We start from the raw sequence: 57,671 nt of genomic DNA on the forward strand, positions 1-57,671 counted from the left end.
CTTTACCAAGCCCAGAGCAGTCTGGTCACCAGCGAATCCCAGCTTGCCAGCAACCTGATTGCGCTATACAAGTCGCTGGGCGGCGGCTGGCAAACCGAGGCTACTTTAGGTGATGTTAAAAAACAGCCTAACGATCACGCTCCCTCATTATTCATCCATTAAGTTCCTCAATGAGTTTGCTGCGTAGCGGTGATCTTGCCCCGGTCTAGCGGACACTCGGCTAAGAGAGTAATCTCTAAAACCGAGGTAAATAATGAAATCCCAAAAAGAATCAACTACCACAGCTGTTCGCAACAAATATACATCACAGTTCAAAGAGCAGGCATTGGAACGCGCTGACAAGGACGGTGTCCCCAAGGTGGCCCAAGATTTAGGACTTGCCGAATCACTGGTGTATTCATGGCGAGCAAAGCGTCGTCAAACTGGCCAGCCCTTCGAAGATCAAAAACTTCAGCAGGCAGAAATGGCTCGCCTGAAGCGAGAAAATGCCCGCCTGGAAAAGGCTGGTTGTATTTGGCGGTTGTGCTTGAGCTTTATTCGCGCCGAGTGATGGGTTGGGCAATCGCCGAACGGATGACGGCATCGTTGGTTTGTGATGCCCTGGTAATGGCGTTATAGCGTCAGCGCATGCCGAAAGGCATGATTGTTCATTCTGATCGAGGCAGCCAGTATTGCTCAGCCGCCTACCAAAGGCTTTTCGACAAGCATCAATTGATCTGTAGTATGAGCAAGAAAGGTGATTGTTATGATAACGCGGCCATGGAAAGCTGGAACCATAGTTTTAAAGTTGAAGCTGTTCATGGCGAGCGGTTTTTAACTCGATCCGATGCAAAGTATCAAGTGTTTGAATAGTTTGAGGTGTATTACAATCGCAAAAGGCTTCACTCCAAATTGGGCTATCTCAGCCCAGAAGCGTTTGAGGCCAAAATAGTCTCTTTGCAAAGTGTCCAGAAAATCGGGGCAAGATCACTGCGCTTTTCTGTCGTGTGCGTGCCTAACATCAGTTAATTAAATTGATGATGCATCTTTAGAGTACATCGTTTCGGTCACGTCTTTACCTATTCCACGGTAGCCGGTAAAACGGCCGGAAGAATCGAACATTGGTTCCCCGCTTACCATTAAATATTGTTTGGAACCGTCGGGATTGGTCCTGCTGTAGACAAAGTCAAGGAAGGGGCGCCTGGCAGACAGATTCGCTTCAAGTATCTTGCGCTCGGTTACATTCCATCTCGCGCCCTGGTCATCCCGAGTATTGTCCAGCGCATCATCAACCTGGATTCCGAGCATTTCAAGCACCGGACCGAAAATCTTGGTGAAATGCCCGTCCTCATCCTGCTCCCAATACCAATCCGACGACAGCTCAGTCAGTCGGCGAAAACGTGCTTCGCTTTCGCGTAGTTCGGCGGTCCGTTCGAGCACCGTTTGTTCCAGTACCTTGCTGTAGTTCTCAAGTTTTCTATATAGCAGCCGCACTTCCAGCAGGTTATGGATACGCGTCCGTACTTCAACCAGATCGAACGGTTTGCTGACAAAATCTTTCGCGCCGACAGCTAGCGCTCGCAGCTTGTGGCTCGGCTGGGCGGTAATCACCAGGACCGGAAGATAGCCTTCGGTTTCGATGTCCTTAAGACCTTCCATCACTTGGAAACCATCCATATCGGGCATCTGCAGATCGAGCAGGATCAGGTCGTAGCGATTTTTGCGATGCAGCTCGCAAACCGCATAAGGATCTATTGTCGAGGTAACGCGGAGATAACCGATATCCCGCAACATTACTTCAAGCAATTGAACATTGGATTGCTGATCGTCAACGATCAGAATGCCGGCGTTAAGAATATCTTGTTCGCTAATCATTGTAGGGGACCGGTTTCATTGGCATGGGGCAATTTCGTTTCAGAAAATTCCAGGGCATCGTCCAACGCGCTGATGAATTCATTGATTTTTATGGGTTTGGTGAGGTACCGGAAGAATCCTGCCGCCAGTCCCTTCTCAATATCGCGGAACATGGCGTTGGCACTGAGGGCTATGACCGGGATATGCGCAATTGCAGGGTCTTGGCGCAGAATTTTGAGTGCTTGGATACCGCTGATACCGGGCAGATTGATGTCCATCAGGATCACATCCGGGAGATGGGTACGGGCCATCGCAATACCGAGATAGCCATCGCGGGCACTGAGCATACGGATATGGGGGTGAGCCTCAATGATTTGCTCGACCAGCATCAGGTTGGCCGGATTGTCTTCGACATAGAGCAGCGTACGCACCGCCGGATTGCCCTGAGATTGCGGCGCCAGTTCCGCAGCCGGAGTGTGTCCTGCGGCCAGTTGCGGTGTGACGTCCTTGATTAGGTCAATCCAGAACTCGCTTCCGACATCGACCGTGCTTTTGACACCGATCGCGCCGCCCATCAGTTCGATTAGCTGCTTGGTGACCACCAGGCCGATGCCTGTACCTTCCTCGGCGCCTGTCTCTTGCCCGAGACGATTGAACGGCTGAAACAGCTGCAACAGCTTTTCCGGAGACAATCCGGCACCGCTGTCTTTGACGCTGATACGTAGACGCTCCGGATTGCTCTCGGTGCACTGCACCTCGACCGTTCCATGCTCGCGGTTGTATTTGATCGCATTAGTCAGCAAGTTGATCAGGACCTGTTTGACCCGGGTTCGATCAGCGTTGGCAAACCAGTGGTGGTCGAAGGGCAGAAAGCTCAGGGTGATGCCACGCTGTTGCGCCTGCGGCTCAACCATGGCTTGGCATTCTTGGATGACCTCGATCAGCGACACGGCTTCCCGCGATAGCGACAGCTTACCGGACTCGATCACCGCAAGATCGAGGATCTCGTTAATCAGGTCCAGCAGATACCAGCCGGCTTTGATAATCTGTTGTAACCTTAAAATCTGGGCGGCCGTTGGCGGCGGATTACCAACCTCCAGCAGTTGGGCGAAGCCGAGAATGGCATTGAGTGGGGTGCGCAACTCATGGCTCATACTGGAAAGAAAATCCGATTTGGCGAGATTGGCCTTCTCCGCCAAAGACTTTGCGCTCTCCAGTTCGGCGTTTTTTTCTTTCAGCACCTGATCCAGACGATTACGCTCGGTGATGTCGCGCGCAGAGGCAAATACGCCTTGCAAAGTTCTATCTCGGTCATAGAAGGTGGTCGCATTGTAGGAGACCACCGTTTCCTTACCGTCTCGGGCTCGCACGGTGAGCTCGTAGTTGGTGACCTTTTTTTCACTTAACACCAGCTTGATGCTCGCTTCGGCCCGTTCCGGATCGGTAAAATAATCCTTAAACGCTGCGCCAATTAATTCGTCACGCTGGCAACCGGTAAGCGTCATCATTTGCTTGTTGACATCCGTGATGATGCCGGACGGATCGGTAGTCATGATCGCGTCGATGTTGGACTCTATCAATGAACGCGTATAGAACTGCTGGTCCCGTAGACGCTGATCGAGCAACGTCTGCTCCGCTTCTATCTGCTTGCGTGTGGTGTTATCGGTGCCGATCAGCAGGTAGCCGATAATTGCTTTTTGAGCATCGCGCAGTGCAGTGACTGACACGACCGCCGGGAACCGACTGCCATCTTTACGGATATAGGTCAGTTCGTAGATGTCTTCGATGCCACGCGAGGCCTTAAACGCCAAGGCTTCGAAGCCCGGCGAAATCGACGTGGATAACTCATCGCTCAGCGCTTTGGCACGCGAAATTACTTCCTGCGGATCGGAAATATCGGCTGGCGTGATCTTGTTCAGCACATCGGCGGCTGCGTAGCCCAACATGCGTTCCGCGCCGACGTTGAAGATCTGGATGACGCCCTTTGCGTCGGTGGCGATGCTTGAGAAGTTGGCGCTGTTGAAAATGGCATTCTGCAAAGCGCCCGCCTTGAGTAGCGCCTCTTCCGCCAGTTTGCGCGCGGTGTTATCACGTAAAATACCGGTAAAGTAACGCTGCCCGCCCAGCCGCATCTCGCTTACCGCTATTTCCATAGGGAAAATGCTGCCGTCCTTGCGTTGGCCCACGACCTCGCGTCCAAGGCCGATGGCACGGGCCTCATCGCTTGCGCTGTAGTACTCAAGAGAACCATTGCGCTGATCCCTATCAAGCTCGGGTATCAGCAGGCTGAAATTTTGTCCGATAAGCTCTGCGGCGGTATAGCCAAACATTTGCTCAGCGGCTGGGTTAACAGTCTCGATAATACCGCCACGGGCATGCAGAGTGATAATGCCGTCCACCACGGTATTCAGAACTGTTTGGATCAACGCGGCGCTGTCGCTCAGGGCCTGCTGTACTGCATATTCTTTGGTGACATCGCGGAACACCAGCACCGCGCCGATCACCCGACCGTCGCGGTCGCGAATCGGTGCGCAACTATCGGCAATATCGCACTCGTTACCATCGCGTGCAATCAGTACGGTATGGTTGGCCAAGCCTTGTATTGTGCCATGCGCCAAGGTTTCCATTACCGGGATGGTGGCAGGTTGACGCGTTTCCTTGTTGATGATGTTAAAAATCTCGTCCACCGGACGACCGATAGCGTCAACCTGCGTCCAACCGGTAAGCTGTTCGGCAAGAGGATTCAAGAGTGTAACTCGCGCTTCGGCATCTGTGGCTATCACGGCATCACCGATGGAGTTTAGCGTAACGGCGAGCTTTTCCTCGCTGACCTGCAAGGTAACGTTGGCTTGTAGCAGTTGTTTATTCGTCTCCTCCTGAATATCAAGCAAATGCTGTGTTTCAAGATTAAATAAACGCTTGATCCGCTGTTGTGTTTCCAGATAAAAAACATAGGCGAACAAAAGTACAACCAGCAGCATAAACAAGCTGGAAGTAACAATAAGAGCAAATAAATGGCGCATGTTCGATTGGAACTCTACATCATGCTGCGCCAACGCAGCTTCTTGTATCTGGACGAAGTTACGCATCTCGCTACGCACTGAATCCATCAAATGCTTGCCCTGACCGCCACCTACCTCCGCCAGTGCGGCAGTCATATCATGATGGCGTCGCGACTCAATGACATGCGCCATTTGCGCCAGTTTGTCCGCCACCAAGGGAGCCAATGCGTCCAGATGTTTCCGGGCAGCACTGTCTAAAGTAAGTTCATGTAATGCTTCCAGATTGCCACTGATGCTATCGCGTACCGCCAAGTACGGTTCCAGAAATGCCTCGTCACCGGTCAGCGAATAGCCGCGCTGACCGGTCTCGGCATCTGTCAATTCAGACAGCAGAGCGTTCGCGCGAATAATTAAAGAGTAGGTATATTTCCGAGCTTCGCCGGCTTTTCCTATTTGGTTGAAGGCCCAGAACGATGCGGCCACCAGTGCAATCAGTAGCCCCGCGCCAACAAGTGAAGCAAAAACTCTATAAGTCGCTTTCAAGGAAGATTCACCAACGCCGTGCCGGCGTCGTAGTTGATATTAGTGGGGTCGAGATCGATTGTTCGAACATGGTTTACCTTTATGTAAATCGTATAATGATCTGGAGACGGATCGCGCCATGGTTGTCATATCGGTTTTTATCGTGCCACTCAACCTATATAACTTATACGCTAATCCTGACACAAACATACAGTTCATTAATTTTAGTGTCCGGGATCGACTCAGCTCTATGATTAATCGGAATGGCTGTTGACGGTTTTTGCGTCGCAAAGCAAGCGTTGGAACTCTTTCTTGACTACGTTGTAACACTCGCAAGAGCGGGACTCCAATCCCAACCGGTCAAGTACCGTGATGTGGCCACGGCGGTAACTGATCAAACCGGAGCGCTGCAAATTCCCGGCTGCTTCGGTGATGCCTTCCCTGCGCACGCCGAGCATGCAGGCAATCAATTCCTGCGTCATGGTCAATTCATGCGAGGGCAATCGATCGAGCGTTAACAATAGCCAGCGACACAACTGCTGCTCTACCGAATGATGTCGATTGCAGACCGCAGTTTGGGATATTTGTGTCATTAATGCCTGGGTGTAACGCAACATCAAACGCATCATCGGTCCAATGCGATTGAATTCTTCCATCATCAAATGTCCTTCCAGTCGGTAACCATAGCCTCCGGTCTGCACGGTGGCCAAGCTGGGAGTGGTATTGCCGCCCATGAACAGCGAAATCCCGAGTATACCCTCATTGCCTACGCCTGCGACTTCGGCCGATGCGCCATTCTCCATAACATAGTGCAGGGACACGATAGCGGTCGTCGGAAAATAAACGTAGAGCAATTGCTCGCCTGACTCATAAAGGACTTCACCGAGCGGCATCAAGGTCAGTTCCAGATGCGGGGAGAGTCGTTCGAATATTTCCGCAGACAAAGCGGCGAGTAGATGGTTTTGATGGGGGGTATGCTGAGCGGCGGTGAGTGCGACCATTTTTTTGTCTCTGGAGCAAATGAGCAATAGGGCGAAAATCAAAAAAACAGCGAATAAGGTAAGACTTTAAAAGCGTACATTGTCCAATTCCTTTATAACACAATAACCCAAGTAGAGTAGCTAAGGTTTAGGACCTTGAACTTGAATGACTTATAAAAGAAAGGTCAGTTTATTCATCCAGAATTTTAAAAGCCGATGCGCTTTTGGCGCAGTGCGGGTTTAGCTTCCCGGCTTTACTAAGAGTCTCACTATAGCCAGAAACTTCGGCTTTTAGATAATACTGACAGCTTTGTAGACTGCCAGCACTCACCGCAAAATCGGCTTATCGGACCAAGCTTGAAAAAATCAATAATGCATGTATCGGGAGTTCTCTGGCGATAGCCGATAAGCCGTATCTCTTAGTTTAGAAATGGTAATGCGCACCCAAGCCAATGTACTCCACTTTTTCTTTATAAAACTGCCCACTTGGAGAGTAGCCGTTATAATATTCCGCAAGAATCTGAAGTTTCCGTCCTAAGACCTGTAAATTTTCAAACTCGACGCCTGCTCTGGCCGATACATCGGTACTCCAATTATTTTCTTCGTAATTCTTGATGTCGGCTGCAACGATAGGACGCATTGATGCAAAATCTATGCGCCAAGGGCTTCGAAACTCAATACCGTATTGTGCCGACCATGTCTTAAGCTCCGAAGGTTCTTTATGGAACAGACCGCCTCCGCCGCCATATACACGCACGCCATAAGGAAGCTCATAAGAGAGTTTTAAATCCACGCCTTCGTAGCTGAGGTTCACACGCTCGAATTTGGTATTAACTTTGCGCAGCAGAAATTCATCACCAAGATGCGAGCTTTGATGATAAAGACGAGCAAATGCTGAAAACCGATCGGCCCGCATACTTGAATAGGCTGATACTATAAAGTCGGTGTTGAGAAGATCAGATGATGAGGCCCCCAGATTGAAGTCACTAAAAACGCCCGCTTGAAGTCCTGCCTCCCATTGCACAGCAGAATTTCCGAAGTTACTGCGATAAAACGGTATCGTTTCACCGAAGCTAACCGAGGCTATATCTCTTCCATCAAAATTTTTACTTTGGTAATTGCGGTAAGCGGCCGAAAAATGAGCCCAACGGGTATCTGCCAATAAGGGCTTGAATAGATGCCCCTTTGGCAGAAGTCCTGTTGATAATAAGGTTGATTCAGCTTCATCACCGGAAATTTGGGCAGCATTTGAAGTCGAGGCCGTGGGTTGTCCGCCTGTGGTTTCCGCTGTCTTCACCGTATTAACGCCAGGGATTTCCCATAATAACTGTACCGCTTTGGCGCGGTCGGCAGCTGTCAGATCGCCTACCGGTAAAGTAATTACGCCATCCCGTACTATTAATGGCGGCACATCAAGCTTTAGATCATGCTTTAATACGCCAGCGGCATAACCGGCGATATACGCGTCATCGGAATTAGCGGCAAGAGCAAAAGATGCAGGCATCAGCATAACGCCAAGAACAGCTATACATCGCAAATGAGCCATCATTTGCTGGGGCTTGCATTTACAACCAAATCAACTTCAACCGATTTCACATGTTTCTGGCTGTTGACTACTTCCATCGCCCTGCCGATGCTTGGCTCGGAATCAACCTTACCGCTCAACTTCACCACGCCTTTGGCTGTGGTCACGTCGATATGGGATGCGCTAAGCAAGGGTTCATTCAAAATTGCCGCCTTAACTGCTGTCGTAATCACTGAGTCATCAATGTATTCACCAGCTGTTTCAGCTTTATTGATTACCGATTTCTTTGCGCCTTCAAGTTCTTGTCCTGCTTTTTCAGTTGCCTGATCAATTTTTTTTCCAGCCTTCTCTAACGCGCCTTTAGAGGCGTCAGTCGATTCATTGATATATTCTCCAGCTTTGTCCGCTTTCTGATCCAATAATTCTTTTGCCTCTTTAATTTTTTGATCGGCCCTTGCCGTCGCTAGATCATACTTTTGCTCAGCATTTTCAGCCGCACTATCAATTTTTTTGCCTGCCTTTTCTGCCGCGCCATCTTGCTGGCAACCCGCCAATCCAAAAGTAGCTGATAAACAGATAACCACAAAAACTCTATCTGCTAAACTCTGTTGCCTATTTTCATTTGTTGTTTTCAAGGGATATTCCTTTGTGCTGTGTTTTTAAAATGCGTCAAGTGACATAGCTAGAGTGATAACCCGTTGAGAGGAAACGTCAGAGGGAAAAAACATCTTGATTTGAATCAGGCGCAGTGAGTGGAAAACTCAAGTCCATTTTAGCGACAAGTTCAGGCTCGGTCTGTACGTTACCCCACATAAGGTCTGTGAAGTTGACGGATATTTGAACCTACACTTTTGAGAGAAATAAATGGTCTGGCTTCAACATTAATAAGAGACTAGTTAACATAAAAAAACCCGCTTACAAGGCGGGTTTTTTATTTAAAGAATTAAGAAAATTCCGACCAATTTTTCAGTCTTAGAACATCATTAATCTTCGATCCAGATCAACTCAACACGGCGGTTTTCAGATTTGCCTTCTTCCGTGCTGTTAGCAGCAATAGGCTGGGTTTCGCCGAAGCCTTTTGCCATCATTTTATTGGTAACACCTTTCATTTTAAGATAATCGACAACCGATTGCGCACGTCGCTGCGACAATTTCATATTATAGTTATCGGAACCTTCGCTGCTGGTGTGGCCCTGAACTTCAATATCATTTTTCTGAGGATGAGAAACAAGACTTTGTGCAACATCATCAAGAATAGTCTGGGCATTCAACGTTAACTCCGCTGAATCATATTTAAAGTTTTGACCTTTAAGTACAAGCCTGACCGGGCATCCGCTATTGTTAATCTTGCTGCCTTTGATAGTTCCAGGGCAGCGATCCAGGCAGTCGTTAACGCCGTCGGAATCTTCATCAACGGCAGAACAATTAACAGGAGCAACCGCAGCAACTGCAATTGGCTCATGCGGCTTTTCCACGGGTTTCGGCTTGTCACCGAACGGAATGACAAAACCAACGTTAACCGTCATATCATGAAATTCGTCAGTACCGGGCTGTACCTGAGCATTGAGATTATTATTGTAGCGGTAGCGCACGTCACTGCGGAGTAAGAAGTTGTCGTGAAGCTCATAAGTAAAACCTGCACCGGCTTCGCCAATAAAGCCAGCCCCGCAATTTGCGGAAGCACAGCTGTTCATACCACCAGCCCCGATAACCGCATAAGGCGAGAATTTATCGCGAACAAAATAATACTGTAAATCAGCAGTGCCGCCGGCCAGACTCCAGGGACCGTTAGCGCCGCCGAATTCTTCATAAAACCCTTTCAACTCGACATTGAAATGTTTATCGAGCATCTTGCCGATGCCCATACCGCCACCCCAGCCGTCACTTGAATTCCGGTCGCCACCGGTTCTGACAAATGAACCGAAAGGTGCTATATACCAACGAGTATCCTGCACTTGACTGCTGTAACGATCATTCTCATGGGCTTGATCTGCGGCCTGCGCCAACGGCAGAAAACCTATGCTGGCCAATGAGGCAATGGCAAGTAAGCTGTTTTTCAGCGCACTAGCTTCCTTTCTATATTCATTTTTATTTTTCATGCGTATTATTCCTTAAGGGATTGGTCTAGCTATTTTGTTTCAATTTAGATTACCCTAAACAATGATAATACTAATGTCTTTTGTTAAGAAAGCACTTTAACTATAGACTATAATAACTGATGTTGCTTATAAAATATCATATGTAGTTCAACCGCAACATTTGCTGCTCTTCTTTAAGGTACCCCACATAGCAGTTAAACACCCTATAGCATCAGCCTCGCGATATGCATCCAGAAGCTACTGCCTTACTGAACCTTGAATACGCCGACTCTCCGCCCACTTACCTTCCTCGTCATATAAAACTATTCAGATTCGGGATGAAGCTCTATCAACATATTACATTTTCTTTGCGTGTCCTTGGTAACATCCTGAACATATTCCCGCAGTGCCCCTCGTTCTTTTCCACTCTTTCCAAAGTATTACAAACCATCAACCAACCCATATGGCCCGGCATCAGTACCAAAACAAAATTTTTCGAGCTAGAGTCATTCTCTAGAAGTCGTTAAGAAAGCTCTTGCAAGTCCATCCTTAATTTGTCGGAAACCACCAGCTGATCATGTGGCTTTTTGCTAATCGTCAGAATCAGTTGCTCAACACCATTTTTTACTGTGCATCCTAATGCGATAAGGCTCTGGATTAACCAGAGCTTTGTGAGCTATATCGTATGTTTTAATTGCATTCCGCAGCCGCTAACGCTTCCTGCTTGTAAAAAGCAAGAGTCCACCCCCAGCCAGTATCGTTCCCACACCGACCCAAACCGGGACATAAACCGTCTGTGTATCCTTAACCGAGAGTTCCAACGGGCCTAACTTGGCTTCCTGAGTTTCCCGTGTATACGTGAAACTACCATAAACCAGTCCCAAAATGCCCGCTATGATTAGCACGATTGCCATGATCTTGACTACATTCATCTTATCTTCCTATTTATGGGGACCTCTAAAAATTGCTTTTTTAAAATTCCCTCTCTTGTAAAAATCAATGACTTACATAGGGCAATATGTCGAATTTTTGAATTATTAGGGATTCCTAATAGTCGTCACACCTTACTTACAGTGCTGCCTAAACGCTACAGGACACGTCGGCCTTGAATGATACGTAACAGGATCACAATAATTGCAACAACTAAAAGAATGTGAATGAACCCACCCAATGTATACGAGGAAACCAATCCTCCTATCCAAAGAATAACTAAGACGATCGCTAAAGTTTCAAGCATTGGTGCTTCCTTGTAAGAGGTCATCAGTTGATGACAGTATATAAGCTACAGATAAATACGTGAGTACTCGAAGGTCAAAAGCGATAATTGCCCATTAACCGACGAGTTTCATGTTCATCTCTTGTGAAAACAATATTTGTGGATATCTCGCGTTACCGGAATGGAACTGACCAGCTTGTCTGAACCCGACTGCGCGACTCAGCACCGCCCGTTTCAGTTGTCGTCGTTAATAGCCTCTTTGAGATCACCTAAAACAGACTGGGCTTTACCTACGTTTTTTCTGATATTTCCTTCTATCTGCATACTTTTGTCATCCAGTATCACGCCGGCAGCTTCTTCGATTTTACCTTTAACTTCTTCGGCTTGACCTTTTATTTGATCTTTGTTCATGAGTGTTTCCTTATTGTTAATTTTATGATGACCCTTGCGCGGAAAAACATCATTTCCGAACAAAAATCATTATATGCCCAAGGCTGAACACAGTCGGTGCGGTAACGCACATATGAATATCGCAAAGCTAAGAAGCTGTTTGGAAATTCATTTTTCGCCCATAAGGTATCAATTTTGATCACGAAATGAATAGTATGAGCCCTTGCCGACAGAAGTGCTGCGCTGCCGACACAATGAGCAACCGGGCGGTGCAATGTTCAACGTTTAGGTTCTGTTGACATTTGTTAGTTCATCCCAACTTCTGTGAATTTTTGGTGGGAAGCATGCCAAATAGAGCAGAACTGAGCGATGAAGAATGGCAAACATTTTACAGTTTATTGTTAGTGAACCCCTACGTTCATACCGATTCGGAAGAAAACTGTAGACGTTTTCTCAACGCGGTTCTCTGGATATTACGTAGCGGTACACAGTGGCGGCTATTGCCCGCTTCACTGGGCAAATGGAACTCGGTGTTTAAACGCTTCTCCCGATGGTGCGAACAGGGTGTATGGCAAAGCCTGCACAAGGGGTGTAGCCAACATCCCGATTTGCAACAGGTGTTGATTGACAGCACCATTACTCGAGCCCATGCCTGTGCAGCAGGGGCTGCCGGAAGTAGGGCTGAAGCTGAAGCGTTGGGGCGGTCAAAAGGCGGTTTCACCACCAAGATCCACGCCATTACCTATGGTTTGGGCAATCCGTTGGATTTTATCTTGACTGGCGGACAGGCCAGTGATGTTGGACAGGCTGAGGCCTTGTTGCAGCTTACCCCAGCAGGAGCGGCCGCGCTACTGGGGGACAAGGGCTATGACAGTGATCCGTTTATCCAAGCCATCCAGGACAGGGAGATGCAAGCGGTTATTCCACCTCGAAACAACTGGCTTGCACCGCGTGACTGTGACTGGTTTGTCTATAAAGAACGTCACTTGATTGAGTGCTTCTTCGGTAAAATTAAACATTACCGGCGAGTCTTTTCGCGATTTGAAAAACGGGCCAGAAATTACATGGGATTTATCCGGTTCGTTTCAGCGCTCATTTGGTTGAGATGAAATGTCAACAGAACCTAGCAATCACATAATGAGGACAAGAAACATTTGGGAATTTTTTGCGGAACGTGCCAACAAAACATTCTCTGGAAAACTACAATTTTCCCTCTAAATCCTAACCCATACCTAACCAAAACAAAAATTAAAAACAAATGCATCACGTAAGCGCTTGATTTTATGGAGCCAATGACGGGAGTCGAACCCGTGACCTACTGATTACGAATCACATAATTAAATCATAACATATTGTTTTTGTTAACATATAATAGCAATATTTTGCGTGACTCTGCATCACAAATCATGACGAATCACAACCGGAACACGCAAAATTCACGCAAAAACACGCAGAGTATTGAGTCCGTTAAGGTGGAGTAAACAGCCCATCCTCCCGATCAAGCATCACCCGACCTACGGGTTATAAAAAACAAAGGTATTGTTCGGTATTGGTTCATTTCAGTGTCTGGCTGCAGTAAAACCGAAAAATGTCGCTTACGCCTGTTAATCAGCGTCCAAATTTTCCAGTATTAGCGTTGGTAATACCGACCATTAAATGAGTTATATTTAAATTAAGAACAATAAGATGCAAATTTCTACAGGTAAGTCTGGATACTGTTTTTTAAAACGAACTGGCAAAGTTTGGAAGCTGATTACCACTGTTAAACCTTTCTTATCGCCAACTGGCGATAAGACAAATCAGAAGCATGTATCTCCCCTATTTGGATAATTGCTGTAACGGATTCTAGCGATCAACAATTCTACGGTTAGTTCATTCATACGTGATGCAGTAAAGTTTAATAAAGAGTGCACACGTGTTGTCCTTAACGCATTTTTCTGTTCATCACTTGCATACACAACCACTCAGTAATTGATCGATTGACATGCGTGTTTTCGCGTGAATTTTACGCAAATTTGAAAACTGTAAATCCTGGGTCGCACTCATTATCCAGGGTTTACTACCTTGGGTTTGAGGGCGTTTTTTAAACACACCTTCTAAGGAAAATGTATGTCTAGAACCTATCAAACCCAGGTGATCAATCAGTTGGTCGTATTTTTTAAAGAGTACGAAACCATTCAGGGTCTCGGCTTGGTCAGTATGCCAACCGGCAGCGGCAAAACCTATACAGCCATGCTGGCCATAAGGCACTTCATCGAAGAGCATCCCGAAAACAAAGTGATATGGATTGCGCCCGAAAAAGAATTGCTGGCTCAAGCCCACAACACCTATAAAAAGGTATTCGGTAGCATAGATGGATTGAGATGGATCGGCGCAAAACACGCTAAGCTCAGGCATTTGAACTCCGACATGAATGGCCAGTTGTTCTTGGTGACCACGCAATCCTGGCATAATCCGCGTAATCGAGCCCCGATTGAGCAATACCGCAAGCGCATGCTGGTAGTTTGTGACGAGGCTCATTGGGGAGTAAACGCAAGGATGTTTGCGACAATAGCCCAGTTTTGCAGAGAAGGTACCGCCGGTGTTCCTATGGTCGGCTTAACGGCCACGCCACGAATTCCTCAGCAGATTCCACATACGCTGATCTCTAACATCTCGTTTGCGGCTTTGGTTCATACTGGCTACTTGGCACAGCCTTATATCCATAAGATACCGACGGGGGTGCAATGGAATCCGATTTTTGATTCGCGTAATCAGCTTTCTCAAGCAAGCTTGCGTGAGCTAAATACCGTAGCGCGGAACAAGATTATCGTAAAAACCGTACGTGCCGTATTGCGAGATCCAAAGCGGAAGGGGATTTTGTTCGCTATTGATGTCGCCCATGCTGAGCAGTTGTATAGCCGGCTCGCATCTCGGGTTTTGACCAGCGTGGTGCACGGCAAACGCAAGGACAATGATGCCATGATTGAGTGCTACCGAAATGGGCATACCCAGTTGTTGATCCTGGTAGACAAGCTCACCATGGGATTCGATGTGCCCGCCATCACCGATGTGTTCTTGGCTCGCCCATGCGATAGCGAAGTACGTATCGCCCAAATGGCGGGCCGAGGAGCACGCATCATACCCGGCAAGAAAGATCGCTTTCATGTATACGACTTCTTCGATGTCATTGATGCATCAAAGGCGCAGAAGATCTTCCATAGCTTGGATTACTTTGCTGATGCCGCAGTCATCCGACCGACTGCTCATCGATACCCCGAGCAGCCGAACTCGATCTTGTTGGATGAGCGCTTTAGTCATTTCGCCGGATTGTCCATCATTGAGAATATGACCTTTGGTGTAGAACTGGAGATTACAAGTCCGAATGAGGTACCCCTCTTCGGAACACAACAATGGAATAAGGGTGCAGAGCTGTTGATTCGAACCCTTAGCGTAGCGATTGGCCCAGAGCAAGTCTATCAAAAGGGGCTTAATTACCATCAAAGTGCCCGAGTCGGGGCAAACACGCTCTGGCGAGTTGAAAGCGACAGTTCGGCAGGCTGGGAAGTGATTTCTCCAATCCTGTGTGGCGTGGACGATGTGCTGCAATTGATTAAGGTTTGCGCTGCACTGGAAGCGTGCATCGACGATTACCATGACCTGTTTCATATCAACACTCGGTGCGGTTTCCACCTGACACTGGCGACAGACTTGAAGACTCGTGCCAAAAGGCAACGCATGATTGCTCGGTTGTCTCGGTTAGAACCCGGATTGTTTACCTTAGTTGCTCCGTCAAGATTACATCCCATCGACGAGACGACTAGCCAATATCAGCGGGGCCAGTATAACTGGTATTGCATGCCAATTTCAGTCAATCAGTCTGCGCTGCAAAGAATGGTGGACTTTTCTCTGGCCTTTGACGAAGAAGATGATGAGTTTTCGCGCTATCAGAGCTTCAACTTTACCCAGTTTGAGCATGGAGCGCATCTGATCGAAGTCCGCATGCATAACGGTACGGTCAATGAGAATAACATCATTCCTTGGATTTCATTATGGATGGCGATCACCACAAAATGCCAACGCTCGGGATCTATGGAGTTTAACCAAGCAGGTTTGTTCAAGCCAACAACCCCAGCCAGCTCAGAAGATATTCTGGCATTATTGGATAACGAAGGCATTCCTATTGAACCACGGTTACGTACGTTTCTGTTTAACCGAAGAAAGCAATTATCATGGCGCTGGCGTAGAGTATTGCCAAACAAGTGCGAACAGTGGGACGATGCGAGCTTTTATGAGGAGAGCCAATATAATGTGTAGGAGGAGCTAGGGTACTTTATTGTTAGTTCTTTAGAGCGTTAAGGGTTGAGCCAGTCGCTGACATGGAAAGCGGCATTGGTTCAATCCGGTATAAGTCGCTAAAACCTATGGTGATATATAACGCCAAAGCGTCTCGTCGCTAGCATAAGCAACAAAATGGCGATTGCGTCGGCAGACTTGGTGGATCGTGCCGATGCTAGTGGCTTTTGCTTTTAGCGAGCTCTATGTAGAGAGGAACGATTAACATCATGCAGGAACTGAGTGAACGTGAGCTGTTTGAAGCTCTCCATTACGCCAAAAGCATTGATCAAGAGACCGGCGCGAAGATCCTACAGCAATTCCAAATCGAACAAGCGGCCTTGGCGCAAACCCTGTTCTGTATCTTTCCCGCCTTTATCGCCGAACAACATCAGGACATGGCCCACCTGTTCATGGACCTGTGCTTTGATGCGCTCTGCGTCTTTCAGCACGCTTTCGGCCCTTTGCCTTCCCAAAGCGAGATGGATGTGTACTGGCTGGAAAAACAGTCCGTGCTGCTCGATGCCGAATTACAATCGTTGATTCAAGAGCGACCCATGGACGACAAGATTCGGTCAAAACTTCAAGACCGGTATGCGAGACGCTCCCAAGAAGAAACGGCTCAGAGAGGCCTCGTTAATTTTATGAAGGCCGCCATTGAGGATTTTGCCTCAGAAGATATCAACCGGGCTCCCGCCATCAAGATCACCCAAACGATGCTATTGATCGCAATCCGGCTGTTCAGTAACTTATACCGCCATGCAAACAGAGCCGCTTGAAATCGGCTTATTAAACAGGCTGATGAAGACTCTTTCTTTTAACATTTCATCATAGGAAAACTAAAACCATGCCGCCTGGTTTCTTCAATCACCTGTTACTGATCAGCCTGTTTGAGCTGAAAAGAGCCTTTGCAACCCGAAGAGGCCTACTGTCGCTGATCACGTTTGCAGTCGTTTGGTCTTTTATTCTGCTTTATCCGCTGAGATTTGCGGCTGAGTTGTTGGCGCAGGAAAAAAGTTTAAAGCAGGATTTCGGTTTTCTTGATTTCATCGGTTTGTGGTCCATACACAATTGGCCCATTCCCGAGTTCGGCGTATTCTGGCAGGTGGCCTTGATGATCTTCCCGATAGTGAGCATCACACTGGCAGCCGACCAGACCTGCTCCGATCGTGAGCGCGGCACCTTACGGTTTATTGTCCTGCGCAGCAGTCGCGACCGGGTATTCTTTGGCCGGTTTGCTGGCGTGATGCTCATTCAGGCATTGCTCATCACTGCGGCCGCCTTCAGTACCTTCGCTCTGGCTTTGTATCGGGATGCCACGCTGTTTTCTTCAGCCTGGCCGGATTTGCTCGCCCTCATCGTTAACTTGATTTTGGTCGTTCTCCCTTTTACCGCCTTGATGGCCACCTTATCGGCTCAGGTTAAATCCGCTCGGCAAGCCACTCTGTGGGCTATTCTGATCTGGACGTTTCTGGCCGGCCTTATCAATGGCTTTGCTTACTATCTGCCTGCGCTCGCTTTTCTTAAACTCTTAATCCCCGGTTATCAATTAACTGAGCTAACGCAGCTGTCAGGCTGGCAAACCCTGCAATTGGCTTATATTCCGCTTCTGCAAAGCTTTATCTTGTTAGCTTTCGGACGCTGGATCATGGCGAGGCAAGCGCTATGAAGTCCCCGATCATTCAATGCCAACAGCTTAGCCACGCCTATGTCGGCAAAGTCGCACTCAGCAATGTCACGTTTGAATTGGACGCGGGTGAACCTGTCGGTTTGGTGGGACCCAATGGCGCCGGTAAAACGACTTTGCTCAATATCCTGTCGGGTTTTTTGCGCCCCACTTCCGGTCAGGTCAGGTTGTTCGGCCACTCGCCGGGAGCCGTGCCACTCAACGGCAAAGTGTCGGCGCTACCCCAGGATGCCCGGCTAGACCCCAGCTTTACCGTGACAGAGCAGCTGGTCTTTTATGCACGTCTACAGGGCATGGCTCGTCAGCAGGCCATGCTGGAAGCCGGCAGAGTCTTAGACGCCTTCGCCCTAAAAGAGGTCGCCCATGAAAAACCGCCGGTACTCAGTCATGGCATGGCCAAACGGGTCGCGATTGCCCAAGCGCTGATCGGACTGCCGGCTCTGGTACTACTGGATGAACCCACCGCCGGGCTCGATCCTGTCAATGTCCGAACGGTCAGGGCCGTCATAGCCGAACTAACATCCACGACCACTTTTATCATCAGCTCCCATGATTTGGCTGAACTGGACCGGCTGTGCCAGCAAGTGTTACTGCTGGAAAACGGTCGGTTGCAGATAGAGACCATAAGAGAAGACGAGCAGCCAGCGGCTTCCCGGTTTATTACTCTACAAATGGAACCCTGTCCGGCGCTGGACCTGATGGCTAGCCTTAAAGCGTTAGACGGCGTCGTGCAGGTTACCAATCCGCAAAAAAATGAATTTATCGTGGAATATAACCCTGGCGTGCAGCTCAATATGGATCAGCTACTGATGCAGGTTATCCATTCCCATCACTGGCACTATCGGCAATTGAGTCACGGCAAGACCTTGGAAGAAAAGCTCTTTTTTAAAGGTTAACGGGATGAAGATCTGAAAAATTGGCGGCAGATCTACTCAGTTAGCCATTGAGTGCTATATTTGAAGTGCTACTGGTTCAGGCGCCAAAGTCTTGGTTGGCACGGCGACAATAGCCGGGCCAGTAGCATCTATCAAAGTCATAGCGCTCTATCAGGATGAGCTAAGCATCACCCAAGCACATCCTATAAATTAGACTATTCTAGCGTGTTCTTATCGGCCGGTTTTTGCCAGCCATAGCCGTCTCAGTTCGACCCTTTGCTGCCGACCACTCCGCATAGGGTAAACGACAGCAATTTAGGCTTAACCGGCGTCTACTTATCGACTCATTTTTACTGCAACGAAGCAATTTAGCAGTATTTTACTGAAAATCGTCAATTACTTATTACGCTCCTTGAAAAAACAGAAATAGCCCTCACAGTTAACCAGGCGTCAATGTCGACGCGTTTTCAAAAGGGAATAAAATGGCTAATCCACCAAAGAATTCCGCTTCTTTTCATGTTGTAAAAGATGGCCGCATGATTCACGGGAATGCAGCATTCCTTCACATCGCTAGTAAAGTCGGCGGCGTCGATGGATTTTTGATGCAATATGGGGAAGAAGTAATGCGTGGTGCTCTTAGTAAAGTCCTTACCGATGTTAGAGAAACAGATTCAAAGTCTAAACTGCGTCGAGTTAAGTAATCCAAGAGTTCAGCAGGGCTGGTTAGCGGTAGTGTAACCCGCCATTTTAACACCTAAATATGGCGTTGTACCGGACTCCGCTATGCTCCACCAGTGAGTTTTATCGTTTGCATAATAAGAGGGAATATTAATGAACAGCGTGGAAAGCACGTACTATTTGTCTGAGTTAGTAAAAAAATTAAGCCAAGATCGTAATGCAGGAAGTTACTCTGGTGAGTTTACTGTTTCTGCTGTGGCCAATGGAAAAGAAAAGATCTCGAGAGAGCCTATTGGGTGCCAATTAACAATTAACCACGATTCAGTTGATGTTAGTGTGTTTTGGGAGGATTATGGCTATAAGGGGTTTCGTGATATGGGCCTGTATGGCAGAACAAACTCAAAATTTTTTTCTGTTAATGAGTTGAGCAGTAACTCGTTTGAAATCATAAATAATAGTGACAAAAACAAGCTGGTTTTTGAGTGGTGATTCTGTACTAACAATGCGCTCGTGTGGGACGCATCGCCGCGATACGGCTAGTGCCCACACAGCTTGTCGTTGAACGACAGCTCTCTGTAATACAGCTGCCATTTGGCTGAAATTCTTGAATGTCTCTGATTGGCCGAACTGCAGCATTCGCGACAGGCAGAACTCGACCGGACTTTTTATCACTCTGCATAACTAATTACGGCAAAAATACGGCAAGAATATTACTCAGTCTCAACTTCTCCATAAATTAGGCTCATTCCTTCTAATTCTCCATGGTGAACCAAAGAGGATGTATCTGACACTGGATTGATATCATTTGGCTTTGATGATTTTTTGTTTAAATCATCTTTAATATTTTTTAATTCAGAAAAATATAACGCTGCATTGTTTCCTGAACTTTTTTCTGCTCCCTCAAGTGCCACACCAAGCAATTTTCCATAAGTATCGATAATCGGTCCACCACTATTGCCTTCTCTTATCGCCGCATCAATCTCAAATTTTCTAAACGTGTGACGAGTAAATATGGATGCAATTTTTGTATCAACTATATAGTGGCTTTGGCCGTCTTTGTATGCAGGGAACCCCAAAAGTCGCGCCTCCAATCCAGGTAAGATTTCCCTGTCAGAAAGTTGAATTACTGCATTTGGAATACTTTGATCAACTGCACTGGTTATACTGCATATTGCGATATCTCGATGAATATCAAGATGCTTTACCTTGACGTCGTATTCTTTGGCGAAATTAAAGCATTTAAATGCTTTAATATTTTCAAACGCCTCGCCATCCTCCGAAACAACGTGAGCACAGGTGACCAGTTCAAAATCTTCAAGAAGAAACCCCGTGCCTTGGGCTATTTTAAGGTTGCCAGCACTATCGTCATAACAGGTTTGAATAACCCATAGTGCATTGATCGCATTAGTTTCAGGTTCAGTTTCTTCAATAAGCTTGAATTTTAGGGCATCATCACCGACTAGTGCATTATATTGTTTAGCATATTTGATGAATATTTGATCACGTCCACCACGAATACTTCTTAAAAAAGATAACTTTCCTTTAATAACGTATTTCAATGATTTTGGACGATTTGATGCTATATGGCATTTATCGTATTTATGGTTAAAATCCTTCTCTGCTGCCTCATAACCGTATTTTCGCCATGCGTGGAGGATTGAGGATATTTGCTTTATATACTTCCTTGAGACATTCGGAAATTCATTAACAGTAATACCCGTAACTTCCATTCGCTGGAATTCCCCAGCTAACCGAACTTTTTCATAGTTGATTTCAAACCCATTCTCTTCGATAGCACGACTGAGAGCATGGCCTGGGCTGGCAACTCCATCTCGTAAAATAACAATCTCTTCTGGTAGCCTACGGCTTGAGCAGGTAAACGAAAAGGTTATATCGTCCGCATAACGAGTGTAAGTCGAGTTCGTGATTTTAGCCAAATGTTGAAGTTTTCCATCCAGCTTCCATGCCACCATATTAGATATAATAGGAGATGTTGGTGCACCTTGTGGCAGGCAGTTAGCGAAGCAACATATCTGCGCTAAGATAGTTGATACCGAATGATTAAAGTTGAATGGATAAGCCTTGAATAAATTTCGTACTCTTCCAAAATGGATACTCCCAAAGTAATCACTTAAATCAATATTGAAAACATAACTTTTATTTAAATGTTTTTTAGAATTAGTAAGTATGCTTTTTTTCTTTACAAATCCATGCGCTGACGGTTTACCTGGATAAATTTCGTACAGAACATCGCTTAACTTATTTTGAATATCCTTTAATTTTCTTCGTGGTGATTTAATTATGCGGTGTCCACCACTTTTTTTGGATATTAAAAATACTTGATATTTATAACTTTCACTAGTTTTGTACAATATTGCTGCTAGATTACTGTATGAAAGACCAAAAAAAGCGGCTAGCTCGTCATGATCTTTGATTTTTAGGAAATTTTCCTTCATATAAATTTAAATGGAAAGGCGCCGGTAATTTCTCTTATATAACCGATGGCCATTCAGCGTTAGCCAAAGACCTGGTAAGGGGGTAGAAGATAAACTTTTCTTAGAACCGCCGCAGATAGTCAGCGGAAATTAATTTTTTCGGCCACCTTCCCAAACTTATTATAACTGATTCAGCTTAACCTCTATCCATAATTCTAAAACCGTTCTCTTTAAGCGTAGCTAAGCCCAATATAAATAACCTCTCTCAAATACAATACTGCTATTACAGTCTTGGCAAATTAAGGAAATGTAGATACTTATTCTTAGCATTCTGGCCCCTTAACCTAAATTTAGACCTTTATTACTAACATAAAAAAATATGCCTCTATTAAATGATGACCTAAGCCTTTGGGAATTGCCCACCGCTGGGACAACCTTGATCTTTACAAATACATTGGCTTGCCCTGCATTTGGAACTGAAAGATTTATTTCGATTGATGATAAAGCCACCCTTAACGCTGTAAATTATTAGGCAAATATATGGAATTGGAAAAACTTAACAACGAAGTTCTAAGGAAAATTGGTAGGAATGTCATGTTGTTTCAACAAATGGAACACATACTGAAAGTTTTACTAGCCAATGGAAGCTATTCAGGCTATATCAGTGAATTAAACACTATCCTAGAGGACCGTAATTCCACTATTCGCACACAGACGATGGGGCAAGTGGTTAAGCAATTTTCTGAAAACACTTTTTCAGCCCCCAAAGAAACCGCAAATGGGCCAGAAGAATTAAAGGAAATATGGATGTCTTTTCGTTTTACGATTGAAGGTGATGACGACCTTTACGAAAAGCGAAAAAACGCATTAGATTCGATAGTTGCTGAACGGAATGAGTTAATTCACCATTTATTACCGAAATGGAATATGAATTCGCTTGAAAGTAGTAAAACCATTGAACTGTATCTTGACCAGCAGCGTGAAAAAATATTACCTGAGTTAGAAAATTTAAAAGCTCTAGCTAAGGCTATGCAAGAAGCCAGAAAAGAACTTGCAAATTTTTTGGCTTCTGATGAAGTTATTGATGAACTTATAAAACCCATTGATCTTGCACCGTTAAGGAATAGCCTGATTGTCGCTGGTCTTTTTGAATTCGCCGAGCAAGAAGCAAGACCTGATAACTGGGCTGAACTTAACAAAGCATTTCAATTTATAGTTCAAAAAATTCCTAAGGTCCAGCTAGCAGATGACTTTGCCAACATAAAGAAGAGATATGGTTATCAGAAATTGAGCAAAATTTTATTAGCATCGGAATATTTTGATCTTAGCGAAGAACCAACGAAAAAAGGTGGCTTACGCGTACTTTATAGAATTAAACCTGATTTAGACTTTATAGATTAATCCTCTTACTTCCTCTAATCTCTTAAACACTTCTCATAATGCCTCGAGTAGAGAAAACAACATTTATCAGAGTCTTACAAGTCAAGTACTTATACCTAATATACATAAAGATTATCCAACATGGATAAAAACGCTGGATGGATAAAGCTACCTGAAAATATTATTGATGCTTTAATCCAGTGGAAATTCAATTGGTGGCGGCTCTATGAAAATGAAAATCCGCTAAAAGCCGTTGCGACTACCATGCTACTCGATGATCAGGAGGCTAAAGAGCTTTTCGAAAATACACCCATGGACGGTATATACCATGGATATGGCGATATGCTTGAATCTGATGATGTCATAGAAGCTCCCCGAATCAGAGCTAAAAGAGTTCTGGGACAAAGTAAACTCTACCTCCAAAGATGAGAAAATCGAATTATTGAAACCCATGAAAATGATATAAGGCCTTTTAGCGGCCACTTTCAATTATCTCACCCTAACGGTTCATGGAAGAAGTATGTGTCGGTTAGTGGCTGATGCAAAGCAAGGTGCCCCAATGCTTATCGATATGCCGTCCAGATCGGCAGATAAGTTTTAAAGCTAGACTATTTTCAAGATCGTTTATTACGAGTCCAGTTTTCAGGAGATCAGGGCTTCTTAGATAAACTGAGCTATCGAATCATGGCTTCTATACTGCAATCAAAAATAGAGCAACCAGAGAGTAATCGTTAACCAGAAATCTAATGCTGTTCGCTGGCAACTATTCAACGCTGCCTTACAATTCAGATCCGGCTTGTTTTGGATTATTGCGTTTTTTCGGCTTGGGCCGGATGATTAATTTCACTACCCAGCGTGCTTGATGTGGTGCTTATTCCTCTTCTTGATGCTCCCAGACATCACTCAAAAATATCGAGTGATTAGTAACATTCACCGAACTTCCCCCCAAAGAGAACTATGCAATTGCGAGCGCTATCAAAAGCCATCGCATCACCACTGCGAGCTGACGGCCCTATGTCTTGTAATTGAGTCCAATGCTTGCCATCAAATTTCCAGGTATCTCCAGTAAGTGCGTACTGGCTATTATATCCACCAAACAGAATCACTCCATGGTTTGTCCATGTCATGGCAGTATTATCGCGACCGGAAGGGCCAAACTCTGCGAGTTGAACCCACTCCTTGCCGTCCCAAGTATCTTGTTGCGACCCCGTTGCATGGCCCGTAGCGAAATCTTCATTTATCGACCCACCAAAGAGTACCGTCCAGTTTCTGATACTATCGAACGCCATAGCATGACCAAAACGCGCACTCGGCCCTAAATCTGATAACTGAGTCCAATCTTGTCCATCCCACTGCCATGTATCCCCTTTGAAACCACCGGCTATTATTCCACCGAACAAAAGTGTCACTTGGCGAGCACTATCATATACCATTGCATGTCCGGCTCGTGCGGTAGGACCAATATCACTCAATTGCGTCCAGTATGTTTCATCCCATTCCCAGGTGTCGCCGAGCGTATTAAACCGCCCGCATCAGAGTTGCCACCGAACAATACCATTCTGCCCCGCTTGGAATCGAAAGCCATGGCATGACCTGCACGGGGACTGGGACCAAAATTGGATTTTTGTGCCCAGAGAAATTTTGACATGGTTTCCTCCTAACAATAAGGTCAATCTAAAACCGGTCTGAAGAAATACAATACAGTTAGGTTGGACGGGAAACCAGCCAGAATGAACGAATATGCTAAAGCTAAATTAACGCTGTCTATTTTCTTACCATCAAGACCACAGTTCTCAATTACTGGGTAATTATTGTGTTGATGCCTGGAAATTTCGGCTTTGACTGCCATTATAAGATGATTTAAATTAGAATTAGTAAACACGCATTTATACGTATTTTTTACTGGAATTACCTGAACTAATGGTATTTAACTGGATTTTTATCTGAAACTGATGAAAATGAGAGGTTTGAAGCCTTATTTGTGGGCAAAGTTTAGTGCTATTTACTGGTCCATTTTATCTACTGATGATGACACATCTGGTTCCTTATGCATCCAATCTAACAATAAATCTTCGTTGCTTATCTCTGGAAATCTTTCAATTGATAAGCTAGGGCATGTGCTGCAATTATAGCGAAAAACTGCTTTTTCGATGTGGTAGCTACTAACTACTATTTCCTCTAGAGCCTCATGTCCACAAAATGGGCAAGCCGCACCGTCAGTTATATGCGAGAACAAATAGCAGATTTTGCATTGGCGAGCTTGCCCATCAAAGCATTTAAATATTCTTAGCTCAGAAGCCATAATCTCTTTCTGGCGCTCTTCTTTCTGCTTTAATATTCGGGAACGTTCTTCTTTCCTTGCTCTTATCTCAACCGCCAATTGAGCCGCCTCTTTATCCAGCTTAGCCTGTTGCCTTTTTCTCGCTTCCTGAATGCTATAAATATAGTCATCAAAATTTGCTATATGCACAGAAAACAAATTATCTCTAACTGACTGAATGATTCCCAATCTCTCCAAGTGCTTGAGGTACTCAATTACCGTCCCAAATGGAGATGGAATTTTTCTATTTTCCTGATCAGAAAAAAACCAACAGCCTCTGTCTTTGTACCATTGATTACGCTCTCTGCCTATCCTTTTGTAATTTTGCTTGAGATTACTCAGATCCCTTACGACATCCATAAGACCAAACTTGGAAACGACAGCTTGCTCTACCCACTTAACGCTAAACTCTTGACCTGCTTTTCTTCCAAAAACCATAGTGTTAAGAATATGAGCCTGCCAAATGCTTCTATGCACATTAAATATCCAGGCGTTTTTGACACCTATATCAATTAATGGATGTAAACCATAAATTTGTTCTGCCTCCTTAATCTTTAGCACATCAGCAGACTTTGTAACGGAATATTTTTGCAATAATTCCCGTTGCCTTTGCCATTCAAGCGATTGATATAACTCTAGCTCTTTAAGTTTTTCAATATGTTTAGCACGTTCTTGGGTTCTTCTGGCTTCATATTCAAGTTGTTGTTTCCGATCTCGTTTTTCCTTTTCAATCCGTGCTTTTATTTTTTTCTCCAACCCGATATTAAGCTGGTCAACCTGTTGGCGTAATTCAGCTACTGCCTGTTCATAACGATCCGTTCCCTGGGGATTATGAATCCAGTGACGAGGAGCTTCATGAGTCACATGGTATTCGAATTTCGACAATTCCAATAGAATTGCCGGTTCAACATCAGATAGGTCAATTTCTATCATTGCCTCATCATTATTTTCAACTTTTAACTGCTTATCAAAATCGACTTTATGAGTCACTTTGATTTCGACTAATAGTTGCCTGTCTTTCACCATGAGAGTTACATCTGGCGTATATCCTTGACGATGATCTTCAAGAAATGAGGATTGTGCATTAACCAATTTTGGTTCAATTCTGACTAGTCGTCCGTAATGAGTGTTTCCTTCCGCATCCCTACATTGTGGGATTCTTTCAAACAGAGGGGTTTTGATTGTTTTTGCATCTGCGATGAGTTGCTTAGCCATGCGATGAATGGCAGTTTCCGTTGCGCCTGCGCATTCATCAGAGTCGTAATGAGCAAAATAGTGAGCACGTATTGTTCCCGCGTTCCTCGCTTCTAAGGGACGCTCACATTTTGGACACCTGCAACCACAAGATCTTCCGTTAGTAACGTCATCTATATGCTTAAGCCTGCCATTAATCAGACCAAAGGGTAACTTGACATTGTTCCATGTCATGACAACCGCTGCCCATCAAAGCTTTTACCCATATTCTAAGTTCGCGTTCTTTATAGGTTAATAATCCGTCTTCCAAATTCTCACAAACATGCTGTCAGAAGTAAACTTACTGATTGGACAGCCTTTTATCGCTCGGCTTGCTGGTAAATATTCGACGCTGATTAACAGGATTGGTTTTGATGCGGTCATTTCTACTCCTTGTAAAGCAACGGCAGTATCCTGCCGAGTGACCGTTTACACAAAAATTCTTGCCTCCCCACTCTCTCAGAAACTTAGCATATTGCCACTCAATAACCACAATCAAAGCTACTGTATCTGCAAAATCTTATTAATAAGCTCGACTCCCTTCTCTATACGATCTTCCAAATCAATCCCCATATCATCCTGTTTTACTAGAAATAGCCCTGAATTCAGGATAGCCTGCTCCTGCACCAGTTGTCCAAACATGGCATTGGGTTGCGACACATCATTACGATTCTTTACCAAGAAACCATTGGCCAAGCTCGAAACACTCAGCAAGTCATAGCCGACCGTAATGTTAAGATTACCACCGTAGTTATTCAATTCATTGCGCTCATCGTTTACCAGCCTTTGAATAGCAACCAAAAAAGGATCCCAGTGGTAACCGTTAAACTGCCGCTCTTTCATTTTGTACACCACATAATCACTATCTGGTCGCCAAGAGCAATAACCCTGATTACAGTTCTGTCTGAATAACCCGTATCTCAAGAAGTAATATTTCCAGTCTTTCGGCTGCAGCATATAAGCAGCAAGCGCGCTTTGAATTTTTGCATCAGGCGTTTCATTCTGTTGCACTTCGAAGTGATCCAGACAAGCCATCAACACCGGTTTGGTTCTATCAAATAACTGTTGTTTGTTATAGGCTGGTGTCGTAAAGAATTTTCTCCAGTCGCTTTGCCTGCCGGACAGCACGTTGGTCAGTTCACCATCATCCTGGGTGTAATCACCAAAACACAACAGCAGATTCGCCAGTTTACGCCAATCCTCACCTGTATTTTCCTCCTTGAAAATCGACAAAAACTGTCGGCTTCTGCTTTCCAGCGTATCATCCAGATCAAACAGAGATATACAACCTCGCAACAGACTACTGTCTTCAAGTCGGTAGAGCGTTGTTGCTATGCGGGGTTGTTGCTCCAGGTGGGCTTGTTTGTCTTTCTCTTCCTGAATCTGGTCCTTTTTGAAATAGCCAAAGACGCCGATGTCGCCGTCGTCGTTCAGTATATAGTCTCGCACTTCTTGCAGAGCTTTGCCGATGGTGTTGATACGGAGTTCGTTATCGGAATTGATCACCAGATTGCGGATGACGCGTATTTTTCGGTTGAAATCGTCTGTTTGATGAATGCACTGCAGGATGCAGGCATACAGCAAAAGCTGCTCTGGCAAGGAGAACCTGCGATCGCTTTTTTCGTAGCTTAATAGGCAGGATTTAACCAAATTCACCTGTTTATTTTGAAAATAAAAGCGTACTTTTGCGTCGACAAATTCCCCTGACTCGTAATAAAAATGGCGATCCCAGAAGCCAGGGTCTTCTATATATTGCTGGGTCAGGCGATCCATTGTATCAAACAGGAACTCCACCCGTTCCCGATTACCATAAATAGCCGCTGTTTCTTTGGGAGACGCATTGATTTCCGTAAACGGCAGCCCGGCAACATACGCCTGTATATCGGTGATGTAATTGATCAGCCTTAAAAAGCAGGCATCAGCTATCAAAGCCAGATCGGTATCGTTTTGTTCTGCCGCTCTGCTGCTATGCAGCACATCCCAGATAAAATCCGCCCAGGAACCGTCCACCGAATTTTCAAAGCGTTGACGCAGATCCTCGGCAGGCAACATTTCCATGAAACCGGCTTTGAAGTACTCAAAATCGGTCAGGGGTTTGCCGCGCGAATTCATCTTGATGTAGAGATCGTCAGGTAAGCCTACCTGCTTCATGTCAAGCATATACAGCAGTAACGGATTGTTCGGGCGAGTCAATACCGCCCATACGTTTCCGGATGCCAGCGCCTGATACTGTTTCTCAATATCAGCCAGCATCACCAACATGGCTCTGACACTTGGGTCATAATCCCAGGATTCGAAGTACCAGGGTTGGTCTTTGATTTCCTGGACGATATCTGGATACGAAAACTCGGGGCTGAATGAGGTGAGTTTCTGGCAAAATACCTGGGTACTGTGCCGTGTCTCATAACGGAATTTCTGCAAAATAGCGGTTTCGGCAACGTCCGCCCACTCCTGTTTGCTGACATACCAATACAACAACCAAAGAGTGGTGAGCCGCTGCTGCCCATCGATGGGATAAAACTCATAGTGGGGCTTGCCTTCCATGCGGTAGCCGTAAATGAAATCCAACTCCAACACGGCATTCTGCTCTCCATTCAATGCAGATTGAATAACGGAGAAAATGGCCTCCAGAAATTTCTGACGTACGGTCGTACTTTTGGCGTCACTGCGCCCCTGCGCATAATCGCGCTGTATGATAGGAACAACCACTTCATTTTGGGTCAATATGTCGGTGAAACTAATCTTCATGGGCTGCGGCTATGGTTTCGGATTCTGCCTTTTCTCCCAGATATGGCATCAGGTGGCGGCGGATATCATCCAGGTAATGGTTCCGATCGCTTACCGTCCACAAGGTATAAGCCGGCTGGTGCTCATCGGAGTAATATTTCAAAAATACACGCTTGGTAGCAGGAGGAATGAATTCACCCCGTTTGTCCATGGCTGTAATTCTTCGGCGCTTCACTTCAAATACGGAATTGCTGAGCACGATATTTTCGCTTAACCCCAGCAATGCCAAATTTTCTATCCGGTGCATAAACTCATGTCCGCCAACTTCATCCTCATTGAAGTGCGGCAGTATACGCTGACTGAGCGATTTGAAGAGCTGGAAAGTGAGTGTCTCGTAGGACTGCTCGGTTTCCTGAATGAGTGTTTGAATGACTTCATCGTCTGCAGATTTTTCCTTCAGCAGGAGGATGTGCTCTTTGAGCCATTCCAGCCATTGTTCCTTTTTATTGGGATCAATGTCTTCGACGTTCTGAGCATGGATATGCTCCAAGCTGCCGGTAATTCGTTTGTAGGTTTCGAAGGAAAAAAATTCGTTTAAGCTATGGTTTTTGCGAATAATTTCTAGGTTATGCAACAACAGCACCCGGCCGATTTTGTCGTAATCGCCCGGCCGATTAAACTGCAGATCATCCCAATCTGCGGGCAGTTTTTTCGCGATGAGCTCATCCAGAGCGGATTCGAAATCACGTTTCCTTTCATTTCGTCGAAGGCGGATCAGTTCCCGTACGGAAGTACCCGTGGCAATCAGGTAACCGATTTTGTGGTACATATTTTTGTCGCTAAACCAATAGCGTAATGAACGATATACTTCTTCTACTTCAATCCATTTTTGCCACAAGCTTTCAGCGGTTTCGTCCTCGTCGAAGAAATGAATAAAGCTGTATAGCGGATCCGGTTCATGTTCTTTTTTTCCAGTCAGGATATCGAATAAGAGCTCTATTTTACTGCTATAGAACGCCGTGGGTCGGTTGGTAGCAAAAGCCCAAAAGCGGGGTTCGTTCAGACCGGATTCTATTTCGTCCCAAATCTGGACTATTTCGGTTTTTCGCTTGATTTGTTCTTCGGGCGTTTTCTGCCCAAAGCTTTTGCTGTTGAGCAATTTGGCTTTGATGAGTTCTGCTGCTGTGAGCGGAAGCTTACCGCGATTCAGCCGGGTAAAGAGTTCCTTACTGTTCTGGCTCGGTCGACCAGGTCCACCATCCTGCAACTCGTACCAAATTACCTTGACGCTCCATTCAGCATCGTGAGCCGATGGCAGCAGGATGTCGAGAAACTTGTTTTTATCGGCGCGCACAAAACCTCGATCAGGATCTTCGAACCAGTGCTTGATGGTGCGGTAGGCTTCGCTCAGGTAGAACAGATCGGGCTTGGTGGCGTCGTAAATTTTGCCCTGCAAAAAGTCTTTCGACTCCGGTCGAGTCTTATAATAGATGTGGTAACGCTCCTGTCCATAGTCCTCGCTCAGCGATTCAGTTTTCAGGTGCTCCAGCATCAGATAAGTGAGTATACGATGCAGGGTTGTGAGCCGCTGTTGCCCATCAATCAGCTCGTAGCCTTCCACTGTCTGCCCTTGAGAATCCTGCCAAGTGGATTTCTTTACTACCACAGGCTGCAGGCAATAAAAACTGTTGACACTTCCCTTGGTTCGGTATTCCCAGATATCATCGAGTAATTGCCTCACATTGTGGGGCGTCCAGCGATAACCACGCTGGTATTCTGGAATGTAAAAGTTCATTCCAAGCAGCTCAGTAATGCTTTTTAGCAGAATGTCGTTAGCCGTAGTATTTTGATAATCCATTTTATGTTTTTTCGCTGGAGTTTTGAGGGTTGGATAAAGGCTTTCTTTGTCGAAACGGCCATGTGTTAGCTCGATTTATCGAACTTTACCAAGTAATCTTCGGTAGCCCTTACAGGGGCTAGTCCGTCCTGCCCAGAATAGCGAATTTACCTTAACTTAGCGGTATTACCTAGGATGTACGCCGGAAACAAATGCTCTACTAAAAAAAGAACTAAGAGCATTTGATGTAATGATTATTCAGCGAAATCTGACTGTTAAGCAGTGAATTACTCTGATCGGTAATAGCAAAGACTTTGCAGAATTTACCCAGGAAGCAAATTTGGAGCCACACGGCCAGTTGGTAATGAGAGCAGAATTTTATTTTCTTCTGACTTAATCAACTGCATGGCCCGTGATTCGATTGCTTGGTAAACACTTTTTCTATTACCTATCTGCCCCTTAACTAAGTCTCGATGCAGCTCGTTCATAAAGTTCTTATATACACCAAGTGCTCCATTAAATTGTTCAGCGCCATCAAGAAGTAGATGCTCTGCCAATCGTGGTTTGCCTATCCTAGACGTAAGCAAATATTCGATATGAATCCCGACGGGCATAATATCTAACATCATCTGAGCAAAGTTAACGATCAACTCGTAGTGCCTCGGCGACACGTCAGGTGACGTCTTAGCCAGACTCAAAATATTATCCACGAAGGACATTACCTGGTTGCGCTTACTGGCTAATGTTGTTAAAAGAGGATAGGCTAACTCATGAATTTCCTCAGCCAAAGACCGGTCCTTGAGCAAACTTCGCGCAACCTCCACATTGCCAACATACTCAGCAATTTTATCCATATAAAAGATTATATTTTGTGCATGAATATCCTTAGCAATAACATCGACCGTCTCTTGGATTTTATCAAGCTTAGCTGCTAAGTAACGAGTCTGTACTACAATAGCCGCTAGAATTATCCCTGTAGATACAGCAGTAGCAATTACTGTTGTAGCTTGAGCCATCTTCAAAGCTTCTTCTACATTCTGTACTACCGTCTCTTTGAAAGGCAGATGCTGAATAACACCCGTCTGACCACTCCCTTCAGCCCAATAAGCAACACCATCATGTATGACAGCCTTTCCTTCAGATATAGCTTTAATTAGCTTAGGATAAAGTTTTGCCTCATCGACAACCCAAATTTTGTTTTGAAACATAAAAATTCCTTTAGAAACGATCTTGCTCTGCGTATGCTCTTCGCATGTAGGCAATTTGACAGACTAATGGGATTGTCACGCGGTAAGCTGCACCACTTATTGCCGGTATAGTGAGGAGCGTTGTGATAGCAATACCAATAGGACCAGTCAATATAGCCAAACTTCTTGCAGCTCCACCACCAGCAACAACAGCTAGCGTTCGACCTGCAAACGTCGCAGCTATTGAACTGGCTACTATTGTCGACACGTTATATGAAGCAGCACCGCCCAGCTTTAATACTGTTTGCAAAGCGAGTAGTGCGGAAGAACCAGTTAATTTGCTGTCCAGTCCGACACCCTTTAACAATTCCTTTTTTTGTTCGTCGCTCATGTTCTCCCAAGAATCAGTAATAACTTTTCCCAGTAGCTTGTTTTCGATTTCGTAGGCAGAGTCGTTCTTCTCGAACTTTACCTTAAGCTTTTCACAGACATCTGAAAGGATTTCTTTATAGACTACTCCAGTGCCACGAAATAAATTTACCAAAGTATCACCGCCAAAATGTTGAAGCTCTCCTGCTATCAATTTCCAAAAAGTCTTATACTGATCTGATTTGCCTGCATAACGTTTGAATTCCTTATCTTCAAGTAGCTCACTGGTAGTTCGTTGTCCTCCATCTTTATCATGCGTCATATAACGCGCTAACACCTGAAGATCATCCTCAGCACAATATTGTAAAAAATCTAAATCTGCATCTTCACGATATTTAATACCCATTTGTTATTTCCTTATTTTAGTAGACTGAAATTTAAAATAATTAGCCAAGATACCAGGCAGTAACTGTTAACGGTTAACCGTCTTCCTTGAATATCTTCACTACTAGCATCGGTTTCATTAAAAGGATTTCAGATTAAATAGCCTCAAACTTTCACTCACATAAAACCTCTACAAGCACATCGGTTGCCCATCGTTCACCATTTACAGCCTGTGCTCTTCCGCAAACATCAGACATGGAAACCAATTGATAATCTACGCTATCATCAAAGTCGAAGTAACTCTCAGCGAACTTCTCAAATTTTATATTCCAATAATCAATTCCTTGATCGAGTCTGACTTTTATTGCCTTGCCTGAGTCTAATTTAATAATTAGTTTCCTATGGTGAGGGATATCTCTCACACTATCGAAAATATTCATTATCACAGGGGCGCCCAGCTTTTTACTCATCCATTTCTGAGCAAAAGATTCAAATTTATCTCGGCTTGCCCAATCATGGTGAGCCCGGTTTCCATTTCGCTCTTTCGGCTTAAAAAGTGTATTGACAGTTAAGGCGTTACCATTCACATTCTTATCAAAGACTGGCTTAAGTAAAGCGCTTAAAAGCGTTACAGCGGCTGGGTTCTGAATATATCTGTCGGAATAAATAACCTCTGTTACTTTACCGTTCTCCCATAAAGCGCTTAATTCTTCATGTTGACTGTTGATATGCTCCCAGAACCTGTATCCAAAGCTAATTAGAGCGCCATTAAGTTCTGAGACGATTTCGATATCGAAAACCAATGATTCAGCTTTAGTCATCCAGCGAGAGGCATCAACTTCTGTTAATTCTGCTAAATCAGCCGCTTCGGTTTCAACTACCATCTCACCCCGCTGATGCCATGAAGAACCTGGAATCAATGCATCAGAAAACTTCGAGCCAATTGTGAAAACAGCTCCCTCTTTTACAACTTGCGCAACGATAGGGTTGCTGTCATCAAATGAGCTTTTGACAATACCAGCCCCAACAACGGACAGACGATAGAGATCATGTTGGAGGTCAGTATCTTGCGGCTCAAATCCTAGTACCAAATCAACCTTTACATTATCTTGTAAAAGATAATTGTGAATTGCTCTTCGAAACTCTGGAGCGAGCAGATCCCATTCACTTTCATTTCCCTTAAGCCACAATACGAGACGTTCAGCACCTTCATTAATATGCCTACGTAATACTTCTTCAACTGAACCAGGGCAGTATTTGGCGCCAGTTAACAGCTGCTCCTCTTCGGGCAGCTCCACATAACGAGCAAAGTTAGTCCCAAGCCATTCCAAAGCTAATTTACGGTCAAGCAGGTCGTGATCATGACGGGTTTGGGAGTCAAGTAAACACTCGCTGCAAGCTGTCTCACAGTGACTACATCCTAGTTGCTTTACCATAGCCACTAACAGCGATTCAATATGAATCGGGGCGCTAGAAGCGAATCCTGCTCCACCACTTATTATGTCATACAGTTGAATAACCCTGGCGGCAAACCCGTTTTCTAACCGGACAGGACGAGTTGCATAGCCAAGTTCGGAAGTTGAAATACCCAGAATCCCAGAAAGCGCAGACCGAAATGCGACCGCTAAAGTCGTCGCTATTTTCTTGGCTTCTTCTGAACCATCAGCGAGGAACTCTCCTGACACAGGATGGCGAAGCACCAATTCAAAAACATCAGTGTAAGAGTAGGCTCCCAGCACTAGATTTGGAACAAGACTTGCTGAACCTTGGCATGGTAAACGTCTATTGTTTCCATCTTTGTCTTCCTTGCTTGGACGAGGGGGAAAGTGACTATTTGATGGGGATAATGCCGAAGGATAATCTTCAGCTGTTACCATAGACTCTGCTCTTCCACAGGATAAACAAAACGCATAACCATGACCAAATTCACCTGAGCTATGATGGAAAACTTTCCCATTCACGCCATAAATCATATAGCCAAGTCGAGGATTTGGAAGAGGCACTTTATTCGCCTCAATGAATACCCAAGATGCTTCGACGGGTATAAACTTTTGATGCTCTATATTATTTGATGCGCTTGCATATGCATCCGTCACAAACCCAGCCGGCTGCATGACTTTTTTAATATTGGCGATCTTTATAGGTTTCCTACAGTCGTCATTTGTACAGACACGTTCTGCGCTTCTATCAACGCCTTCTTCGTACCCAAGCGTGCCACAACTATCACATCGCCAAGCGATATCTAATTTCTGCGCTTCATTTATGTTGCCATTAAGATTATGCCAATGCAGCGACACACCGGCTGAGCGGAACACTCTTCCATCTAAAACAATTTCCGCTCCCGGAGCGTATTCACGAACCGCGATTGCAAGGTTTCGGGATGGCAATCCTTTATATCTTGATACATTATCATCGCGGTCTTTCTTAGAGGGCTTATTTGTATCCCTATCTCTGATGTAATCTTCAATTGTGAAGTTATCGAAATTCACAACGTCTGTAGGGAAACCATACCCAGGCAAGAATGTACGAGCAGCCAGATCACGCAAAAGATACTCATCACAATGACGACTTTTCTCCATTTGTATGCGCTTTAGATATGGGCTATTAGGTTTGGCATTGCGTTCTTCGGCAACAAGATAACGGTAGTCCTCAAGCCAACGCGACTGAAGCTGTTTAATTTTAACAACGGTTTCCGACCGTAACTGAAACGACGAGAAGCCTTGTAAAGCTGTACCTCTAACCAATTCATTTATAGCTTCGTCCAAATCTGAAATTGCTTTTTGGAGCCAACTAATAAAACGATCACAAATAGAATCACTATGGTCATCATTAAAAAACCATTGGGTATCAAGATTGGTTCTTTCAGTTTTAGTTGTCCCTACTTCTCGAGATAAATAATTTGCCAACATGAAAGAATTGACATGTCTTTGAACTACCCTTGCAGAGTTAAGCGCCACCGCAGGCGCAGGTATCACTGTTTCAAATGGCCAAGATGGGTTTGCAAAGACTTGCTGGTCGTGCGGATTGCCCTTACACAGAGTGTAAGCCAGCGCTCTTGATTCCTTGCTACGCCCTGCTCGCCCAGCACGCTGTAAATAGTTGGCAGGGTGCGGGGGAACATTATTCATAACTACGGCAGAAATACCGCCAATATCCACTCCCATTTCCATGGTTGTGGAACAATTGAGCACGTTAATTTGACCTTTTTTGAACATGTCTTCGTAGCCTTCAAGACGCTCCGAAGACTGTTGTGCCGAGTGCTCAGCAGTACGATAATAAAATCCCCCTTCGACCGCCCTATCATTAATATCCGTCCACAGATTTTGTGATCTTAAACTTTTAATTGTCTCGTTACTACTAACTAACTCTCTAACTTTTTTCAATCCTGGAGCATAATCCTCTTGTGAATAATCTAAGTCCCAAATTTCTGGCATCCTTACCTCTGTGACCTTGAAGTGTTTACGATCCTCGTCTGTTAGAACTTTGAAATCAATATGGGTAGGGAGATAGGGGGTTAACCCTTTAAAAGCAGTATCCAGCAATTTATTTGTTACCGGGCAAACAAATGCTTTATCGATTAACGAAAAGGTCATTTGTTCTTTTGTTAAATAGAATCGATTCCCGTCCGACTTTAATACTCGATTACTCTCGGTTAGTTGCAACCATGCTTTCCGTAACCAAAGATTCACTCGGTCAACATCACCTTTTTTTGTTGGGTCAAGATTGGCTGCCAACAACAGCATTTTTATTAATCGGTGACTATAACTTCCATTACGAATATTCGGCCATCGTTTTATTTGATTATCATCAGCTTCTTCTGATGCTGAGTTACGCAGCATTTTAGGGGAGAATCGAGTACCAATCCATGCGCGCCAGTCTTCTTCCAATTGAATAAAACTATTTTCTCTGACATAAAAATCGAGCGAAACTTTTAGGAAATCTCTCCAGTCGTCCAAAGTGAGTCCGCTGTCTTCCCATAAATCTGGGGAAGAAATTATATGATTCAGACCAGTATAATCGACCTTAACCAATCCTTGAGTTTCAAGACTGTTCTGACGTTTCGGTCTACGCATAAACTCACGAAACATTAGCATTTCCGCCAGTTTTAAAGGGCCATCATTTTGCTTGAAAATTTCCGGTTTATGGTATTGGTTGTAGAGCAATATCGATTTTTTAATGTCTGTTTTTTCCTTTAGCTCATCTGCTAACTCTTTCCAACTTAATGGCTTCAATACTATGCCGACTGTTTCGCCTTTAAGTTGTCTTACCTTTAGTTTAAGCCTCTCTGCTCTCTCTTTTGAATCCTGGGCTTCAAGCGGCATTCCCCAAGATCGATAATCTTCAGCATCTTGCTCAGCTGATTGGGCGGCTTTTAAAAGTTTCTCAATATCAGCGTTTTCGTTTGGTTTTTCATGCTGGCTTTTTTTGTGGTGCTGCTTCAATATTTCAACAACTAAACCTCTTAGGCTGCTTCGCTCTGCTTCCTGTTGCATACGCACCGCCATGCGTGCTGTACCTTGCCGGCTGTCAGTAAATGTGATCAGCCGGCGCCCCTGGCCTGGCAATGATTGTGGCCCATGCCCTTTTTGCCCATCTTCGTTGTTGAAATCAGGGCAATATTCCAAGACAGTAGGCACTGCATTCGCCACATAAAAGGGAGAACCCAAGAGCGCTCGCCGAAAAGGAAAAGCCTTCTTGCTGCCCTCATATTCACAACCGGCCTTACTACAAACTGCCTCGCCATCGTTCATGCCAAGATGCACAGTTTCTTCTGATTTTGCAAGAAACTCAGCACTATACATATCAAGCTCAATGGGGATAAAACCTACATCTTCGTTGGGAACCGAAGATAAGATCAGTGGGGTTTTAGTAGAGAGTACGGAGGCCCCTTCGTCGAAATCCGTTTCCTCCCTATACTCCGACTCACTCAACAAAGAAAACTCATCTCCTCCAGATGCATCCCACTGTATCAACTTGCCCCGTTTATCTCGAGCTAGCAAATGCGGTTCATTACATTCATTACAGAAGCTCACCTCAAAAACAGGACTGCCACAGTGACAAGTTTGCCGCTGGCTCACATATACATAACCGAAGGGCCATTTATTTTGTAAGGGCGTGTTCTTTTTTGCCTCACAATCTTTATTAAAACAAGACCAAAGTCCTTGAATTGTCCGCTGAAAAAAATGCGCTCTAAGCCTCAAAAACGCGGGTTCATTTTCGGATGGTTGAGTGCCTGTGCAAATATCCAGCCAACGCAGAGTCTTGGCTTGAGATAAGCTACTGCCTAATCGTTGATTAAGTTCATTGGCAATTTCTGTTAGTTTTAACGGCTTAGGTGTACTCACTGAAATTTCCCTAAGCGCCCTAGCTTCTGGTGAGTGTGTCAGCATTTGGTAGCGTTCAGGATGAATATGTGGCTCCTTTGCGTTGGTAACCTGCATCGCTTCCAAATCACCCAAATCAACAGAGATATTTTTGCTATTAGGCAGCCCCGGAATAACTCGATTTCCTCCCCAAACATCAATTCTTTCAACAGGTACGCCCGATAAATCTGAAAGAAACTTCTTCAACTGTTCTTCTGCATCACCACCCGCAATTGTTGCAGAGGTTGCCACAAAGCGAACCTCTTTGGGGCTCACACCAAAGGCGTGCATCACTCGGCGCAACTGCAATGCCAGCTCTGCTGCCTGCGAGCCAACATAGGTATGAGCTTCATCTAATATTATCCAACGGAGAGACTTTTCTTCCCGAGATTTTTGTATAATTGATGCGTCAGTTTGGCGCACCATTATGTACTCTAGCATGGTGCCGTTGGTGACTAGGATGGGAGCCGGTTCTCTCCTCATCAGTTCACGAGATAAGATCTCATTCGGCTTTATAGCCTGCTCACTCCTAACTTTCGAATGAAGCTCTTCTGTTTTACCGTTGTAAAGGCAATAACGGATTCCTTTATCAAAGGACTGTGTCCAAGCATTTAAACGCTCTCGTTGCGAGTTGATCAGTGCATTAAGAGGATAGAGAAACAATGCCCGCACGCCAATCAGTGGCTCGTCGCCGTTGTCCTTATATTCTCGATAAAGGTCTTCAAGCACCGGGACCATAAAACATTCTGTTTTACCAGACCCAGTACCACTGGTCACAACTACAGAGTGCTTTTTCTCAAGCAAAGATTTCCAGCTAGCAAGCTGATGCGTAAAAGGTTTCCAGTTCGCACCGAAACGATAACGACCGTGTTGATTACCATCAAGCGATTCTACAACTGCCTTACTTAAAAGCTTCTCTTTGGACGCTAATTCTTGCATCGTAACGTCTGATCCTTGCCAGCCAAACATTTGCTCAAACACAGGCGGGGCAAGAAATGATCCATCTTTCCCGCATTCAGATCTCATAAGACTAGTTAAGTGATCGCGCAGCGCAGGGTTTGTAATACCCAAAACACTCAATGTAGCTTCGGTTGAACGTGATAAAGATTGCTCTACAAGAGAAGAAAAATACTTAGACATGGAATTCCAATTCCTTATTTGTTAATTTATTATTTGCGGCAAAACGAAGCAGCGAATACTGATACACATGATCAAACCACTGGCTATCGAAATCTCTCACCAGTCTTAAAAAAAATATTGCATTTGCTGAATCAACGAAAACATCTTCGAATTTAATTTTCCCTACTGATATAGCAGCAGCAAACACGGGTAGATATACAACGGCATTGCGGTAGTCCATTTCAGGTTTGAATGAAACGGGACTTTCTTGTTGGGATAAACACCAATTTTTCAAACGACTGCCGCCGAACTCTGGCCAACTATCATCCCGTCTCGACCGGATCAGATCCTGATACCAATTGGAAACAACATGTTGCATCGCCGATTCTGGTATTTGGGTCTCTTTGGGAAGACAACCTTCATTGAGCCACTGTTGTATATTTCCGTTGTATGATGGAATTGCCTCTCCGAGACGTCGATACATTTTTTTTATAACCTCGGGTACGAAGTCCTCTCTTATACCCTTCTGCAATAAGTAATACTTTAATTTATCCGCTGCGTTTTTTATCTCTAAAATTGGAAACAGCTCCCATATAAAAGGAAACTCAGCCTCAATACGGGAGATAAAATCGACAGACATTTCAAACTTAAACATAGCCATTGCCAAGGCGGACGGGATTCTCACCAAGGCACGCCAAACTTCAAAAGTGGACAGCGGCAAATAACCGTAATTGTCGTATAAAGCTCTTAAGAATTGCCAACTGCTGTGAGCAGGATTCAACGCCATTGCATTCAATACTGCCTGGAATGAATTCGAAGCCGATGTAGGAGAGAACATTAACACCGCTTTCTGCAAATTGCGTATCTCTCCAATACGCTCATACTGTTCTAGATTTCCCGCTAAGAATAATGGCCGAAACGCAACAGATGAGCTTTTTTGAGGAACAATTAACCAAGGCCCCAATCTGTCAATTATATCTGGTAGTTCAAATTCACCTGTGGCAACACCTTGTGTCATGCGAGAACCTAACTCGATTGGGAGACGCTCGGGCTCACTTAATAGCATGAGCATGGGCTTGGGTAACTTGCCACGCTTGCTGATGTTAGTTGATGAAACTAACAATCGCCGACTAAGATCAAGCTGCATTTCAACAGCATACCTACCAAAACGACAAACAATATTATTGTCGATAGTCAGTTCAACGAGTTGATCGATCCCTGTTTGTAGAGAAAGTAAGTTCTCTATCTGGTCTTTCAGGTTAAAGAGATTTACTTCAACAGGCTTATCACAAACTTTTACATGCCATGTATAGCACGCCTTAGAGGCCGTGCCTCCCTTCAAGCTCAATTCCATCCTGTACTTAGTTGTTGATTGTTCTGCCCGTCCGAATAAATAAACACGTCCCCCCAAAAGATCTGAGACGGGTAAGGATTTTGGTAAAGGTTGTTCATCTTTATCAAATGCTAAATAGCCCGATGCAGGAAAAGGTAACTCAATGCGAATTGGATCACTTTCGAGATTAGGGGTTATAAGCACAGATACATGTGCTGGGGGTATCCCGTCCACTTCAAGAGATAGTTCCGTATGGTCATCATGTCGCACACGCCTCACCGCAACTTGGGGCTTATCCAGTTTATAAAGACACGGAGCTTTGGAATAAAACAGAATACTCCCTTGGTTAGGCTGCTCTCCGTTCTTTAGCTTAATTTTAAGATCAGCCGGTAGGATCCCGATACGTTTGCGAAGGAGCGTTATGTTTTCATTATTCCGAACTGCCAAATAGTGACATCCCAGTCGCTGTTGCAATGAGCACGCATCAACTGCTTTGCCTGAAAGAAAGATATATGCCCCTTGCGCGCCAAAAGCCGGATCAGAACTAATGAATTCCACTGTAGGTACACCTAAAAATGTGAGGCTTGGCGCACTAGGCCATTTTAAAACATTACCTTTCAAGTCAAGCGCTAGACCTGCCGAGGCCAAGTCACCTGTTCGAATACGAAATGTTTCCTCAGTCGCTACGTTGACAACACATTGCCCCTGAACCTTAACAGCGCGACAATTAAGACATTCATCGTACTGGGTACAAACGCCCCCCTCTACATCAATTTCCGAGTTACTTGGTAGTAAAAGCAATACATCAGTGCATTTCGTTCTAAAGCTAGCTTGCCCACAGAGTTGCCAACGCTCGTCTACAGACTCAAAACCAAGCGGTATTTCCCCAACTGTCACCGCGGTATTTTGAATAGGAATTTCGGCGAATACGGAGCCTCCATATAAAGCGACGAGAGTCAGTCCGTCGCTCGGCGATTGTCGCTTACATCTAACAAGACTATGTTTCAGGCGAATTCTGGCTCTTTTATGTTCTAAAACAGCGTAACCGGCTCCTAAGCTGACCAACTGTTTTTCTGCTTCACAAATTGCGAGTTCAAAGCGGCATGAAGGTGGCTCACCGTCCAGGTTGAATGTCACCTCTTTGGGAAAAGTAATTTCTGTTTGAAGAACATCGCTGTTTTGGTTGGTAAAAAAATGTGTACAGTTCCAATTTCTCTCAGCTGCTCTTCGCGGGCGCGTATTTTTTGAAGCTGAATGGAGTAAGCCATTAAGAAACTCACTACCCGTTTCTTCATCAAGAGGTATGGGGAAACGTTCACGCCATTTTGGACTAACTGCATCAAGCTCGCTCACAGGCTCATCTTGTTTGTCTAGCCCGTACAAATGAACAATGGAGACTAATTCATCCGCCATTTGCGCAACCAACTCCACCGACGTATCTTCCGAAAAAACTTGAGGAAGCCCCGCGTGTTCAATCAATTTGGTCACCAGCTGCCTTGTGGTATAGCCAAGAAGCTCGGCACTTTCGTATTGCTTAAGGATCCTAACAAATACTGATTGGAAGCGGCTTGTTGCTTGCTTAAGCAGACGAAATGGCAACCCCCCTTCGCTGAACACCGAGCCCAGAAAATTTCTCCGTTCCGACTCATAAAAGCGAACCGGACGGCCCCAGAAATCTTCGAGCCCTTTAGGTACAACCCGCCTCAACTCAACCGCAGAAAGTGAGAAGCCTAATGCCGACCATATCGGCTCCCAAGTCCAGCCGCAATCGCGCTCATATTCGCGCCGATACCACTCCGCGCAAAACAACGTGAAACAGGCATTTGCACTTTTATCGTGGGTGAAATTAGCCATATTGCCAAACTCTGATAGCAAACGCTTTAAATCACCATACTCCTCATTGCTGACATGATATTCATAAAGTGGACGCTGATCAGATTTCTTCAATGATCTTCTACTTAAAAAGGCAGTGAGCCATGAAGAAAATTTAACCACTGAAGCTTCTCTAACTGTTTGCGTGCTTGTTTCCATAAACTAATGCCATTCCTAGGTTGACTTAATGATTTGCAGAAAATACGAAGTATTGGATTGATCTTTTAGATATAGTGCTTGAATGGCAGCGGCGGCAGCTCGTGTGCCATTGGCGTTGCTGTCAGTATTTCTCCAACCTGATCGGCAAACCTTAACGTGACAGGCTCTCCATCTGCGTATACACAAGCATTAAAATTAACCTTCGTTAAGCCCAATATATCCTCCATAACGAGCTCCAGTTCTGCTTTTCCATAGCAGATTTCAATGCTCAAGGGCCGAGGAACTTCCCTGCCCGGATAGGTCATAAGGCGTGGTATATAACCTTTGGTCCACAGATAACCTTTGCGCTGATTGGCGAGCAATGCTATACCTCTTGCTACCGGCCGAGTTCCTGAACTGTAGAGTTTAAAAAGACCATCGTTTCGAATACGAATACTCACCACATTGGTATGATTTGATACTCCAGCCTGGAACCCTTCCCATTCATCTTGGTTGATCTTGGTTTTACCGTGAATAAAGAGCTCCTTTGGTGGCTCACCATGAGATCGTTCATAAGCATTAACGATCATCTCAGCTAATTGCTTGGCATCTTTAAAGGGCAAATGGAACTCTTTGGATGTTTCCGAATACCACGGTCCCATTGCACCTTTAAATACCAAACCATCGCCAGAATCGAGAAACATTTGGGCTCCACAACAGGCATTACCAGGATCTTTTGAGGTCATGTCTTTTTTAAATACAAGGCCAACATAACAGACGCCTTCCCGTACATTGGCTAACCGCCATGGCCGCCCAGATGATTTAAAGTAAGCGGTAGTACACAGATTCCATGCCACAGATGCCGGATCTTGTATCTGTCTAATTTGACGATTATTGATAACAAAGTCATCTGGAGCCAGTGTTGTTTCCCTTACAACCTGAACCACTTCTTTCGTGTCCAATAAACGTGCTTTAAGCTGGTTGTGAAAATTCAACTCATACTTATAAATCTCTGCATGCTGATGGTCTTCTTCAAAAAGCGAAAACTGTGTTTCAAGGATACGTGCCTGCTTTTCGTTCATCAGAATGGGTGAAGGCTGAGCGATGGACGTAGGAACCGACGATTTGGGACGCCCATACTTGTATACCTCTTCTGGCACCACGACAAACCAGATATCAACAGAAGACTCTTCTTCTCTTAAGTGACGGCGTATTTCATTCTCGTAGAGGCTAACTGTGTTGTATATCGCCTGATAACGGTCTTTTATGCGGATATTCTCCAGAATCTTTTTCTCGGTGATTTTTATCGTGCAAACAGGTTCAACTGGCCATTTCGCGCCAAAAATAGCTTCAAATCCTGGAAAAGGGGTATGGTGCGTAGCATCAACATTTGCTGAAGGAATGTAATGATTAATTGATTTAACCCATTTCTTATAACGCTCTATGCCTTTTGGCGAACCCACTAAGCCTATGCGTAACGATCTGGGCCTATCCGGCCCATCCAGCGGGCCGAATAGCATTAATCCATCTTTTGAGAAATCCAGCTGTTGCTCGAAACCAAAGCATAGTTGGGGTTCGGGAATGTAGATTAGTCGATTAGGCGAATTCATCGTCTAGTTCATCCTCTTTGAAGTCCTCTGACACATAATTATCCATATCATCATCCACAATTTGCTCTAAGTCCGAGCCGAGAACAATACTGACAGGTGAATCAAGCATGCTTGGGCGTGAGGCTAATACGACCTTTTGGTTAGATCCAACACTAAGTTCCAGAAACTCATTACCTTCAGATATGAGATGCAGGTAAACCAACAACATATCCCGCCAGCGGTCATTCCACCAACTCTTACAGAATCCACGACGCAAACGGTGCATTCTTTTATTATCAGACAGTGGATTTCTCCCATCCTCAGTGAAAACAACATGAGGCATCAGAGTAAGCTTGGGCTGTACTCCAAAGCTTGTTTTAGCTTCAATAGCAAAATGCCAAAATACCTGGTTCTTACCACTGTAGCCTATTAGGCTGCGACGGCGCTCCTCGCCATTAATATCGGGAAACCTCCGCTGACCGCTATATTTTTCGTCATCAGGAAAAAAGAACGCCTCTTTCCCACTGGCCATGGAATAACAGTGCAAACCTCGTTTGCGCATTTCTTTTGACCAGGCGTCGGCGATCATAAAATTTAACTTTTTAACGACCTCATAGCTTTCAAAAAATGGATAGTTTGTCGGCTCACCCTTAAGAGTAGAGTTGATATTTAAAGTCGGAACCGCACTTGGAGACTCCCACTGATAGAGCTCTTCTTTCATATCCGACAGATTGCAAAAGGAAGAAAAAAACGTTGCATATTCAAACCAAGGATAAGGGAATCTAACAAAACGCTTCTTGTATTGATCCGGCTTGAGAGGAAGCCGATAGAAATTTAGCTGCTCCGGATAACTCATGATCTCTAGCCAATTGGTCACAGCTTTATCTGCTTTTTCCACTAACGAGGTCTGTGAACCAGTTTGGCTGCGTATGAATGCCCCAATGTCTATCTTGTCATTTGGATGTTGTGGCACATCATCTCGTTTAAAGCGCTCGATAAGCCGGCTAAACCCATCCGCCCATCCGTTCCTAAATGGGATGATATTTCGATCCGAAAACCCATAAGGCTGATTGGAAAACGATGAATCGTCAATAATGATGGGAATAATGAAATTTGGTAGTGAATGGAACTTCTCGGCTTCGAGAGCGTACTCCACTTCTCGCTGAACACCGGGTTTGCTTAGCGAGGTTCGCGTAATAACAATAATAAACTTACAGGTGTAGTCTGAAATAGCCTCTTGTATGTCATCCCAGAACATTTCGCCACCAAATAGTTGGGTTACATCAGACCATACCTGATAGCCTGCTAGCTTTAACCGTGTAGAGAGCCAAAGTGTAAATTCGTTATCATCAGGCGTAGCATGGCTGATGAAGACGAGCTCTCTGAGTTTGGTAATACTCATGGTCATAGCGTACCAGCGAAGGCTTTTTGACTGAGGGATGAAAATAACTCTTCAAAGCCTGTTTGAGTCAATTGAATAGAATTCTTGATTTCTATTACCTTTTTTTGAATTACAGAATATTTTCTCTGCAATTGAATTGGGGGAAGATATACGGGAAGTTCCTTGATAATTCCCATGTTAAGGCCGTCCATAACAGCTCCTTTCGCCGTTCTTAAGAAGTAATCCTTTGAAACAGGGTGCATTAGAAAATAGGAATGAAGAAACTCGGGGGTACATTTTTCTTTATCGAGAGTGATGCAACATAAATGTTTTGTGTTTATCGCCGTTGGACAATCATCCGGGACAATTGCTGTTCTACCGCATGTTCCCATTATTGTGATAAGAATGTCGCCTGGACGAACGGTATATCTTTTTAACTCCTGATATTTTTCTTCAGAGATATATCTTGGTTTAGCCCAGCGAAATGTATTGGAAACGGCGTTATCAATTCCCAGTACAGCGATCCCATCGTCGGTAAATTCACTGTGTAATAACTGACTACCAAAAGGCCCTGTTCTTATGCTTCCCTTTTCGTCTAATGCCAATTTCTCTGCAGGCACTGGCTCCCATCCATTCGTCACGGGATCACCAAACATATCCAGAAATACGGAACGCAGGAATTCGTCGGTGAGTTGAATGGCTTGCTGGCGTTTGCGACGGATAGCATCGGCTTTGTCGAGGATGGCGACGATGCGTTTTTGTTCGGGTAAGAGAGGAAGGGGGATTTCAATATCCTTTATACCTTTTACTGATAAATGTTTAACTGTAACCGCAGGAGTTTCAGAATGAATTTTTAGTAATGCTTTAGGAAGAAAATGATACAAATATCCCTGATCTAGAGCCCCCCCCTTAGCTGTAATCTTACAAACCCGCTGATTGAGTAATGCGCGACCACCAGACCAGCGTTCACGATTAAAATCTCCGTCCATTCCCACGAGAAGATCACCATCTTCAATAATGAAGTCTTCAGAATATTCACCAGAATAATACGTGGACGATTGCCCCCCAACTACATCCCTTATTCGAATCAGAGGCAAACCTTCGCCATTCTCATTAAAAAAAGAAGACTTGAAAGCAAACCCAGACAGAATATCTACATGTTTATCTAATATAGAGACCGGCCAACTCACAGCATCTCCTCCAACTCATCCAAATCCGCCATAATCTCCTTTTCCAAGTCCTTGAACTTCTTCAAAATCACTTTGGGGTCTTCATATTCCACTTTCTCATGCACCGCTTCTTTGTAGCGGTTAATGGATAGGTCGTATTTGTTGTCGGCAATGGCTTTGGCATCGACGACAAATACTTTTCGCGTTTTATCACCAAAGACATCTTCGATTTCGGCTACCGGAGCGTTCGCTTCAATTAGTGAGCGGTATTTTTTCCACTGCGTAATGGCATCGGGCAAGTCATTACCGCCTTTGCCTTTAAGCGGTGTACGCTTGTCGTCGAGCGAATAACCATCCGCTTGCAGGTCGTAGAACCAGACGCATTCGGTGTTGCCGCCCTTGGTAAATATCAGAATCGCAGTGCTCACTCCGGCATAGGGTTTAAACACACCACTAGGCAGACTAACGATGCCTTCGAGCTGGTTATTGTCGATCAATTCCTGCCGCAGTTGCTGGTGAGCGTTGGAGGAGCCGAACAATACGCCATCGGGTACGATCACCGCCGCACGGCCGCCAAGTTTCAAGGTACGTAAAATATGCGCGACAAACAATAATTCGGTTTTTTTGGTTTTCACCAGCCCCAAGACATCGGGATTGGTGTTGGTTTCGTCCAGGCTGCCTTTGAACGGAGGGTTCGCCAGAATCACATCAAAAAAGTTTTCTTCCTGCCGGGGAAAATGCTCTTTAATCGATTTGCTCAAAGAATCCTGATATAGAATATTCGCACCATTGACTCCATGCAGCGCCATGTTCATGCTGGACACGCGCAACATAGTGGTGTCGAAATCGAAGCCCCAAAACATATGCTTGCTGATGTGGCTGCGGTAGGGTTCGAGCAAGTCTCCGGTGTAATGCTTATTGCCGTCTTCGTCTTCGAATATTCCAGCATTACTGGAATGCTTACGGTTTAAGTATTCCATGGTGCGCGCAAGAAACCCTGCGGTGCCGCAAGCCGGATCGCAGATCACCTCGCTCGGTTGTGGATCGATCAGCTCGATCATGGCATCGATGATATGACGCGGTGTGCGGAACTGGCCATTAATACCGGCGGTGGTCAGTTTACTGAGCAGATACTCGTAGATATCGCCTTTAACGTCGCTTTTCGTAAGCGGCAGTTCATCGACCATTTCGATGGCGGACACCAATACCGACTCGTTTTTAATTTCCAGGTCGGCATCCTGCATGTATTCGCCAATATGGCCCAGTGCTACCCGCGCACTGCCTTCGGTACCCAGAGCGTCGTCGTCATCAAATTTCTGGCCCAGCTTGGCAAAGTAGGGGTAAACATTGTTTTTAAGGTGCTTGTGCAGTTCTTTACCGCTGAGGTTTTTAAAGTTTTTCCAGCGCAGCAGTTGACCTTCTTGGGTGTTGGGGAACAGGCGGTCAAAGTCTTTACCGGTCCGTGCCGCTTTGCGTTCGGCCACCTCTTCTTGCATGTCTAGCATGCGTGCAAAGATGAGGTAACTGATTTGCTCGATCACGGTTAAAGGGTTGGTGATACCCCCGGTCCAGAATTTTTCCCAGAGTTTGTCGATATTGTTTCTTAATTGGCCTGTTAGCATTCGGGTTTACTTCTCTTGTTCAATCGTTAAAAATTCATTTTCATCACCGGTCTCATCTTCCGCTTCGGCAAGCACCGGTTGCAGTGCCTGATCCTCTTCTTCAATGGGCTCAATAATGAGCGATAGCCGCTCAGTTTCAAAGTCCATATGCGCTGGCTCTAGCTGAGGCAAGGATTTACTGACTTTGGCAGAAAGTTGACTAAATCGATCTATCTTGCCATACAGCCCTTGCTGGCCCGCCAAGGCTTTTACGGTATTGTTGTAATGGTTACTGGCGGTATTGAGCGTGCCACCCAGCTTGCTTAGGCGCTCTGCTACTGTGCACACCTGATTGTAGATTTCCCCGGCTTTTTCACCGATCTCGCGAGCTTCGGCATTGCTCCGCTCTATCATCCACAGATTCGATACTGTGCGTAAAATTGGGATGAGTGTGGTATGGGATACCAATACAATGTTCTTCTTGTAGCCGTATTCGAACAGATCTTTATTATTCTTTAATGCCTCAATATAGGCCGGTTCGATAGGCATAAACATCAGCACAAAGCTGGGGCTGCGCATTCCGACGAGGTTGGTGTAATCCTTGGAGGCCAGATCATCAATGTGCTTACGTACCGCTTTGACGTGCTCAACCATTGCCAGTTGGTATTCTTCTGGTGATTCAGCGCTGACGGATCTATCGTAGGCCAGCAAAGATACCTTACTGTCGATGATAATGTGTTTACCGTCTGGCAATTTGATCAGATAGTCAGTCTGCTTGTTTTTCCCCTCTGCGTCTTTAAACGAACTTTGCACTTCATAGTGAGCATCTTCTATTAAGCCACTCATTTCCAGGGTTCGACACAGCTGTGCTTCGCCCCAGGCGCCGCGCTGCTGGGAATCTCCTTTGAGCGCCGATGTCAGGTTGTTGGCCTCTTTACTCATTTGCAATCCAATGTCGAGCACCTTTTTAATTTCAGCATTCAGGCTGGTGTTCCCCTGGATTGACGCATCATGGACTTCGTTGATACGTTTTTGGAAGCCTTCTATCTGCTCGCGGAAAGGTTTGAGCATGTTATCAATGCTAGCCTGGCTGGTATGGGTAAAGGTTTTTCCTTTTTCTTCAAAAATTTTGTTAGCCAGATTTTCAAATTCTTTGGTTAATGATTGCTTGGTTTCGGAGAGCTGGGCCATTTGCTCTTTAAAGTGCTCCTCCCGCCTCTCCAACGTGGTTTTTAGTTCGGTATGCTCATTGCTAAGATCTTGATAACGCTGTTGTAACTGGCTGTATGCTTCAATTTGTTCTCTGAGCTTACTTTTATGTTCAATCAGCTGTTCGCGAGCCTCTTTTTCACCCGTTTCTAACGCTTTAGATTTTTTGCCTTCTTGCGCCAACTCATCTTTTAAGCGATTGACTTCTTTACGCTCTTCTTGAAGCGCATTATCAATCATTTGCAGACGTTCACGTAATTCCTGCTGTTGTTCACGCGCCTCTTTTTCAGAAGTCTCTAGCGCCTTGGCTTTTTTACCTTCCTGCGCCAATTCATCTTTTAAGCGGCTGACCTCTTTGCGTTCATCTTGCAGCTGAATATCTATTTGTTGCAGTCGATTGCGTAGGTCTTCTTGTTGCTTGGTTAGCGAACGTACATCGGCCTGCGCGGTTTCCCGCTGCTTTTCAGCTTCGTGGTGTTGTTGGTTGAGTATTTCCAGTTGTTGACGCAAGGCCTCACGCTCGGTTTTAGCTTCGGCTTGCGTTTCTGTTAGACGTTTCTCCAGACTCAGACATTTATCCTGTGCAGCTGATATTTGTTGCTCCAGCTTGCTTTCGCTTAATGCCAATTGATGATTTTTGCTTTGTAGCGCATCCTGTTGTGCTTGTATGGAAATAAGCTGTTCAGTGCTTTTGCTCAGCTCCTGCTTTGCTTGCTCCAGCAAACCGTTCAGCTCGGTATTGCGGCGGCTAAAGCGAAGTGTCGCTGCTAGATAGCCAATTACTGCCACGGCAATCATAACAACGCAGAAAATGGCAGTAAGTTCAGTGGTCCATTGAATGGCCGGCATGTGTCCTCCTATATATTTGCTAGCTGCGCGTCAGCGCTTAAAAATGGTTTTAGCACTTCGATCAGATCGTTTACATCATCCGGTTTAAATACCCCATCGATACCCTCATGAGAAATACTGTCGAAGGGGGGCTCGTAGAGTTTTTCCACCACGATGGAACCATGCTGGGCGATATAATTTTTTAGCAAGTTCATAAAACGCACTTGCTGAGCTGTAAGGTTGGGATGGTCGTGCAAAAAGCTCTTGAAGAGGTCTTCTATCGCTTGCGGGTCGAGGCCAACCAGCTCTCTAACCGTTAGCTGCAATTGGTCTGCGGTGCGTCCGTAAAAATCGTTAAGCACTTCCAAACTGACTCCCGGGTGGCTGGTGAGTATCGTCGATGTGAGTGACTTTAGCTCTGCTTCGGTGATGGCTTCGCCCTTGTGTATTTTTTGCAGGGTTGGATTCGCAGCGATCATATTATCCAAAATGCTTTTCAATCGTCTGCGGTAGATCATCGCTTCGTTAGCGCCAGCAATTTTGACTTCGCGGTCTGTCTCTCTTACCCCCGTGTCACCGGTTTTTGTGGCAGGCATAGCATACCCCCCTCCACCACCCAATTGCCGGTATTTCATAATGCCGCGCAATTCTTTACGGGCGGTTTCGAGTTTCTCAATGCTGGGTTGCTGCCAGAATCCGGCACTACGTACCTCGGCAATAACCGTGTCTTTTTGACGCACTGCTTGTATGTTGACTGCTAGTTTGTCGAGCTCGGCCAGCAATTGATCACGGCCGTCATCAAAGCAGCTGGCTTGATTAACCAAGCAACTTTCGATGTTGGCGATGAGTTTATCTAACGCGGTAGCGTGCTTGTCTCGCAAAACTCTAGCTGACATTAAGGGCGCAATCGTATTCACCAGCAGGTGCTGAGTTTTTGCATCCAGCGTTTTTAACAAATCAGTTTGTTGTAATTGATGCACTACGCGCAGCTCTCTCTTAACAGCAATACTGGTATCTGGCAGATCATTGACATCTGCGCGCATCAGTTCGACGGCCACATCGAAAGCTTGTGCATTGTTATGTTTAAGCGCTGCTTGAGCAAGTTCCAAGCGCGCCTCAAAGGTAGTTTGTAATAGAGACTTGCTGCCCGTGTCTTCCGGTTCCTGATATTCTTCTTCGAAAAAATCGAAGTTCCCATAATGATCAAAGATTAAAAACTCGGTTTTATGCTTGCCTGGACCAAACAAGTTTGGGCGCAAGCGCGTACCACGGCCAATCATTTGCCAGAATTTCACCCAGGATCTGACCGACTTAGCAAAGACCAGATTGACCACTTCGGGCACATCGATACCGGTGTCAAGCATATCGACCGATATCGCAATGCGAAACTCGTTGTCGGCCTTTTTGAATTCTTTAATCAGGCTATCCACCTGGGGAATCGCATTGTGAATCACCTTACACACCTTACTGCCATACTGAGGGTAGAGTTTGCAAAAGAGCTTTTCCAGGTGCTCGGCATGTTCTTGGCGTTGTGCAAAGATGATGGTTTTACCTACTAACGAGCCTGTTTCGTCTTTAATGCCGTTGTTGATGAGGTTTTCCAGAATGATACGGTCGGTATCTTCGCTAAAAATTTTACGGCCGATGTCCTTCCCGGCAATGGTAGTCTTTTTAGCTTCTTCTTCGCCAAGATCTTCTTCCAGTTGTCGTTTTTGCTCTTCTGTTAGATCGTTATAATGAATCCCGTCGCGCAAAAAATCCGTGGTTAGATCTTTGACTCGAAACGGCACCAAATAAGGTGGCTCATTATTGATAGCTGCATCGAGGCCAAACTCGAAGGTGGGATTGGTAGTTTCACAATCGAACATATCGAAGGTGTTGCGGCTAATGAACTTAACCGGCGTGGCGGTGAGTCCCACTTGCAACGCGTCGAAGTAATCAAACAAATCACGGTATTTGTTATAGACACTCCGATGACTTTCATCGGCTATGATGAGATCAAAAAAGCCGACATCAAGTTGGGTAAAACGATTCATCATGCCTGGATAGGTCGCGATATAGACGCGAGCTGTTTGATCGATTTTATTGGTTTCACCAATAATGCAGCGTGGTTCGCTGGGTAAATTTTGTTTAAAGGCTTCGTCAGCCTGGATACGCAGCTCTTTGCGGTCACATAAGAACAAAACGCGCTTAGCCCAGCCTGTACGTAACAGAAGTTCGTTCAAAGCAATGGCCACACGAGTTTTACCGGTTCCCGTTGCTTGAATGATCAATGCCTTGCGGCGCTGGCTCTGAAAATGCGCCGCAACCGTTTTAACCGCTTCGATTTGATAAGGACGATCGGCAATGCTCAGTTCGGGATTGAATTTTTCGAGTTCAGCACTACGGTAATGGCGTTGATAAATCAAATAGTCCAGGCTATCTTTGCTATAGAAGCCATAGACTGGACGATAGGTGTTGTACTGGTGGTCATCCCAGATAAAGGTTTCATAACCATTGCTATAGAAAATAACCGGGCGCTGGTAGCCCATATGTTCAAAAGCATCAGCATAAAGCCGAGCCTGTTCTCGCCCCGCTTGTAGGTTGGTATTACCTGATTTTTTCGCTTCAATGACTGCCAAGGGCTGGCTATCTCCCCAAAGCACGTAATCTACGTAACCTTTGCCTGATTTATTATCTGGGAATGCAACTTCGAACTCTTGCCCAACCTGTTCTGGATTATGAATATCCCATCCAGCTTGCAATAACATGGCATCGATTAGTAAGTCGCGCGTTTTGGCTTCGTTCCATTGCAGGCTGTCGGCCACCTGCTGGCTTTGTTGTTTCCTCTTTTGCTGATCCGGCTTGGCGGGAGTTTCCAAACGATCAATGTTTTTGGTACGTTCACGCTCAAGCGCCTCCATAACGCGCTGCAGTTCGTCTTGTTGTTTTTGCAGCTCCTTTTCATAGCTGGAAACCGATTTTTGCAGCTGGGTTAGAGTAGCGGTAGGGTCGTTGATATCCTGAAAGGTAAGAATATCGTCTTTCTTCTTGCCGTAATATTTAATCCCCATATACATGGCAAGCTGATGCGCTGTACCCAAAGCCATATGCGCGTTACGAATCTCGCCTTCAGCGCCATGCGCGGTATCATTACCTTGAATTCGCAAGAAATTGATCTGATGAATAAGCGATTTACTAACGCAATCTTCAAAGACTGGATTTTTGATCAGCTCATAAAAGCTAGATTGTGGCAGTCGTGGTAGCTGTTCTTCTTTGTAGATCGTTTTAGTAAGCTCTTCCGCGAAACCTCTTAAACGCGTCAATGCACTACCTGGATCAACATGTAACACCGCCTCGGCCAAGCCGCCTATGTTAGCTAGCACGTCATTCTGTGGTCGAAGAAACTCAAAATTGATAGATTTCATAAATATTATTCTGTCCATACCGGCTTTAAAGCGAAAACCGTGCCAATGTTTATTTCACATCGTGCTTTTCTATCCAGTTATTTAATGTTTGATAATTTTTCAGCCCAAGCATGGCCGCAGCTTTACTTTTATTACCGTGATTTTCCTTGAGTGCACGCTCGATATAATGCGCACTCACTTCCTTTAAAATTTCGTTAATATCAATCCCTTGCGATATATCTCGCTCAAATATCCCATCTCCAACCGGCCGGGTTCCAAGCAATGCATCGCGAATGTCCTCCTCCGACAAAAGCTCACCTTGTTGCCATAAAGAGGCTCGAAGAATGGTCGCTTGAAGCTCTCGCACATTTCCCGGCCAACTGTGATTAGATATAAATTTTATTGCACCAGCAGAAAATTTTTTATGTATATAGCCAGGGGACTCACTGGCATCTTGGTTCACTTTTTCCAGCAACTTTTTTGCAAGAAGAGGCAAATCACCTTTCCGCTCACGAAGCGGAGGAAGAGTAATCATACCTATGGCTACTCGATAGAATAAATCTTCTCGAAATCTGCCCTTAGCAATATCGTCAATTAGGTTACGGTTAGTTGCTGCGATAATACGCACATTGACTAGTTTCTCAGTTGTAGAGCCTACTGAAGTAAACGTTCCTTGCTGAATAACTCGTAAAAGCCTTACTTGTGACTCCAGAGGCAACTCACCGAACTCATCCAAAAATAAAGTGCCTCCATCAGCCTGTTCAAAATATCCTTTTCTTGAATCATGGGCTCCGGTAAACGCACCTTTGGTATGACCAAATAGCGTTGTATCAATCAGATCTTTCGGAATTGCACCGCAATTTAGTGTGAGTAACGGCTTACCTGAGCGGCGACTCGCATTATGAATTGCCTTGGCAAAGAGCTCTTTTCCTGTCCCAGTTTCCCCATAAATCAGCACCGGAACGTCTCGTTGAGCGATGATCGCTGCTTTCTGTTTCAGAGTTTCCATAATACTAGATTGCGTTAATATATCCGCAAACGCGGCAGTATTAGGCGTTTGTCCTGAAAACAGGTCTGAGAATTTTGCGTCGGTCCTTTTTGCTAGCGCCGGCAAGAAATCAGCAGCAATATCAAACGGCAAATCTGGTTCAGACACTCCCTGTTCGATTGATGACTGCACGAACTTGGTAGAGTATTTGGCTTTACCTAACAAAATTGAAACGGCCGTCATTGACGGGGTACCCGACGTTATTTGAATAGTGAACTCAGCGTTTGAATACGAACTTTGCGCTTTCTCTAGCATCGAATCAAAGGCTCGATATATATCTCCAAAATGAGTCGGATCTGATAATGCAACCGGATTCTTTACAATGGTTACATCAAAGCGCTCTTCAATATGCCGGATATATGAGGTTATCTCAGTTTCCGGTTTATCGTATATCAGATACAGGACATCATATCGCGAGTGCCCTAAGATACTTTCTAACGGCCCTAAACGCTCCTGATTTGCTGCCTCACGAATATCCGCGTTACCTATCCATGAAAAGAGCAATCTATTTTTCATAAAAAATTATATTAGATGCGTAAAATTTATTATGCTCAGTATGAGCTAAAACGAAATATAGTCAATCCCAAAACCTTTGATGGAATGCTATATTGTTTATGGAATTAAATGAGAAATAAGAGTTTATCCGTAAATAAGTTGATAAAAGTGATTCCCCACGAATAGTGGACACATGCAAAAGCTAGTATTCTTCTTTCACGAGAGGTACTCGAATGAGCAAGAAAGTTACTGACAAGAAAGTCAGCTATATTACCCCTAACCCAATTTCAGCAGGAAGCTCGCTCGCTGGCAAATGAAACGGCAATTCAAATCACCCTCTTATATGAACAATATCAACGAGCTATTTACTATTAAAATATAGCGAAAAGAGATATAGATTCGAAAAAACAGTAAATGTCGGGACATGTTTGAACTACTACACCTTAATCATAAATTTGGGGTTATTTTAATATTTCTGTACCAAGGATTTTTAAATACCCAAAATCTCTACAATTTCTAGCAGCCTTTATTCCTTTGTTGACCTTTTTTTTGGCGCTATCTTGATCTTCATTAGGATGAACAATACTCGCAATTTCAACCTGGGTTGCACCCTCGATTTCTCCATCAAGATAACGAAGATAGTTCCTTAGAGGTTGTATTCGTACATTTCCTTTATGTTGTAATTGATTACCTTGCTCTTCGTAATACTTTTGTTGCTCAAGTAAAAGTTGTTCAGCTTTTTGAATTTGAGCTTTAATCGGCAACGCAGCAGAAAAGGCCATAAAAACTTCATCGTCACCAGCTATTGAGAATGTGATTTCCTCTTCATCCTCCGAAAACGGATTATTGATAGGATATCCATAATCTTTATTGAACTTTGGCGGTTTTGTATTAGCTGGGTCTAATTTTTTTGAAAACTCAGCAACAGGAAAGACGTCGAGGATTCTTTGTTGCTTAGGTGTGATTTTAGGTACAACATTATCTAATTCGCATCGGGCCATGTATTCTTCGTAGCTCTCGTCTTTATTTACCTTGGGAGTACATTTGAAATATCGGGAGAATCTTTTGCTAGTTGGAAATTTAATATACCAAGATTCTTTATGTCGCCTCCCGATTCGGTATAGATGCTGGTATCTTGGGTTTCTTCGTATAAATTCCCATGCCCATTGTTCTTTTGCAACAGTGCCTCTGGGATCAGGATAGCCTTCTGTCTCTCTCCAATTCGGCAGCCAATTGGGTATTTCTGGCGTTTTCCGAGGCTTCACAAGAGCTGGTATTTGTTGTTCATTTGTGCTCGATTGAGAGGGAATTATCTCCTCTATTTTCGAGCCATCTATTTCTCGCACTTTTATCCTCCCAATCAAAATTTTTCCTACTTTAATTCATATAAATAGTCAATCGAATCTTCGTCATGATCGTTGATTCGGGTGCTCAGAGACAGGCAAAACTGTAACATTGTTAATGATGGCTATTCGGTGCAAGCCAATAATTCAAGCTCTATTTATGGCCTAACTAAGCTTGAAGATTTATTCACCTGAGTGAGAAATAGAATAACAAATATTGTTAGACAAATCCTCGCCATAGCCAGGAATTCCAAATTGAAACTTATTTAGCATATCGTTGGAGCTATATATGAAAGTAAAAACTAAAAAAAATACAATGACTATCAAATCTCAAAAAGCAGATCATTATCGTAAGCTAATTGCCAATGACGTCCCCACAAAAGCTAGAACGGATAGCTGGATCAAAGAGCTTCTGGATAATGATGGCACTAAGGGTTCGAAACAAGATGCGCTCAAGGTCATGGATTACCTAAAGGAAGAAATGGCTTATCTAAAAAAATATCAGAGCAATGCATCGACCTGCCGGCTAAATTTAAGAATGGCGGTACATTTCTTTGATCAGGGCGGGTACGACTTACTTGGACATGCTTCTCTTAAGGTTTGCCTTGAAACAGAGCTTCCAAAAGCCAAAAGCCTTTCAACTTTGTACCGAGAAGTCAAGGCAGCACAATTAGAAGTGATATTGTTCGGCGAGGGTAAAATTGGAACAGTCAGAGAGTCAGTTCTTCGTCCTCTCAGTAAATTTGGCGATGATAAAAAGCAGATCAAAAAAGCCTGGAAAAAGGCTATGAAAGAGAAATCAGAATCGCTGGACTTTCCAACTGC

39 protein-coding genes and 2 pseudogenes (2 of these 41 cut by a window edge) are annotated in these 57,671 nt (G+C 44.8%); 14 read left to right on the plus strand and 27 right to left on the minus strand.

What is annotated here, in order from left to right:
* The 3 genes and pseudogenes from M0R47_RS01065 to M0R47_RS01075 all read left to right on the plus strand — a co-directional run.
* Nucleotides 1–162, plus strand: partial view of an efflux transporter outer membrane subunit gene (locus M0R47_RS01065; RefSeq protein WP_292549124.1) — the end only. Its footprint begins 1,332 nt before the window's first position; only the last 162 of its 1,494 coding nucleotides appear in the window; the start codon falls outside the window, past its left edge; it ends in the stop codon at nt 160–162.
* Nucleotides 163–253: 91 nt separating this feature from the next.
* The gene (locus M0R47_RS01070; protein WP_292549126.1) at nt 254–550 is read left to right on the plus strand and encodes a transposase; all 297 of its coding nucleotides are present in this window, start codon (nt 254–256) and stop codon (nt 548–550) included.
* Nucleotides 499–936 (plus strand): annotated as a pseudogene (locus tag M0R47_RS01075) (IS3 family transposase); the annotation flags it as partial. The gene M0R47_RS01070 and the pseudogene M0R47_RS01075, both read left to right, overlap by 52 nt.
* A 72-nt stretch (nt 937–1,008) precedes the next feature.
* On the opposite strand, the gene M0R47_RS01080 reads toward M0R47_RS01075, so the two are convergent.
* From M0R47_RS01080 to M0R47_RS01120, 9 genes are all read right to left on the minus strand, one after another.
* Nucleotides 1,009–1,854, minus strand: a complete 846-nt coding sequence (locus M0R47_RS01080) for a response regulator (RefSeq protein ID WP_292549128.1) — start codon at nt 1,852–1,854, stop codon at nt 1,009–1,011.
* Nucleotides 1,851–5,378 (minus strand): PAS domain S-box protein, encoded by a 3,528-nt coding sequence (locus tag M0R47_RS01085; RefSeq protein WP_292549130.1) that lies wholly within the window; start codon nt 5,376–5,378, stop codon nt 1,851–1,853. Before M0R47_RS01085 ends, M0R47_RS01080 begins: the two co-directional genes overlap by 4 nt.
* Before the next feature lie 233 nt (nt 5,379–5,611).
* On the minus strand, nt 5,612–6,358 hold the full coding sequence (locus M0R47_RS01090) for a Crp/Fnr family transcriptional regulator (RefSeq protein ID WP_292549132.1): 747 nt from the start codon (nt 6,356–6,358) through the stop codon (nt 5,612–5,614).
* 403 nt (nt 6,359–6,761) lie between these two features.
* A complete protein-coding gene (locus M0R47_RS01095) occupies nt 6,762–7,886 on the minus strand; it encodes a DUF1207 domain-containing protein (protein ID WP_292549134.1) in 1,125 nt (374 codons plus the stop codon).
* Entirely contained in the window at nt 7,883–8,497 is a 615-nt protein-coding gene (locus M0R47_RS01100) for a BON domain-containing protein (RefSeq protein ID WP_292549136.1), read from the minus strand. Before M0R47_RS01100 ends, M0R47_RS01095 begins: the two co-directional genes overlap by 4 nt.
* Before the next feature lie 348 nt (nt 8,498–8,845).
* On the minus strand, nt 8,846–9,961 hold the full coding sequence (locus tag M0R47_RS01105) for an OmpA family protein (RefSeq protein ID WP_292549138.1): 1,116 nt from the start codon (nt 9,959–9,961) through the stop codon (nt 8,846–8,848).
* A 689-nt stretch (nt 9,962–10,650) separates the two neighbouring features.
* Nucleotides 10,651–10,872, minus strand: a complete 222-nt coding sequence (locus M0R47_RS01110) for a hypothetical protein (RefSeq protein ID WP_292549141.1) — start codon at nt 10,870–10,872, stop codon at nt 10,651–10,653.
* Nucleotides 10,873–11,027: 155 nt separating this feature from the next.
* Nucleotides 11,028–11,201: a lmo0937 family membrane protein gene (locus M0R47_RS01115; RefSeq protein ID WP_366513152.1), complete on the minus strand. Its 174-nt coding sequence runs from the start codon at nt 11,199–11,201 to the stop codon at nt 11,028–11,030.
* Nucleotides 11,202–11,390: 189 nt separating this feature from the next.
* Nucleotides 11,391–11,567, minus strand: coding sequence for a CsbD family protein (locus tag M0R47_RS01120; protein WP_292549145.1), 177 nt, complete (start codon nt 11,565–11,567; stop codon nt 11,391–11,393).
* 323 nt (nt 11,568–11,890) lie between these two features.
* Here M0R47_RS01120 and M0R47_RS01125 point away from each other — a divergent pair, with 323 nt between their 5' ends.
* The 7 genes from M0R47_RS01125 (at nt 11,891) to M0R47_RS01155 (ending at nt 19,589) form a co-directional block, all read left to right on the plus strand.
* Complete coding sequence (locus tag M0R47_RS01125; RefSeq protein ID WP_292549147.1) at nt 11,891–12,655, plus strand: IS5 family transposase; 765 nt, start codon at nt 11,891–11,893, stop codon at nt 12,653–12,655.
* Nucleotides 12,656–13,655: 1,000 nt separating this feature from the next.
* A complete protein-coding gene (locus M0R47_RS01130; RefSeq protein ID WP_292549149.1) occupies nt 13,656–15,842 on the plus strand; it encodes a DEAD/DEAH box helicase family protein in 2,187 nt (728 codons plus the stop codon).
* Between the two features lie 248 nt (nt 15,843–16,090).
* A complete protein-coding gene (locus tag M0R47_RS01135) occupies nt 16,091–16,639 on the plus strand; it encodes a hypothetical protein (protein WP_292549151.1) in 549 nt (182 codons plus the stop codon).
* A gap of 68 nt (nt 16,640–16,707) precedes the next feature.
* Nucleotides 16,708–17,529: an ABC transporter permease subunit gene (locus tag M0R47_RS01140; RefSeq protein ID WP_292549153.1), complete on the plus strand. Its 822-nt coding sequence runs from the start codon at nt 16,708–16,710 to the stop codon at nt 17,527–17,529.
* Nucleotides 17,526–18,443, plus strand: coding sequence for an ABC transporter ATP-binding protein (locus M0R47_RS01145; protein WP_292549155.1), 918 nt, complete (start codon nt 17,526–17,528; stop codon nt 18,441–18,443). The genes M0R47_RS01140 and M0R47_RS01145 overlap by 4 nt, the downstream gene beginning before the upstream one ends.
* A 461-nt stretch (nt 18,444–18,904) precedes the next feature.
* On the plus strand, nt 18,905–19,123 hold the full coding sequence (locus M0R47_RS01150; protein WP_292549157.1) for a hypothetical protein: 219 nt from the start codon (nt 18,905–18,907) through the stop codon (nt 19,121–19,123).
* 130 nt (nt 19,124–19,253) lie between these two features.
* Nucleotides 19,254–19,589, plus strand: coding sequence for a hypothetical protein (locus M0R47_RS01155; protein ID WP_292549159.1), 336 nt, complete (start codon nt 19,254–19,256; stop codon nt 19,587–19,589).
* 221 nt (nt 19,590–19,810) lie between these two features.
* Here the strand turns inward: M0R47_RS01155 and M0R47_RS01160 are convergent, their stop codons facing one another.
* On the minus strand, nt 19,811–21,556 hold the full coding sequence (locus M0R47_RS01160) for a reverse transcriptase domain-containing protein (protein WP_292549161.1): 1,746 nt from the start codon (nt 21,554–21,556) through the stop codon (nt 19,811–19,813).
* 519 nt (nt 21,557–22,075) lie between these two features.
* On the opposite strand from M0R47_RS01160, the gene M0R47_RS01165 reads away from it, so the two are divergent.
* Both M0R47_RS01165 and M0R47_RS01170 read left to right on the plus strand, forming a co-directional pair.
* The gene (locus tag M0R47_RS01165; protein ID WP_292549163.1) at nt 22,076–22,936 is read left to right on the plus strand and encodes a hypothetical protein; all 861 of its coding nucleotides are present in this window, start codon (nt 22,076–22,078) and stop codon (nt 22,934–22,936) included.
* A 120-nt stretch (nt 22,937–23,056) separates the two neighbouring features.
* On the plus strand, nt 23,057–23,344 hold the full coding sequence (locus M0R47_RS01170) for a hypothetical protein (protein WP_292549164.1): 288 nt from the start codon (nt 23,057–23,059) through the stop codon (nt 23,342–23,344).
* A gap of 491 nt (nt 23,345–23,835) precedes the next feature.
* Here the strand turns inward: M0R47_RS01170 and M0R47_RS01175 are convergent, their stop codons facing one another.
* The 16 genes from M0R47_RS01175 to M0R47_RS01250 all read right to left on the minus strand — a co-directional run bounded on the left by M0R47_RS01175 (nt 23,836) and on the right by M0R47_RS01250 (nt 55,524).
* Nucleotides 23,836–24,348, minus strand: a complete 513-nt coding sequence (locus M0R47_RS01175; protein ID WP_292549166.1) for a kelch repeat-containing protein — start codon at nt 24,346–24,348, stop codon at nt 23,836–23,838.
* A gap of 35 nt (nt 24,349–24,383) precedes the next feature.
* The gene (locus M0R47_RS01180; protein ID WP_292549168.1) at nt 24,384–24,563 is read right to left on the minus strand and encodes a hypothetical protein; all 180 of its coding nucleotides are present in this window, start codon (nt 24,561–24,563) and stop codon (nt 24,384–24,386) included.
* Between the two features lie 354 nt (nt 24,564–24,917).
* Nucleotides 24,918–26,450 (minus strand): hypothetical protein, encoded by a 1,533-nt coding sequence (locus tag M0R47_RS01185; RefSeq protein WP_292549170.1) that lies wholly within the window; start codon nt 26,448–26,450, stop codon nt 24,918–24,920.
* A gap of 519 nt (nt 26,451–26,969) precedes the next feature.
* On the minus strand, nt 26,970–29,216 hold the full coding sequence (locus M0R47_RS01190) for a DUF262 domain-containing protein (RefSeq protein WP_292549172.1): 2,247 nt from the start codon (nt 29,214–29,216) through the stop codon (nt 26,970–26,972).
* A complete protein-coding gene (locus M0R47_RS01195) occupies nt 29,206–31,053 on the minus strand; it encodes a DUF262 domain-containing protein (RefSeq protein WP_292549174.1) in 1,848 nt (615 codons plus the stop codon). Before M0R47_RS01195 ends, M0R47_RS01190 begins: the two co-directional genes overlap by 11 nt.
* A gap of 302 nt (nt 31,054–31,355) precedes the next feature.
* Nucleotides 31,356–32,240, minus strand: a complete 885-nt coding sequence (locus M0R47_RS01200) for a hypothetical protein (protein ID WP_292549176.1) — start codon at nt 32,238–32,240, stop codon at nt 31,356–31,358.
* Nucleotides 32,241–32,250: 10 nt separating this feature from the next.
* Nucleotides 32,251–32,994: a DUF3944 domain-containing protein gene (locus tag M0R47_RS01205; RefSeq protein ID WP_292549178.1), complete on the minus strand. Its 744-nt coding sequence runs from the start codon at nt 32,992–32,994 to the stop codon at nt 32,251–32,253.
* A 151-nt stretch (nt 32,995–33,145) separates the two neighbouring features.
* Entirely contained in the window at nt 33,146–39,475 is a 6,330-nt protein-coding gene (locus M0R47_RS01210) for a DEAD/DEAH box helicase (protein ID WP_292549180.1), read from the minus strand.
* Nucleotides 39,468–42,818: an STY4851/ECs_5259 family protein gene (locus M0R47_RS01215; protein ID WP_292549182.1), complete on the minus strand. Its 3,351-nt coding sequence runs from the start codon at nt 42,816–42,818 to the stop codon at nt 39,468–39,470. Before M0R47_RS01215 ends, M0R47_RS01210 begins: the two co-directional genes overlap by 8 nt.
* A gap of 65 nt (nt 42,819–42,883) precedes the next feature.
* On the minus strand, nt 42,884–44,407 hold the full coding sequence (locus M0R47_RS01220; RefSeq protein ID WP_292549184.1) for a hypothetical protein: 1,524 nt from the start codon (nt 44,405–44,407) through the stop codon (nt 42,884–42,886).
* Nucleotides 44,394–45,788 carry a toll/interleukin-1 receptor domain-containing protein gene (locus M0R47_RS01225; protein ID WP_292549186.1) on the minus strand — a complete coding sequence of 465 codons (1,395 nt, stop codon included), beginning with the start codon at nt 45,786–45,788 and terminating at the stop codon, nt 44,394–44,396. The genes M0R47_RS01220 and M0R47_RS01225 overlap by 14 nt, the downstream gene beginning before the upstream one ends.
* Nucleotides 45,789–45,790: 2 nt before the next feature.
* Nucleotides 45,791–46,957, minus strand: coding sequence for a restriction endonuclease subunit S (locus tag M0R47_RS01230; protein WP_292549188.1), 1,167 nt, complete (start codon nt 46,955–46,957; stop codon nt 45,791–45,793).
* Nucleotides 46,954–48,558 carry a class I SAM-dependent DNA methyltransferase gene (locus tag M0R47_RS01235; RefSeq protein WP_292549190.1) on the minus strand — a complete coding sequence of 535 codons (1,605 nt, stop codon included), beginning with the start codon at nt 48,556–48,558 and terminating at the stop codon, nt 46,954–46,956. Before M0R47_RS01235 ends, M0R47_RS01230 begins: the two co-directional genes overlap by 4 nt.
* 6 nt (nt 48,559–48,564) lie before the next feature.
* Entirely contained in the window at nt 48,565–50,373 is a 1,809-nt protein-coding gene (gene rmuC, locus M0R47_RS01240) for a DNA recombination protein RmuC (protein ID WP_292549192.1), read from the minus strand.
* A 230-nt stretch (nt 50,374–50,603) separates the two neighbouring features.
* On the minus strand, nt 50,604–53,981 hold the full coding sequence (locus M0R47_RS01245) for a DEAD/DEAH box helicase family protein (protein ID WP_292549194.1): 3,378 nt from the start codon (nt 53,979–53,981) through the stop codon (nt 50,604–50,606).
* A 49-nt stretch (nt 53,982–54,030) separates the two neighbouring features.
* Nucleotides 54,031–55,524 carry a sigma-54 dependent transcriptional regulator gene (locus M0R47_RS01250; RefSeq protein WP_292549196.1) on the minus strand — a complete coding sequence of 498 codons (1,494 nt, stop codon included), beginning with the start codon at nt 55,522–55,524 and terminating at the stop codon, nt 54,031–54,033.
* 289 nt (nt 55,525–55,813) lie between these two features.
* Between M0R47_RS01250 and M0R47_RS21830 the strand changes: the two are divergent.
* Nucleotides 55,814–55,885, plus strand: a pseudogene (locus tag M0R47_RS21830) (hypothetical protein); the annotation flags it as partial.
* 79 nt (nt 55,886–55,964) lie between these two features.
* On the opposite strand, the gene M0R47_RS01255 reads toward M0R47_RS21830, so the two are convergent.
* Entirely contained in the window at nt 55,965–56,849 is an 885-nt protein-coding gene (locus M0R47_RS01255; protein ID WP_292549198.1) for a DUF6499 domain-containing protein, read from the minus strand.
* Between the two features lie 286 nt (nt 56,850–57,135).
* Here M0R47_RS01255 and M0R47_RS01260 point away from each other — a divergent pair, with 286 nt between their 5' ends.
* Nucleotides 57,136–57,671, plus strand: the 5' portion of a protein-coding gene (locus tag M0R47_RS01260) for a hypothetical protein (protein WP_292549200.1). 226 nt of this gene lie beyond the right edge of the window; the window shows 536 of its 762 coding nt (coding positions 1–536); its start codon is at nt 57,136–57,138; its stop codon lies beyond the right edge, outside the window.

Origin of the sequence: Methylobacter sp. (assembly GCF_023227905.1) — a bacterium.
Lineage (GTDB): Bacteria > Pseudomonadota > Gammaproteobacteria > Methylococcales > Methylomonadaceae > Methylobacter_A.

Coding starts and splice junctions, on each gene's coding strand:
- M0R47_RS01245 (WP_292549194.1), bottom strand. CDS start 53,981: ATGAAATCTATCAATTTTGAGTTTCTTCGACCACAGAATGACGTGCTA.
- M0R47_RS01160 (WP_292549161.1), bottom strand. CDS start 21,556: ATGAAGGAAAATTTCCTAAAAATCAAAGATCATGACGAGCTAGCCGCT.
- M0R47_RS01135 (WP_292549151.1), top strand. CDS start 16,091: ATGCAGGAACTGAGTGAACGTGAGCTGTTTGAAGCTCTCCATTACGCC.
- M0R47_RS01165 (WP_292549163.1), top strand. CDS start 22,076: ATGGAATTGGAAAAACTTAACAACGAAGTTCTAAGGAAAATTGGTAGG.
- M0R47_RS01140 (WP_292549153.1), top strand. CDS start 16,708: ATGCCGCCTGGTTTCTTCAATCACCTGTTACTGATCAGCCTGTTTGAG.
- M0R47_RS01235 (WP_292549190.1), bottom strand. CDS start 48,558: ATGCTAACAGGCCAATTAAGAAACAATATCGACAAACTCTGGGAAAAA.
- M0R47_RS01220 (WP_292549184.1), bottom strand. CDS start 44,407: ATGAATTCGCCTAATCGACTAATCTACATTCCCGAACCCCAACTATGC.
- M0R47_RS01180 (WP_292549168.1), bottom strand. CDS start 24,563: ATGTCAAAATTTCTCTGGGCACAAAAATCCAATTTTGGTCCCAGTCCC.
- M0R47_RS01130 (WP_292549149.1), top strand. CDS start 13,656: ATGTCTAGAACCTATCAAACCCAGGTGATCAATCAGTTGGTCGTATTT.
- M0R47_RS01175 (WP_292549166.1), bottom strand. CDS start 24,348: ATGGTATATGATAGTGCTCGCCAAGTGACACTTTTGTTCGGTGGAATA.
- M0R47_RS01200 (WP_292549176.1), bottom strand. CDS start 32,240: ATGTTTCAAAACAAAATTTGGGTTGTCGATGAGGCAAAACTTTATCCT.
- M0R47_RS01250 (WP_292549196.1), bottom strand. CDS start 55,524: ATGAAAAATAGATTGCTCTTTTCATGGATAGGTAACGCGGATATTCGT.
- M0R47_RS01215 (WP_292549182.1), bottom strand. CDS start 42,818: ATGGAAACAAGCACGCAAACAGTTAGAGAAGCTTCAGTGGTTAAATTT.
- M0R47_RS01125 (WP_292549147.1), top strand. CDS start 11,891: ATGCCAAATAGAGCAGAACTGAGCGATGAAGAATGGCAAACATTTTAC.
- M0R47_RS01110 (WP_292549141.1), bottom strand. CDS start 10,872: ATGAATGTAGTCAAGATCATGGCAATCGTGCTAATCATAGCGGGCATT.
- M0R47_RS01185 (WP_292549170.1), bottom strand. CDS start 26,450: ATGGCTAAGCAACTCATCGCAGATGCAAAAACAATCAAAACCCCTCTG.
- M0R47_RS01155 (WP_292549159.1), top strand. CDS start 19,254: ATGAACAGCGTGGAAAGCACGTACTATTTGTCTGAGTTAGTAAAAAAA.
- M0R47_RS01195 (WP_292549174.1), bottom strand. CDS start 31,053: ATGGATTATCAAAATACTACGGCTAACGACATTCTGCTAAAAAGCATT.
- M0R47_RS01225 (WP_292549186.1), bottom strand. CDS start 45,788: ATGAGTATTACCAAACTCAGAGAGCTCGTCTTCATCAGCCATGCTACG.
- M0R47_RS01205 (WP_292549178.1), bottom strand. CDS start 32,994: ATGGGTATTAAATATCGTGAAGATGCAGATTTAGATTTTTTACAATAT.
- M0R47_RS01115 (WP_366513152.1), bottom strand. CDS start 11,201: ATGACCTCTTACAAGGAAGCACCAATGCTTGAAACTTTAGCGATCGTC.
- M0R47_RS01150 (WP_292549157.1), top strand. CDS start 18,905: ATGGCTAATCCACCAAAGAATTCCGCTTCTTTTCATGTTGTAAAAGAT.
- M0R47_RS01170 (WP_292549164.1), top strand. CDS start 23,057: ATGGATAAAAACGCTGGATGGATAAAGCTACCTGAAAATATTATTGAT.
- M0R47_RS01080 (WP_292549128.1), bottom strand. CDS start 1,854: ATGATTAGCGAACAAGATATTCTTAACGCCGGCATTCTGATCGTTGAC.
- M0R47_RS01090 (WP_292549132.1), bottom strand. CDS start 6,358: ATGGTCGCACTCACCGCCGCTCAGCATACCCCCCATCAAAACCATCTA.
- M0R47_RS01210 (WP_292549180.1), bottom strand. CDS start 39,475: ATGTCTAAGTATTTTTCTTCTCTTGTAGAGCAATCTTTATCACGTTCA.
- M0R47_RS01145 (WP_292549155.1), top strand. CDS start 17,526: ATGAAGTCCCCGATCATTCAATGCCAACAGCTTAGCCACGCCTATGTC.
- M0R47_RS01120 (WP_292549145.1), bottom strand. CDS start 11,567: ATGAACAAAGATCAAATAAAAGGTCAAGCCGAAGAAGTTAAAGGTAAA.
- M0R47_RS01095 (WP_292549134.1), bottom strand. CDS start 7,886: ATGATGGCTCATTTGCGATGTATAGCTGTTCTTGGCGTTATGCTGATG.
- M0R47_RS01105 (WP_292549138.1), bottom strand. CDS start 9,961: ATGAAAAATAAAAATGAATATAGAAAGGAAGCTAGTGCGCTGAAAAAC.
- M0R47_RS01070 (WP_292549126.1), top strand. CDS start 254: ATGAAATCCCAAAAAGAATCAACTACCACAGCTGTTCGCAACAAATAT.
- M0R47_RS01190 (WP_292549172.1), bottom strand. CDS start 29,216: ATGAAGATTAGTTTCACCGACATATTGACCCAAAATGAAGTGGTTGTT.